The organism is Micromonospora violae (genome assembly GCF_004217135.1).
Taxonomy (GTDB): Bacteria; Actinomycetota; Actinomycetes; order Mycobacteriales; family Micromonosporaceae; genus Micromonospora; species Micromonospora violae.
The window spans coordinates 6,916,855-6,974,525 of the sequence record NZ_SHKK01000001.1 but is presented as its reverse complement, the minus strand read 5'-3'; the positions used below and the strand labels follow the sequence as shown (position 1 = coordinate 6,974,525).

Sequence of the window (57,671 nt, the reverse complement as noted above, 5' to 3'; positions counted from 1 at the left end):
TCGAGGGGTCTGGAAAATGGCGAAGAATCGGCGCGAAAGGAAGCGATCTGATGAGCAGCCCTGAGATGGTCGACTACATCCGGACGATGATCAGAGGTGACCACGAGGCTAACGACCGGATCGAGGCCCGCCTTGACGAGATTGGCTGGGACGGCTTTCCGACCCTACTCGGCGCGGTCTTCTACTTCGCGGTCAACCGACGCTTCGACGAGCGGACAGTCCCTGGTGAGATCATGCGGTTCGTGGCCGACATGAGGGCGAGCACACCGGCCGGCACCCCAGAGATCGACGCTAACGCGGCCGAGCGGCTGATCCGCGCCGCAGTGGACCCCGGCATCGAGACGAACATCGATCCCCAGATGGCCGGAAGGGTCCAGGGTCTGGTGATCTTGCAAATTCTGGGCGACGGCGCCATTTCCGACGAAGATCTGGACGCGCTCCTCGTCGAGGCGGCAGACCTCGCCAGCCGGGTATGAGCTGCTCTTGAGCGTACGGACCGAGTTCAGCGACCTGATCCGGGCGATGGCAGGGCGTGACTGGGGCACGGTGGACCAACTCCTGGATGGGTCGGAGACCTGTCGAGCCAGCTGTCGCTCGCTCTTAATGAGGGACAATCGTTCCAACTGATCAACAAGATCATCGGGGAGGTTCACCATGGTTGACCTGACGGGCGCTTCCTGGCGCAAGAGCACCCGCAGCGCAGGCAACGGCGGCGAGTGTGTCGAGGTCGCCGGCAACCTGCCCGGCGTCGTCGCCGTACGCGACAGCAAGGACCCGCACGGCCCGGCCCTCACCTTCACGCCCGCTGCCTGGGCCAGCTTCGTTCGTGGCACCCGCCGCGACTAACCCGGCCCGCGCAAGCTTGAGCATCCCTACCCACCACCTGCCGTAACGACGAGGCCCCCGGCACGCGCCGGGGGCCTCGCTCTTCGGTCAGCCGACGGTCACAGGGTGACGACGGCGTCCTCGGCGAGGGTGAACAGCCCCGCATCCAGGGTGATCGTCTTGAGCTTGGTGCCCTTCGGAACGTCGAAGAAGACGTTCGCGGTCACCGAGTTGCCCGGATTGATCTCATCGAGGAAGCCCTGCCCGTCATCATTGCCGTAGATTCCGGCCTCACCGTCGGCCTCGTATTTCCGGCCGCTCGCGTCCTGCGCGGAAATGGTGCCGTCGGCGTGGAAGGTGTGCGCCTTCTTCGTAACGTTCTTGACGGTCACGCTGACTTTACAGAACGTGCCCTGCGCCTTCTTGTTGAGGAACTCACTGCCCACCTTGGCGATCCCACATTTCACGCTCTTGACGGTGAACTCGAAATCGCCGCCGCGCACCTTGTCGCCGATGCCGGCCGCCTTGGGCTCCGCCTTCGGGGGAGCCGCCGAAGTCTTGGCCGGCGTGGGCACAACCGCCTCCGTCGACGGTGGTGCTGCGCTCGCGGCAACACCGGTCGTAGCAGCGGGAGCGCCACTGCTGACGGCGGTGGCCTCACCCTTCTCGCCGCCAGAGGTAAGGCTGATCACCAGGCCACCACCACAGCACAGCACCACGAGAGCGGCGAGCCCGATGAGAGTGGGCAGCAGCCAGGATGGGCGCTTCTTGGGAGTGGGCGGTGGCGGGAACTGGCCGGGCGGCGGCAGCTGGCCTGCCGGGGGCGGCGGGAACTGCCCGGCGGGCGGTTGGTTCTGGTAAGGCTCGTTGGGTGCCGACATCGGGTGGTGTCTCCAGGGTCTTGACAGGCGCTGCCGCGCAAGAAGCAAAGCGCTTTGCACAGTGCCATAGGCACCGCGGAAAACTAGTCGTCCGGGCGGGCTGGAAACACACGACGAGACAGCCCGGAAGGCACCCGGTCTGACCAATTCAATGTCCACCGTTTAGGCAATTTTTGACCCCGGTCCCGCGAATATCGAAACACCTAAGTCCCCGGCGCTGTCAGAAATCCTACAAAAAGCTTCTTTAACTGACCACGAGCTTGCTGTTCGGCCAATGAGGGACCGGAGAAAACAGTGGCAGCGCGGCGGAAGCGTTTCGGCACGCACTGCGGCGATACTGTGCGCGTGGAGTACGTCTCCAGAGCGCCGCGACCGCCGCTGGACGGGCTGATCGACGACCTCTACTACCTGGAGGGCTCGTCGCCGTACGCCCGGCTGACGTTGCCGCCGATGCCGTCGGCGTTGCTCATCGTCAACCTTGGGGCACCGTTCCGCATTCGCGCCGGCACCGACATCGAGACGGCCGGGTACGCCGACGGCTGCGTGCTCACCACGCCCACCCGCGCGGTGGAGTTCGGCTACCCACCTCAGACCCGGTCCGTCGGCGCGCACATCAAGCCGTGGGGGCTGGCACCGTTCCTGCCGATGCCCGCGATCGAGCTGTGTGACCGAGCGGTGACGGTGGAGCAGGTCTGGGGCCGGTCCGCCATTGCTGAGCTGCGGGATCGGCTGGCTACGGCCGCGGGGCCGCACGAGATGCTGACGCTGTTTGAGGATGAGCTCGTGCGACGGCTCGGCGACGCGGTTGGCCTGGGGCTGGTGCGCCATACGAGCGGCGTCATCGCGGCGACCAACGGGGCGGTGGCGATCGACGACCTGAGGGTTTCCGCCGGTGTCAGCAGCACTCACCTGGCACAGCGGTTCAAGGAGCTCATCGGCGTCACGCCGAAGCGGTTGGCCCGCAGCTACCGCTTCGCCACCACCGTACTCTCGATCAACCCCGCCGAACCGGTCGACTGGGCTGGCCTCGCCAGTAGGGCTGGCTACTTCGATCAGGCCCACTTCGGGCACGAGTTCCGGGCCTTCACCGGGCTCACACCGACACGATATGTCGAGGTCAGGCGGCGGTTCCTGCGCGAACATCCCGGCCACGTCCTGGACGGCTGGCCGCTGCCGACCGATTGATTCCTTACAAGAGTGCCAGCCCACGGAGATCTAACCTGACGGCATCCGCGAGTGGAGGAGCGCCCATGGGCACGGTGGTCATGTATGGCTCGGTATCAGTTGACGGCTTCATCGCGGACGAGAACGACCAGCCCGGACCGCTGTTCGACTGGCTGCTCAGCGGTGACGTGCCGTTGGACGACAGCGGCCAGTTGAGGGTGTCGCAGGCTTCCTACGACCACACCCGGTCGTACTGGGACCAGATCGGGGCGACGATCGTCGGTCGTCACGTCTTCGACATGACGGACGGTTGGGACGGGAAGCCGCCGGGCGGGGTCGACCACGTGGTCGTCGTGACGCACCGGCCAAAGCCCGACGGCTGGCACCCCGAGGCGCCGTTCCACTTCGTCGACAGCGTCGAGGCAGCGGTGGCCGCGGCGCAGAAGCTGGCGGGTGACCGCCTCGTCGAGGTCGCGGCTGGCGACGTCGGTGGCCAGGTGCTTGCGGCGGGCCTGGTCGACGAGGTGCGCATGGACGTCGTACCCGTGGTGTTCGGCTCCGGCAAGCGTTTCTTCGGGTCCGTCCACGCGCAGCACCTCTTGGAGGATCCGGACGTGGTGATTCAGGGCAACCGGGTGCTTCACCTGCGCTACCGGGTGCGCCGTTGACCAAGCTGACCGGAAGGCGTGGCACACCGGTCGGTCGACAAAGGCGGTGCTTCGCATAGACGGGGTGGGCTAACGTGTCGACGGTCTACTGGGGATGGCCCCAGATTCCTACGGGGAAGGTCGGTACGTGTCAGTTTGGAAGAAGCCCGCGCTGGTGGCGGTCTCGGCGCTCAGCGCGTTCGCAATCTCCGCTTGCGGCGTGACGCCTGGCGCGTCCGAAGCGCCGAAGCAGCCCACCGTCCTGCAACTGCTGGCCAGTGACCTCAAGGGGTCGTTGCTGAAGGCCGTCGACGCCACCGACAAGACCGACTCGGTGACCGTGACGATGACGGGCACGATGGCCGGGGAGAAGATCTCGATGAAGGGCGTCCTGGACCTGGGCGACCCGTTCAAGGCCGACATGACGATGACCGACGCGAAGGGCAGCACGACCTCCGTCCGGATGATCGGTGCCGTGGTCTTCACCGAGATTCCGGAGGAGGGCCGCACGCGTACGGGTGGGAAGCGCTGGATGAAGATGGACCTGTCGGGTCTGGGCGAGCTGACCGGCACGGACTTCACCAAGCAGTTCGAGAACGCCGACCCGGTCAAGCAGGTCAAGATGCTGCTCGCCATCGAGGGCACGACGGTTTTGGGGCAGGAGACGGTGGACGGGGTGCCAACGGTGCACTACACCGTCACCACTCCGGTGGCGACCTACCTCGACCAGATCGACGCCGCGCGCCGGGACGTCACCGAGCAGGCGCTGGCCACGCAGGGCGTCAAGGAGCTGACGATCGACCTGTGGGTCGACGAGCAGTACCGGCCGCGTCGGGCCGGCCTGGTGATGGGCGCGATGGGCGACATGGTGATCGACTACACCGACTACGACAAGGCGGTGACCATCGAGTCTCCGCCGCCGGCGGAGACCGCCGACTTCGCCGAGATGCTCAAGGGTCTGCAGGGCCTGACCACCACCTGATCGAATCCCGGAGTACGGCCCGGTTGGCATGATCGACACGGGATCCAGTGATATCGGGGTATCGCGTGGACGCCGATACCGCGCGTTCAAGGATCCCGTGTCGATCATGGCCGGGGGCGGGCCGGAATCACCAGGTCAGGACGGCGCCCACGGTCCGCTGACGAACCGGCCGTTGCCGACGAACGGGCTGACGTTGGGCAGGCACCCGCCCAGGTCGATGGTCTGGGTCATCATGACCGGGCCCGGTTCGCCCAGGCCACCGCACTTCATGTGGGCGAAGCCCAGGAAGTGACCGAACTCGTGATTGATCACGCCCGCGTGGTACTCGTCGATGGTGACCGGGTACCCCGGTGAACCCTGGAGCCAGCGCCGCAAATTGATCATGATGGTCTTGCCGTACTTGCAGGAGTAGACACCCTCGGTGTCGACGCCGCTGGCGCCGCAGAGTCGGTCCACTGTCTCCGGTGTCGCCAGCCGCACGTCGACGTCGGCCTTCGAGGTGCCCACCCGCTGAAACGACCACGAGGCCCGGCTCAGGTTCACGGCTTTGTTGGTGACCGGGTGCTGTGCCGAGGTGGCCCATCCGTTCGGCGCCGCCAACACCTGCTCGATGCTTGCGGCGAACCGGGCCGGCTTCCAGGCGGGGATGTCACCCCAGGCGATGCCCTTCTCCACCGAGACGCTGTAGCGCACCCGCTCCTTGCCCGCACCGATCACCCGACCGGTGCCGGTGGCTCTGGTGAAGGTGCCGGCCGCCCTGGTGGGGATCTGCTCGTCGGTCGGGATCTCCGGGGTCGGGGTGTCGTCGGGGCTCGGTTCTGAGCTCGGCGCGGTCTGACCGGAGAGCGGCGCGTCGGCGTGCCCGGAAGCCGGTGCCGACAACGTGCCACACCCGGCGGTCGTCAGCATCAACGCCAACGCGATCGGCACGAGAAGCCGTCCCTTGATCCGCACGTGAAAACCTCCAGGAACGATCACAGGTATGTGAGGAACACCGGGAGGCTATGTGACTGCGGGTAAGGAAACCGTCAAGACGGCAGGCGACAGGACGCCACAAAAGGCGGTCAGTTAAGGGCATAACTGACGAAGAACAGTCGCGTTACGTGACCATGTCGACCGGTTTGAGCAGGGTCAGGCCGCTACGACGTGGTCGATCACCAGGTGCGCGGCACCGGTGATGCCGACGTCCTGACCGGCGGCGACCCGTTCGATCAGCAGGGTCTGGGTGGCCAGCGGGAGACACCGCTCGTAGAGGGTGGCCCGCATGCTGGCCAGCAGCGGCTCACAGTCGGCGAGCCGGCCACCGATGGCCACCACCTGCGGGTTGAAGAAGTTGACCACCACGGCCAGGATCTCTCCGACGGCCCGCCCGGCCTGCCGCGCCAGGGCGGTGGCCTGCCGGTCGCCATCGTCGATCAGGCGGATCACACCGGTCAGGTCGGAGACCGCCACGCCCTGACCCCGTAGCGCGGTGACCAGCGCCGCCCCACTCGCCACCGCCTCCAGGCAGCCGGCGTTTCCGCAGGTGCACGGTGGCGCGGGATCGGCCACCACCCGGCAGTGGCTGATGTCCCCGGCCGAGCCCTGCGCTCCCCGGTGCAACCGTCCACTGGAGATCACGCCGGAGCCGATCCCGGTGCCGGCCTTGATGTAGACGGCGTGGTCCAACTCGGGATACGCGGTGCGGTGCGCGCCGAGCGCCATCAGGTTGGCGTCGTTGTCCACGATGACCGGCACGTCGGTGCGGCCGGCGCAGAACGCGGCGACGTCGAAGCCGTTCCAGCCGGGCATCCGCGAGGGGCTGACGATCCGCCCGGTGGCGTGCTGCACCGGACCGGGGATGCCGATACCGATGCCGCGCAGCGCACCTGCCGCCGGGCCGTCGGCCGAGGCAGCCGGGTCGCTGCCCACCAGCGCGGCGACCTCGGCCAGCAGCGCGCCGAGCACCGCCTCCGGGCCGTCCTCGATGCGGACCGGCAGGGTGCGGGCCTGGACCACCCGCCCGGAAAGGTCCAGCGTTCCGACGCGGGCGTGGTGCGCGCCGAGGTCGATGGCGCCGACCACGGCGCCGCCGGTGGGGACGGCGAGCTGGCGAGGTCGCCGTCCACCCCGGGACCGGCCGGCGCCGGTCTCCTCCAGCAACCCCTGGTTGATCAACGCCTCGACCCGTTGGGAGACCGTCGACGGGGACAGCCCGGAGAGGCGGGACAGGTCGGCCCGACTGACGGCCGCTCCGGTGGCCACCCAGCGCAGCAGCTCGCGTGGGCCGCCCCGGAGGGCATCGCGTGGCGCGTCGTCAATCGTCACGTCAGCTTCTTAGCACCCGCAGTTTGTTCAAGCAACCGGTTGACTTAGTTTGCTGGCTACCTTTAGATGGCGCTGTTGGTTCGATATGAAGCTGACTTAGTTTTGTAGTCGAAGGAAGTGAGGCCGCGTGGTGGCACCAGCAACGACGGGTGCGGACCGACCGATGGTGTCGGTACGCGGCCTCAACAAGTGGTTCGGTCCGCTGCACGTGCTCAAGGACATCGACCTCACGGTGGCCGCCGGCGAGGTGGTCGTCGTGGTGGGGCCCTCCGGCTCTGGCAAGTCGACCCTGTGCCGCTGCCTCAACCGGCTGGAGACGGCCGGGCAGGGCAGCATCGAGATCGACGGCGAGCCGCTGCCCGCCGAGGGCCGGGCACTGGCCCGGCTGCGCGCCGACGTCGGCATGGTCTTCCAGTCCTTCAACCTCTTCGGCCACAAGACGGTGCTGGACAACATCACCCTCGGCCCCACCCGGGTCCGCCGGATCCCCCGGCCCGAGGCGCGACAGCAGGCGATGACCCTGCTGGAGCGCGTCGGCATCGCCGACAAGGCAAACCACCACCCGGCCCAACTCTCCGGCGGGCAGCAGCAGCGGGCCGCCATCGCCCGGGCCCTGGCGATGCAGCCGAAGGTGCTGCTCTTCGACGAGCCGACCTCGGCCCTCGACCCGGAAATGGTCAACGAGGTCCTCGACGTGATGGTCTCCCTCGCCGCCGAGGGGATGACCATGATCGTGGTGACCCACGAGATGGGTTTCGCCCGGCGCGCCGCCGACCGGGTGGTCTTCATGGACGACGGCCGGATCGTCGAATCCGGCGCTCCCGACGACTTCTTCGCAGCTCCGCGCACCGAGCGGGCCCGCGACTTCCTATCCAAGATCCTCCAGCACTAGCCCCCAACGGGAGGGTGTCATGTCAATCCTCAAGATGAGCTTCACCAGGCGGCGGTCGCTCGCCCTCACCGCCACCGCGGTGGCGGTGGCCCTCGCCGCGGCCGGCTGCGGCGGCGACAGCGACAGCAGCGCGCCGACGCTGCCCGGCAACCCCGGCCTCGGCGGCGACGGCGTCGTCGCCCAGTCGGTGTACGACGCCGCCCCGGTCGCCACCGACGCGGACATTCCGGCGGGTTCCACCATGGAGGCGATCCGCAAGCGCGGCTACCTGACGATCGGCGGGTCCCTGGACGCACCGCTGCTCGCCCAGCAGAACCCGGTCAGCGGCACCATCGAAGGCTTCGACGCCGACATGGCGAAGTTGCTGGCGAAGTACATCATCGGCAAGCCCGAGGTGAAGACGACGACCATCGGCACCCAGACCCGGGAGGCCATGCTCCAGGCCAAGTCGGTCGACGCGGTCTTCCAGACGTACACGATCACGCCGCAGCGGGCCACCCAGGTCGCCTTCGCCGGGCCGTACCTCACCTCCGGCCTCGCGGTCGGGGTCCGCAAGGACGACACCTCGATCAAGAGCGTCAAGGACCTCGCCGGCAAGACCGTGATCGTCGGGGCGAACACCCCCGCCGTCACCGCACTGCCCTCCGCCGCGCCCGGTTCGAAGCAGATCGCCTTCGGCACCGACCCGCAGGCGTTGCAGGCGCTGCTGCAGAAGCGCGGCGACGCGTACGTGCAGGACTTCACGCTGCTCGCCTCGGGCGCCAAGGCGAACCCGGGGATGAAGGTGGTGGGCGAGCCGTTCACCACCGAGGCGTACGGCATCGGCCTGAACCGGGAAGACACGCAGTTCAAGGAGTTCGTCAACAACTGGCTGAAGAAGATCCAGGCCGACGGCACGTGGGCGAAGGTCTGGGAGGCGACCCTCGGCTCGGTGGTGGAGGGTGGGGCACCCACCCCGCCCGTCATCGGTTCCGCCGACGGCTCCTGAGCACCCTCTCGTACCGATGGAAGCCCTCACCGACCACCTGAGCGCGCTTGGCCACGGCCTGGTCACGACGGTCGAACTGACCGTCGTGACCACCGTCGGCGCGATGCTGCTCGGCATCGTCGTGGCCACCCTGCGGATCGCGCCCGTTCCGCTGCTGCGCGCCATCGGCACCGTGTACGTCGAGGTGTTCCAGAACCTGCCGCTGCTGGCCCTCCTGGTGCTCTTCGTGTTCGCGTTGCCGACGATCGGCATCACGTTCCCGCTGTTCACCTCCGCCGTGATCGTCATCGCGGTGTACGAGGGGGCGTACCTGGCCGAGGCGATCCGCGCCGGGATCAACACGGTCGGTGTGGGCCAGGCCGAGGCAGCCCGTGCCATCGGCCTCACGTTCGGGCAGTCCCTGCGGCACGTGATCCTGCCGCAGGGACTGCGCGCGGTGATCCAGCCGATCGGCAACATCTGCATCGCGCTGCTGATGAACACCTCACTGGCCGCCGCCGTCGGCGTGGTCGAGCTGACCCAGGCGGCCAACAACGTGAACCTGGTCGAGGCTCAACCGATCGCCGTCTTCACCGGCGCGGGCCTCGCCTACATGCTGCTGGCGCTGATCATCGGTCAGGTCACCGGCCTGCTCGAACGAAGGCTGGCGATCGTCCGATGAACAAGACGCAACAGATCCTCTTCGACGAACCCGGCCCCCGCGCCCAACGGCGGATCCGGATCGCCACCGTGCTCGGGTCGATCCTCGTGGCCGGCGCCCTGGTCGCGGCCGTCTACCAGTTCGCCAGCCACGGCGAGCTGGCCGCCAACCGGTGGGAGCCGTTCACCACCTGGCCCATCTGGCGGTACCTGCTCAACGGCCTGTGGGCCACCCTGCGCGCCGCCGCCGCGACCGCCGTGCTCAGCGCCGCGCTCGGACTGCTGCTGGCGCTCGGCCGGCTGTCGACGCACCGACCCCTGCGGTGGCTGGCCGGCGCGTACGTGGAGATCTTCCGGACCGTCCCCACCCTGCTGCTGATCTACGTGACGCTGTTCGCCCTGCCGCAGTACGGGCTGAACTTCCCGCTGTTCTGGAAGCTCGTGGTCCCGCTGGTGGTCTCCAACTCCGCGGCCTTCGCGGAGATCTTCCGGTCCGGCATCCTGGCCCTGGACCGTGGGCAGACCGAGGCCGGCCTCGCGGTCGGGCTACGCCGTGGACAGGTCATGGCGCTGGTGGTCCTGCCGCAGGCGCTGCTCCAACTCGCCCCGTCCCTGGTCAGCCAGCTGGTCGGGCTACTCAAGGACACCTCGCTCGGCTTCGTGGTCAGCTACACCGAGCTGCTCTACAGCGGGCAGGTGCTCGCCTCGTACACCCACCTGCTGATCCAGACGTTCCTGGTGGTGGCGCTGATCTACCTGGTGGTCAACGCCTCGTTGTCGAAGTTCGCCCGCGTACTCCAGGCCCGCAACGGCCGCTTCGGCGGCCGGCGCGGACGGCGGGCCGCCGATCTGCCCCCGCCGCTTCTCGAAGGGAACACTCCCCGGTGACCAACTTCCGCTACGCCGAACTGGCCCGGGTCGTGCGCAACGGCTTCGTCGAGAGCCGGCACTACGGCAGCATCGTGGTGCTCGCCCCGGACGGGACGGTCGCCCTCGCCGCCGGCGAACCCGACGAGCCGGTGCTCCCCCGCTCCACCCTCAAGCCGGTGCAGGCCCTGGCCTGCCGGATCGCCGCCGGTGACGAGCTGACCGGCCCGGCGCTGGCCCTCGCCGCAGGCAGCCACACCGGCGACGACCGGCACGTCGAGGTGGTCCGGGCGATGCTGGCCGGGGCCGGCCTGACCGAGGACGCGCTCGGCTGCCCGGTCGACTGGCCGGAGGACGAACCGACCCGGGACCGGCTGATCCGCGCCGGTGGGCAACGCGAACGGATCCGGATGAACTGCTCCGGCAAGCACGCCGCGATGCTGGTCGCCTCCGTCGCCCAGTCCTGGAGCACACCCGACTACCTCGACCCGGAGCACCCGCTGCAACGGGAAACCGCCGCCGCCGTCGCCCGGCTGGCCGGCACGCCGATCGCGCACCACGCGGTCGACGGCTGCGGCGCGCCGCTGTTCGGCCTGCCGCTGACCGGCCTGGCCCGCACGTTCCAGGCGCTGGTCACCGCGCCCGCCGGGAGCGACGAGGCGCTGGTCGCCCAGGCCATGCGCCAACACCCGGAGTACGTGGGCGGCTGGCACGGGCACCCGAACACCGACCTGATGCGGGCACTGCCCGGCGTCCTCGCCAAGGGCGGGGCCGAGGGCGTGCTCGCGGTCGCCGCACCGGACGGCCACGCGGTGGCGGTGAAGGCGATCGACGGTTCGCCCCGAGCCACCACCGCCATCGCCCTCGCCGCCCTCGACGCCGTGGGCGTACCGGTGGGCGGGGCTGACGCGCTGCGCCAGGTGCCGGTGCTCGGCGGCGGCGTACCGGTCGGCGCGGTCACCGCCGTCATCGACTGAACCACGGCACCGTCTCGTACCGAAGCGCCACCGCCTCGCACGGAAAAGGAAAAACCATGAACACATTCGAGATCTGCATCGACAGCGTCGAGGGGGCAGTCGCCGCTGAGGAGGCCGGCGCCGACCGGGTGGAGCTGTGCTCCGCGCTCTTCGACGGCGGGCTGACCCCCAGCCTGGGCACCATCGAGACGGCCCTGCGCGCCGTCAGCCGGATCCGGGTGCACGTGATCGTCCGCCCCCGCGCCGGCGACTTCATCTACTCGCCGTTCGAGATCGAGGCGATGGAGCGGGACGTGCGGGCCGCGGTGGCCGCCGGAGCACACGGCATCGTGATCGGCGCGCTGACCGCCGAGGGTGACGTCGACGTGCCCACCACCCGTCGGCTGATCGCCGCTGCGGGCGACGCCAGCATCACCTTCCACCGGGCGTTCGACATGACCCGCGACCCGCACGCGGCCCTGGAGCAGCTGATCGAGCTGGGCGTGCACCGGGTGCTCACCTCGGGTCAGGAGGTCAGCGTGCTGGAGGGTGCTCCGCTCATCGCCGACCTGGTCCGCCGGGCCGCCGGCCGGATCATCATCATGCCCGGCGGTGGCATCACCCCGCGCAACATCGCCCGGATCGTCGAGGCGACCGGCGCCGACGAGTACCACTTCGCGGCCCTGGTCAGCTCGGACAGCCCGGCCGTGCACCGCAACCCGGCCCCGCTGATGGGCGGCAGCCTGAACCGTCCCGAGTACGAGCGCTCCGGCACCTCGGGCGCCCTGGTCGGCCAGGTACTCGCCGCCGCCCGCGCCTGACCGGCAGCCCTTTTCCGACGAGCGGTGGGCCTGGAGGAGTCACCTCCGGGCCCACCGCTCGCGCGCGTCACTCGGCGGGTACGGCCGTGGGGTGGCTCGCCGAGGGAAGGGCGACCGCGCGGGCGTACCGGATGGCGGCGGGGGTGTCCGGGAAGACCAGTTCCTCGCGGCGTAGGTCGTCGGCGACTCCGAGGGTGGCGAGGACCTGGTCGTGGGCGGGGGTGATGCCGGAGAGCAGGACGGTGATCCCGCGTCCGCGCAGCCGTCCGATCGCGTCGCCGAGGACGTGCGCGCCCGTGGCGTCCATGGTGGTCACTCGGGACATCCGCAGGATGACGACCCGGACGTCGGCGACCTCGGACAGTTCGAGCAGGAAGGTGTGGGCCGCGGCGAAGAAGAGCGGCCCGTCCAGCCGGTACGCGACGATGTGTTCGGAGAGCAGCGCGTACTCCTCGGCGCTGTGGTCCCCGGGGTCGAGGGGCACCTGTTCCAGTCGGGCGCTGCGGGCCACCGCGCGCAGGGCGAGCACCACGGCGACGGCAACGCCGACCGCGACGGCGGTGACGAGATCCCAGATCACGGTGACGGCGAAGGTGAGCACCAGAACGACGGCGTCGCCCCGGGTGGCTCGGGCCAACGCCCACAGCGAGGCGGCCTCCACCATCCGGACGGTGGTGGCGAGCAGCACCCCGGCCAGGGCGGCGAGCGGGATGCGGCCGACCAGCGGTGCGGCGGCCAGCACGATCGCCGCGAGGGCGACGGCGTGGGTGAGGGCGGCCAGCTTCGAGGCCGCCCCGGCGCGGACGTTGACAGCTGTCCGGGCGATGGCGGCGGTCGCCGGGATGCCACCGAAGAGGGGGGCGGCGAGGTTGGCCAGCCCTTGGCCGAACAGTTCCCGGTCCGGGTCGTGCCGTTCACCGACGGTCATGCCGTCGGCGACGGTGGCGGACAGCAGGCTCTCCAGGGCGGCGAGCGCGGCGACGGCGAGGGCGCTGGGCAGCAGCACGCCGAGCGCGGCGAGGTCGAGGAAGCCGAGCGAGGGTGCGGGCAGGCCCTGCGGCAGCGCGCCGATCCGGACCAGATCGACCGGAACGATCTCGACGAGGACGGTGGCGGCGGCCACGCCGAGCAGCGAGAACGGCAGGCCGGGCCGCCACCGGGCGCCCAGCAGCATCAGCGCCGCGACGGCCAGGGCCACCGCGAGCGCGGCGGGCTTCGGGTGTGCGACGAACCGGGTGACCGCGTCGGCGGCGACGGCCCAGACCTTCTCCCCGTGCGCGTCGGCGACGCCGAGCGCGGCGGGCACCTGTTGCAGGGCGATGACCACCGCGATGCCGGCGGTGAAGCCCTCCAGCACCGGGGTGGGGAGGTAGCGGACGTACCGGCCCAGGCGGGCCACGGCGAGCGCGATCAGCACCAGGCCGGCCATCGCCCCGACCATGAGCACACCGGTGGCGCCGAACTGCTGCACCACCGGCACCAGCACCACGGTCATCGCCCCGGTCGGACCGGAGACCTGGAGGTTGGAGCCGCCGAAGATGGCGGCCACCGCACCGGCGATCACAGCGGTGATCAGCCCGGCCTCGGCACCGAGACCGGAGGTGACGCCGAAGGCCAGGGCCAGCGGCAGCGCCACCACCGCCACGGTGAGCCCGGCCAGCAGGTCCCGGCGCGGGGAGCGACGGACGGCCGCCCAGTCGGCTCGGCCGGGCAGTAGCCCGAGCAGCCGCTCGCGGGCGACGGGGATGACGCCGCTCACCTGTCCGCGCCGGTGGCGCGCAGCTCGTCGAGGAGGCCGTCCCGGTCGGTGAGGACCGCGCCGAGGATCCGCCGCCCGGCGGCCAGCAGGTCGGCCACGTCCGGGGTGCTGAGCGCGTACATGACGAGGGGACCATCGCGGTGTGAGGTGACCATCCCGGCGCGGCGCAGCACGGCGAGTTGCTGGGAGAGGTTGGATGCCTCGACCTCGATCACGGCGAGCAGGTCACGTACCGGTTTCGGTCCGTCCTGGAGGAGTTCGAGGACCCGGATGCGCACCGGGTGCCCGAGGGTGCGGAAAAGTTCCGCCTTCGCCTGATACAGCGGGACCGACATGAACACCTCTCCCTATCGATGCGAAGACTTTATCACTTGAAGAAATCTGCAATCGCTGACCCGTGCCAGACAAGTCTGCACGTGCCCGCAACGGGCTTTGGATCGTCTTCCCGTGGTTTACTCGCAGGGATGCGCTTGTAACACCCCACGAACTAGGGGCACACGAACGATGCTGCTGAGTTTCCGCTTCGCCAACCACCGATCGTTCCGCGACGAGCACCAGCTCAACCTGACGCCCGTCTACGGGGACGGGGCCTCGGCCGACGAGCCAGCCCCACAGGCGGTTCAGGTCGTCGGCATCTTCGGGGCCAACGCCTCTGGCAAGTCAAACTGCCTCGGCGCGTTGGCGTTCATGCGGCAGACCGTCGTGGAATCCGACCGCGCGGTCGAGCCTGGCCTGGGTCTGCACCGAGAGCCGTTCGGGTTGGATCCGGAATTCGCCACCCAGCCGTCACGCTATGTCGTCGACCTTCTGCTCGGCGGCGTCCGGCACACCTACGGCTTCACGATCGACGACGACCGGGTGCTGGAGGAATGGCTCTACCACTATCCGGTTGGGCGCAGGCGGCGCGTGTTCGAGCGGGACGGCGACACCTTCTCCTGGGGCGAGGAGACGGGCCGACGTAACGACCTGGAGCAGATCGCCGGCATCACCGCTCCGACAGCCCTTTTCCTCAGCACGGTCGCCCGCTTTGGTCACAGCCGCCCCCAGTCGGACCCGGCAGACCCGCAGCCGCTGCACGACACCTATCGGTGGTTCTACCTGATGGGCCAAGTCACTGACCCCACCCCTGGGCTGTCCGCCCTCATCCGCATCGGCCAATCAGACGCCGACGAGGCACGCCGGCTCGCGGTGGACCTGTTGCAGGCCGCCGATGTTGGGGTTGTCGACGTCGTCGTTCTCTCGGATCCAGCCGACGACCATTCCGCCTGGGCCGAATCGTCGACCCAGGGCATGAGAGCCCGGGTGAAAAAGGCCATGGCGGGAGCCCGGCGCCCACCCGTCATCCTGTTCGCGCACCAGGGACCGCACGGTCTCGCGCTGCTCGACCTACAGAACCAGTCGACCGGCACACAGCGACTACTGACCCTGGGCCTGCACGCCGCCACGATGCTGCGCACTGGTGCCACGATGCTGATCGACGAGATCGACGCCAGCCTGCATCCGGTGCTCACCGCGAAGCTCGTCAGCCTGTTCCGTAGCCCGCAGGCGAACCCCCTGGGCAGCCAACTCATCTTCACCAGTCACGACGCCGCCCTTCTCGGCACCCTCGACGGGGAGGAGATCCTGCGCCGCGACGAAATCTGGTTCGTGGAGAAAGACGACGAGGGTGCGTCCTCGCTGTACCCGCTGACCGATTTCAAGCCCCGTAAGGAAGGCGAGAACCGTCAGCGCCGTTACTTGAACGGCAACTACGGCGCGGTTCCCAACCTGTCCACCGACCTGTTCGAGCAGGCACTTGCCAAACCCCTCCACTTCCGTCGGCCAGATCATCGCCGCGCTACGCGATGATCGTGTCCGAACAGGGAAGTGATCGGGTCGCCCGATGAGCCGCTGCTCGAACGAGGGGGTCGGCTTAGCGTTGGCGGATGTCGTTGACGCAGCGCAGCACCGGACGGCCGGTCAGCGCCGCCGGGTCCAGCGCGGTGTCCGCGCGTACGGTGAAGGTGGTCGACTCGCCCGGCAGCAGGGTGACCAGGGCCTTGTCCGCGGATGCCGTCGGGTCGAGGCGGTCCGGGAAGAGCGTCAGGTCGCGCAGCACGGTGCGGGCGGTGACCCGGACCCGTTGCCCGCCGTCGGCCGGCTCGACCGTGGCGTCCCAGGCCGCCGCCGGCCAGTCCACCTCCCGGTCCTCGGCGAAGAACCACAGCGCGCGCTCCGCGGTGCCACCGGCCTCCGCGACCAGCACCTCGCGGCGGCCGTCGTCCGGCCGGGCCAGGTCCGCCGGCAGCGCCAGCACCACCGAGGAGTACGCCGGGACGTCGAGGTCGACCGAGGTCTTCGCCCTCGGCGCCCCGGTGAGCGTGCACCGGGTCACCGACGCCGACGCCCGCCAGGGTGTACCACCGTCGTTGACCGCCACCAGCGCCAGGCCGCCGTCGCGGGGCTGCACGGTGAGGAGCCGATCGGCGTACGCGTGGCGCAGCGCGTACCACAGGGGTTTGCGGCGGCCGTCGCCGTCGACGGCCGACCAGGAGGTCACCGGCCAGCAGTCGTTGAGCTGCCAGACGATGGTGCCCGCGCAGACACCCCGGTGCGAGCGGAAGTGCTCCACCCCGAGCTGGATCGCGCGGGCCTGGTTGAGCTGTGTCAGGTAGTGCCAGTCGTCGAAGTCCGCCGGGGCCGGCAGGTGCGCGTCGAGGCCACGCTGGAGCTTGGCGTCGCCGTCGGCCGCCTTCTGGTGGTGTGCCATGCCCGGTGAGTCGTGCGCCAGGGGTTCGTCGCTCAACGCCCGGCGCAGCGTCGCGTACGCCGGTGGGGCCTGGTAGCCGAACTCGGCGACGAAGCGTGGGACGTACTGCCGGTACCTGGTGTAGTCGTCGGTGTTCCACACATCCCAGATGTGGGTGGTGCCGTGCGCCGGGTCGTTGGGGTGGATCGCCTCGGTGCCCGACCAGGGGCTGCCCGGCCAGTACGGGCGGGTCGGGTCCAGCTCGCCGACGATCCGGGGCAGCACGTCGAGGTAGTAGCCGCGCCCCCAGGTACGCCCGTCGAGGTCCTGCTGCCAGTCCCAGTCGTGCCAGCCCCAGATGTTCTCGTTGTTGCCGGTCCAGAGCACCAGCGACGGGTACGGAGCGAGCCGGGTCACCTGCTCGGTGGCCTCGGCGGCCACCTCGGTGCCGAACGGCTCCTCCTCCGGGTACGCGGCGCAGGCGAAGAGGAAGTCCTGCTGGACGAGGAGCCCGCGCTCGTCGGCGAGGTCGTAGAAGTCCGCCGACTCGTACCGGCCGCCACCCCAGACCCGCAACAGGTTGACGTTGGCGGCGGTGGCCTGGTCGAACCGCTCGGCCAGCCGGCCCCGGGTGATCCGGGTGGGGAACACGTCGTCGGGGATCCAGTTGACCCCGCGGACGAAGACCGGGACGTCGTTCACCGACAGCACGAACGGGGTGCCGTGCTCGTCGGGGGTGGTGTCCAGCCGTACCGTGCGGAAACCGATCCGGTGCGACCAGCTGTCCAGGGTGTCGCCGCCCGGCGCGTGCAGTGTCACCTCGATCGGGTGGCGCGCCTGGTCGCCGTACCCCCGGGGCCACCACAGCGCGGGCTCGCGGACGGTGAGGGCCAGCACGGCCGTGCGCTGCCCGGCCGGGACGACGACCTCGGCGCGGACGCCGGCGACGGCGGCGCGGACGGTCAGCGGGACGTCCGCGACCCGCTCGATGTCGACGTGCACCTCGACCCGACCGTCACGGCCGTCCATGGTGACGAGTGGACGAACGGTGGCCAGCCGGGCCGTCGACCACGCGTGCAGGCTGATCTCCTGCCAGATGCCGGCGGTGACCAGGGTCGGCCCCCAGTCCCAGCCGAAGTTGCAGGCCATCTTGCGGATGAAGTGGAACGGCTCCGGGTAGGCGTTCGGCCGGTCGCCGAGCCGCTCCTGCTGCGCCTCGGCGTAGCGGTACGCGGAGTCGAACCTGACCACCAGGTCGTTGGCACCGTCGCGGAGCAGCGGGCGGACGTCGAACCGGTAGCCGCGGTGCATGTTCGCGGTGCGGCCGACCTCGACACCGTTGAGGGTGAGCGTGGCGACGGTGTCCAGGCCGGCGCAGACCAGGTCGACGCGGTCGTCGTCGCCGGCCCGGTGGACGAAGCTGGTCTGGTAGACCCAGTCGGTGTGCCCGATCCAGGCCACCGCGTGCTCGTTGTCGTCGAGGTAGGGGTCTGCGATCAGCCCGGCGTCGAGCAGGTCGGTGTGCACGCAACCGGGCACGGTCGCCGGCACGGACCGGTCGGCGACCGCCACGGGCACCTGCGCTCCGGGGGCCGCTCGCAGGGTCCAGCCGTCGTAGAGTGCCTGTCGGCTCACGATTTCCCCGCACCTTCTGCATCGAAAGACGCTGACTGAACCGGATAAGCTGAGCCACGGTACGGTTCGGACTCCGGACTGTCAACGGCCGGGAAGTGGAGGAGCACGCCGGTGAAGCGGCCGACAATCGCCGACGTCGCTCAACGCGCCGGGGTGTCCAAGGGTGCGGTGTCGTACGCGCTGAACGGGCAGCCCGGCGTCTCCGAGGCCACCCGGCAGCGCATCCTGGCCATCGCCACGGAGATCGGGTTCCGGCCGAGCAGCGCCGCCCGCGCCCTCTCGGCCGCCACCGCCGGGGCGATCGGTCTGGCGCTGTGCCGACCGGCCCGGACACTCGGCGTCGAGCCGTTCTTCATGGCGCTGATCAGTGGCGTCGAGGCCGAACTCTCCGCCCGCTCGTACGCGCTGACCTTGCAGGTGGTGGCCGACCACGACGCCGAGATCGCGGTCTACCGGCGGTGGTGGGGCGAACGACGGGTGGACGGGGTGCTCGTCTGCGACCTGCGCACCGACGACCGTCGCATCCCCGCACTCGAACAGCTGCGCCTACCGGCGGTGGTGATCGGTGGCCCCGGCGGCACCGGCGAGCTGGCGAGCATCTGGGCCGACGACGCCGCCGCGCTGACCGAGACGGTGGAGTACCTGGTCGCGCTCGGGCACCGGCGGATCGCCCGGGTCGCCGGCCTGCCCGACCTGCGGCATACCGAGATCCGCTCCGACGCGTTCGCGGCGGTCCGCGACCGGCTCGGCCTGGTCGACGCCGTCACCGTCTGGTCCGACTACACCGGCGAGGAGGGTGGTCGGGCCACCCGCCGGTTGCTCAGCTCGGCCAACCGGCCCACCGCGGTCATCTACGACAACGACGTGATGGCCGTCGCCGGGCTCTCCGTCGCCCAGGAGATGGGCCTGACCGTGCCCGGCGATCTGTCCATCGTGGCCTGGGACGACTCGCCGCTGTGCCGCCTGGTGCACCCGCCGCTGACCGCGCTGGGCCGGGACATCCCGGCGTACGGCGCGCACGCCGCCCGGCAACTGCTCACCGTCGTCGCCGGGCAGCCGGCCGGCCGGGTGCAGGACGAGACGGCGCACCTCACGCCGCGTGGGAGCACCGCACCGCCCCGAGGGAGATGAACCGGTTCAGCGGGATGCTGACGGGAACTCCTCGAAGTACGCCTCGACCCGTTCGGCCGTCGCCGGGCGGGCCAGTGCGAACCCCTGCCCGTACCGGCAGCCGCCCCGGCGCGCCCCCTCGACCTGGGTCGACGACTCCAACTCCTCGGCGACGAGCTCGACGCCCAACCGCTCGCCCACGTTGACCACCACGTCGATCAGCGGCGGCTGCCCGTCCGGCCGCGCGCCCACCAACTCCGGACCCACCTTGAGCAGGTCGATCGGCAGCCGGCGGAGCTGAGCCAGCGAGGCGTGCTCGGCCCGGAAGTCGTCCAACGCGGTGCGGACGCCCAGTGACCGGAGCCCAGCCAACCGGGCCACCACGGTCGGCAGGTCACCGGCGACCCTCGGCTCGCTCACCTCCACCACCAGTCGCTCCGGCGGCACCCCGTACGCGGCCAGCACGGCGGCGAGCCGCTGGACGAAGTCGGGGGTGGTCAGCTCCCGGGTCGTGACGTTGACCGCCATCCACAGCTCCCGGACGCCCACCGACCAGTCGGACAACTGCCGGCAGGCCCGGTCCAGCACCCACCACTCCAACTCACCGACCAGGTCCAGATCCTCGGCGACCGGCAGCAGCTCGACCGGCAACACCGTGCCGAGCACCGGGCTGCGCCACCGCAGCAGCGCCTCCGCGCCGACCGGCTGCCCGTCGGCCAGATCGACCACCGGCTGGTAGACGAGATCCAGCTCGCCGCGCGCCACCGCACCGGGCAGTTCGCGTTCCAGGTCGAGCCGGCGCACCAACTGTTCCTCCAGGAACGCGTCGTACCACTCCACCCGGTCCCGGCCCAGCTGCACGGCCCGTCGACGGGCCAACTCGGCCTGCCGGAGCACGTCGGCCGGCCCGGTGCCGCTCACCTCGGCCAACCCGATGCTCGTCTGCACCCGCAGCATCACGCCGGCCAGCCGGTACGGCGGGTTGAGCGCGCTCAACAGCCGGGTGCCCAGCTCGTACGCCAGCACCGGCCCGGCCGCGGTGACCACCGCGAAACCGGAAGCCGTGCACCCGGTGACCAGGTCGTCCGGGGCGATGACCCGGCGGGCCCGGTGCACCGCCTCGGCCAGCACGTCCTCCCGGGCGGTCGGGCCGACCCCCTCGGTGCCGTGCAGGTCCACCAGCAGCAGCGCGCCGGCCGGTGCCGGCACATCACCGATCGCGGCGAGCGCGTCCAGCAGCGCCGCCCGGTCGCCCGGTGGGCCGCTCGCCGCCGCGCCGGGCCGTGGGGTGAGCCCCGACCACCCGCGACTGTGCGCACCGGACCAGGTGTCGACCCCGACCGTGGTGGCCACGCCCTCCAGGGCGTCGGAACGTCGCTCGGGCGGGCCCGGCCAGCCTGCCGGGGCCGCCCGGCGACGCCGCAGCGCCCGCCCAGCCGGGCGGCGATGAGCGGCCCGCCGAACGGACGCGGGCGCGTCACCCGCCCCCAGCAGCTCGCGCAGCACCAGCGGCGGCACCGCCGCCAGGGCCAACAGCACGCTGGTCCGATCCGGGGCGCGGCCCGCGCCCAGGTGCAGACCCGACGCCAGCAGCAGCACCGCGGCGGGGAGAACCGACCGGGGCCAGGCCGCGGCGACCGGCTCGGCTGGCTCCGCGTCCTCCACCGCACCCGCCGCGCCGACCGCGACCAGCACCATCCCGAACACCAACGGGGGTACGGCCAGCAGGGCCGCCCGGCCGGCCACCGCGGACGGCACCGTGGCCAGCAGCACCAGCCCGCCCAGGGTGAGCAGGACGCCGCCTCGGCAGAGGGCAGCCGCGGAGCGCCGCCGCGGCCCGGCGAACGCGTTCACCGCGGCCATGCCCAACCCGCCGAGCACCAACACGGCGGCCAGCCGAACCGGGGCGGACAGACCGTCGCGGGGCAGCAGCAGCCATCCGGCGAGGGCCAGCCCGATGGTCGGACCGGTCGACTCGACCAGCCAGCGCAGCCGGACCGAGGCCGCCGGCCGCGAACGGCCGGGGAGCCGGTACAGACCTGTCGTCGAGAGGGCCGCCACCACCAGCGACCCGATCGGCACGGCGAGGGTGTGCCCGGGGTCGGCCAGGGGCAGCACGACGGCGGTGAGACCCGCCGCCACCACCGCCGCGTCGAGCAGCCCCCCCGCCACGCGCGGTGTCGGGTCGGTGCCGCGCCGGGCGGCCAGCCGGGAGAGTCGCAGCCCGGCGAGCGTGGCACCGGCACCGACGGCCAGCGCGATCACCACCGAGGTCGGGACCAGGTCGGCGGCGCCGGCGAGGAGGAGCAGCACCACCGCCAGGCAGGTGGCGGCCTCCGGTGCCGCCCGGCGGGGGACGAGAACGCGGAACGGGTACGCGAGGAGCACGGCGGTCGCCTTCGTGAGGGGGCACGGGGGCGGTGCGGCGGTGCGGGACATCGGACGTTGCGGGTCCGCTACCCACGATTGGCAACGATGGACGGCCGGATTGGTTACTTGGTGGTCACTCAGGGCAGACAACGACCCGTGTCACTGTACGACGTACCGCATGCTGCTGGCACCGCCCGCCGCGAGTCGAAACGACCGGGAGTGGGATCATCGGAGGGTGAGTAAGCCCGACACGGTCCGCTTCCGGTACAACCAAGCCATCCTGGTGGCCGCGATCATCGCCGTCGTCGGCGCCCTGCCGCTGGCCAACGCCCGGGCCTACCTGCTGCCGGTGCTGCTCGTCCCGCTCGCCGTCGCGGTGTGGGCCTGGCGGGCCGGCACCGACGCCGACGCGCGGGAGCTGCGCGTACGGGCGTTGGCCGGGCAACGTCGGATCAGCTGGGAGCGGGTCGTCGAGCTGACCACCGACCAGCGTGGCCGGGCGGTCGCCCGACTCGACGACGGCAGCCAGGTCACCCTGCCGGCGGTCCGAGGGGCGGACCTGCCTCGGCTGGTCGCGGCGACCGGCCAGACGCTGCCCGACGCTCCGGCGGACGCGCCCGGTCAGTAACCGTCGACCACCGTGTTGATCAGCGGCTGCCCGGCGGCGAAGCGGCGTACCTGATCGCCCACCAGCCGGTAGGCGCGTGGCAGCAACCCGCGCACCGACCCGCCCACGTGCGGGGTGAGCAGCACGTTCGGCATCGCCCACAGCGGCGAGTCGGCGGGCAGCGGCTCCGGGTCGGTGACGTCCAACGCCGCCGAGATCCGACCGGTGCCCAGCTCGGCGACGAGCGCCTCGGTGTGCGCCACCGGACCCCGGGCGGCGTTGACCAACAACGCCCCGTCCGGCATCGCGGCGAGGAACGCCTTGTCGATCAGGCCACGGGTCTGGTCGGTGAGCGGCACCAGCACCACCACCACGTCCGCGTCCGGCAGCAGCCGGGGCAGCTCCTCGACGGCGTGCACCCCCTGCTCCGGGCGGGCCGTCCTGGCGACCAGGGTGAAGCTCACGTCGAACGGGGCCAGCCGGTCGCGCACCGCGGTGCCGATCGAGCCGGCGCCGACGATGAGCACCCGCTTGCCGGTCAGCTCGTCGGTCGGGGTGTGCTCCGCGAACGCCCAGCGCCGCTCGGCCTGCGCGCGGACGAACGCCGGGAACGCGCGCAGCTGGGCGAGGATCGCGGTGACGACCCACTCGGCGGTGGCCGGGTCGTGCACGCCCCGCGCGTCGCAGAGCGTGACAGTCGGTGGCGTCCGACCGGCCCAGGCGTCCGCCCCGGCGGAGAGCAACTGCACCACCGCCAGGTCGGGCAGCTCACGCAGCATCGCCGTCGCGTCCGAGCCACCCAGGAAAGGTGGCACCCAGACGCGAACGTCGGCCGCCTCGGACGGCATCCGCTCGGGGTGCTCGAAGACCTCCACGGTCACGTCCGGGGGCAGCTCGCCCAGGAGGTTCAGGCCGGCCTGGTGCGGAATCCATACCTTCACGTCCGCCGACGATAGTCCCCCACGCGACCGCTGGTGCGGGCACGGCGACGAACCGGCGTCCCGGCCATGGCTCGGCCGGCCGGGGCGGGGCGGGCGAGGCGCAACACACCGATGTTCGACTCGGGCCCTCGCGAGGTATAACGAAGGCTCGGAGGGCCGGTCGGCCTCCGCCCCGGCAGACAAGGTGCTCGATGACCGACGGCTCCCCCGCCACCGCCCGGCCTCCGATCGCGCCACCTTCGGTGCTCGGCGACCCGGCACGGTTGCGCGCGCTCGCCGACACCGGGCTGGGCGCCGCCCCGGACGAGGCGTTCGACCGGTTCGCCCGGCTGGTCAGTGATCTGTTGGACGTGCCGGTCGCGCTCGTCTCCCTGGTCTCCGCCGACCGGCAGTTCTTCCCGGGCGCGGTCGGGTTGCCGCAGCCCTGGTCGGAGCGCCGGCAGACCCCACTGAGTCACTCGTTCTGTCAGCACGTGGTGGACCTCGAAGCGCCGATGGTGCTGCCGGACACTCGCCTGCACCCCCGCGTCCGGCACAATCTGGCCGTCGACGACCTCGGCGTGGTCGCGTACGCCGGGATGCCGCTGACCGACCTCTCCGGCCGGGTGCTCGGCTCGCTGTGCGCCATCGACAGCAAACCCCGCGACTGGTCGGGCGCGCAGCTGCGGACCCTGGCCGACCTGGCCGCCGCCTGCTCGTCGGAGCTGCGACTGCGGATCGCGCTCGACGGCGCACAGGAGGCGCAGCGGCGGGCCGTGCAGGCACACGAGCGGCTGGAGCTGCTGGCCGGGGTGAGCGAGACGTTGGCCGGCACCCTGGACGTGACCACCACGCTGCGTCGGCTCGCCGCCGCCATGGTGCCGCTGCTCGCCGACTGGTGCCTGCTCACCCTGATCGGGCCCACCGGCCTGCCCCGCGAGGTGGTGTCGGTGCACCGGGACCCGGCCCGCACCGCGGACGTCGACAGGTTCGGCGAGCTGCTGCGCACCGGGCTGAGCCCCGAGTCGGTCATCCGGGCGGTGCTCCGGACCGGCCAACCCCAACTCGGCAGCGTGGCGTCCCTGGCCGACGTGGCGAGGGGCACCACCCACCCGGAGATGCCGACCATCGCCAGCCGCCTGGGCATCGCCTCCTACCTGAGCGTTCCGGTCCGAGGCGTCGGCGGCACGGTGCTGGGGGCGATCACCCTCGTCAACGGCGGCCAGCGTCAGCCGTTCGACGACCGGGACCTGCTCACCGCTGTCGACATCGGCCGCCGGGCCGGCCAGGCCGTCGGCAACAGCTCGATGTACGGCGAGCAGCGACACGTCGCCGAGGTCCTGCAACACAGCATGCTGCCGCGGCTGCCGGTCGTGGCGCAGCTGGAGCTGACCGCCCGCTACCAGCCGGCGGCCGACCGGGTCCAGGTGGGCGGTGACTGGTACGACGCCTTCGTGCAGCCCGGCGGCGACGTGATCGCCGCGATCGGGGACGTCGCCGGGCACGACATCGAGGCGGCGGCGACCATGGGTCAGCTGCGCAACCTGGTGCGGGGCAACGCCTTCAGCCGGCCGGACGAGGTCGGGGCGCTGCTGAGCAACCTGGACGACGCGATCCGCGGCCTGCGGCTGGCGACCGCCGCCACCGCGACGCTGGTCCGGATCCGTCCGCAGCGCGCCGGTGTGCACGAGGTGACCTGGTCCAACGCCGGGCACCCACCGGCCCTGGTGGTCCGCGTCGGCGGGGCGGTGGAGGTCCTGGTTGCGACGCCGGAGCCGCTGCTCGGGCTGGCCCGCCGGTCGCCGAGGAGCAGCCAGTCGACAAGCCTGGCCACCGGCGACACCCTGCTGCTCTACACCGACGGGCTGATCGAACGGCGGGACCGATCCATCGACGACGGGTTGGTCGAGTTGGCGGGCCGCCTGGCCGGCACCGACACGCTGCCCCTCAGTGAGCTGTGCGACCTGTTGCTCGCCTCGATCCACCACCGGGAGGACGACACCGCGCTGCTGGCCGTACGGGCGCGCTGATCGGTGGTCCGGTGGGCTCGCCGGCACCCCGTTGGCACTCGACGGGCCCGGCGGGGCCGTGCGGCGGGCTACCCTGGGCCGGGTGAGAGCCCGTCCCCCGTACCCTCGCATCCGCCGCCTCCGGGTGGCCCTCGCGGCGTCCTGCGCGGCGCTGCTGCTCACCGCCGGGTGCAGCTTCGGTGAACCGGAGCCCGACCCGGCCGGCGAACCGCCCAACCTGCCCACCCCGTCGGCGTCCGGTGGCCCCGGCGGCGCCGGCCAGCAGGCGGTGGCGACCGTGCTCGCCAAGGGCCTGCGGGTGCCCTGGGCGATCGCCTTCCTGCCGGACGGCGGCGCGCTGGTCACCGAACGGGACAACGGCCGGATCGTCCAGGTCGGGCCGGAGTCCGGGCCGGACGGGCTGCGCATCCGCCCGGTGCAGACCCTCCCGGACGTGGCGGCGGCGGGCGAGGGTGGCCTGCTCGGCATCGCCGTGTCCCCCGACTACGCCCGGGACCGGACGGTGTTCGTCTACTACACCACCGAGCGCGACAACCGGGTCGCCCGGCTGGAACTCGGCGGTCAGCCCACCCCGATCCTCACCGGCATCCCCAAGGCCAACGTGCACAACGGCGGCGGGTTGGGCTTCGGCCCGGACAAGCAGCTCTACGTCAGCACCGGTGACGCCGGTCAGCGCCCCCTCTCGCAGGACGTGAAGAGCCTCGGCGGCAAGATCCTCCGGATCACCAGGGAGGGCAAGCCCGCCGCCGGGAATCCGTACCCCAACTCCCCGGTCTGGTCGCTGGGGCACCGCAACGTCCAGGGGTTCGCCTGGGACGCCGGCAAGCGGATGTACGCCGTCGAGTTCGGCCAGAACACCTGGGACGAGATCAACCAGATCACCAAGGGCGGCAACTACGGCTGGCCGGAGGTCGAGGGTAAGGCCAGCGACAAGCGGTTCACCGACCCGATCGTGCAGTGGCCGACGTCGGACGCGTCCTGCTCCGGTCTGGCCGCCACGGACCGGCTGCTGGTCACCGGCTGCCTGCGCGGCAAGCGTCTCTGGGTGATGGAGCTGACCGACACGGGTACGCTGCTTGGCCAGCCGAACGAGCTGCTCACCAACCGCTACGGTCGGCTGCGGGCGGTCGCCGCGGCACCGGACGGGTCGCTGTGGGTGAGCACCTCCAACCACGACGGCCGGGGCAACCCGGCGGGCGACGACGACCGGCTCCTGCGGGTGGTCTTCGCGGGCGGTGACGGCGGGCGCAGCTGATTCCGCCACCAACGATTCAGGTTTGCCAAGATCTTCCGACGGGCAGGTCAGACTTTCAGCATGGACGGGCAGCGCGACGAGCGGCACGACGACGCCGATGACCGGGACGACCCGGTGACCGGCGACGACCGACCGCGCCCGACGGGGTGGCGGGTCGCTGCCGCCGGCCCGTTGCGCCGCGTCGGGCTGATCGTCGCCGTCCTCGCCGTGGCCCTCGGCGGGGCGGTGCTCGGGGTGCTGGCCGGCGGCCAGGTGAGCACCGACATCGGCCCGTTCCGGGCCAGCCTCAGCATCTCCCCCGCCACCGATGGCGGCACCACCGTCGACATCCCGCCGCTCGGCGCGCTGCTGCTCGACAGCCACGACGGGCCCACCCACCTCACCGTCCGGCTGGGCGCGCTCGACCAGGGGCGCACCGAGGCGCTGATCGACGACCCGGCCAGCATCAGCCGGGCCAGCCAGAGCGCGGTGGAGGACGTCCGCTCCGGTGTGATGCGCCTCGGTCTGCGTACCCTCGGCGCGTCGGTGCTGGTCACCCTGGTGCTGGCCGGGCTGATCTTCCGCAACGTCCGGCGCACCGCGTGGGCGGGTGGGTTGGCGCTGCTGGTCACCGCCGGCAGCCTCGGCACGGCGGCGGCGACGCTGCGCCCGCAGGCCATCGAGGAACCCCGCTACGAGGGGTTGCTGGTCAACGCGCCGGCCATCGTCGGTGACGCCCGCCGGATCGCCAACGACTACACCAAGTACGCGGAGCAGTTGCAGCGTCTGGTCGGCAACGTCAGCCAGCTCTACACCACCGTCTCGGCGCTTCCGCTGCTGGAGCCGACCCCGGGCACCACCCGGGTGCTGCACGTCTCCGACATGCACCTCAACCCGACCGGCTGGCAACTGATCCGGACGGTCGTCGAGCAGTTCGGCATCGACGTGGTGATCGACACCGGCGACATCACCGACTGGGGCAGCGAGCCGGAGGCGTCCTTCGTCGGCTCGATCAGCCTGCTCAAGAAGCCGTACGTCTTCATCCGGGGCAACCACGACTCCGGCAAGACCGCCGCCGCGGTGGCCCGCCAACCGAACGCCATCGTGCTGAACAACACGACCACGACGGTCGCCGGGCTGACCATCGCCGGCATCGGCGACCCGCGCTTCACCCCGGACAAGAACACGTCCCCCGCCGGCAGCGGGTTGACCCAGCAGGTGGCCGACCAGGTGACCGGTGCCGGCGACCAGCTCGCCGCGACGATCCGCAGGTCACCACGACCGGTCAACATCGCTCTCGTGCACGACCCGGCGTCGGCCGGGCCGCTGGCCGGCACCTGCCCGCTGGTGCTGGCCGGGCACACCCACGCCCGACAGATCTCCAAGCTGCCGGAGACGCCCGGGCAGCAGCCCACCACGCTGATGGTGGAGGGGTCCACCGGCGGTGCCGGGCTGCGCGGCCTGGAGGGCGAGAAGCCCACCCCGCTGTCGATGAGCGTGCTCTACTTCGACGAGCAGAAGATGCTCCAGGCGTACGACACCATCACCGTCGGCGGCACCGGGCAGGCCCAGGTCAACCTGGAACGACGCCTGGTGGAGAACCCGACCGCCACCCCACCCCCGTCGGGCACCCCGACGCCGAACGCGACACCGACCCCGACGCCGACCCGCTGAGGCGCGGGACGGGTCAGCGCAGGGCGATGGCGGCCAGGGCGGCGTTGACGATGCTGCCGGGCAGCAGGTCGTGCAGTTCGTACAGCTCGGCGACACTGCCGGACTGGCCGAACTCGTCCACCCCGAGCGGTACCGCCGGCGCACCGACCGCCGACCCGAGCCAGGCCATCGCGTGCGACGCGGCGTCGTGCACGGTCACCACCGGCACCCGATCGGCGAACGCGGACCGCAGCGCGCCCGGCACGCTGGGCACCGTGGCCGTCCGTACGCCCTGCCGCAAGGTGCGCTGCCAGGCCCGGTAGAGCCGGTCCAGCGAGGTCACGTCCACCACGTGCGCGGCGATGCCCTCCTCGGCCAACTCCGCCGCGGCGGCCAGCACCTCGGGCAGCACCGCACCGGAGGCGGCCAACTGCACCACCGGTGCGTCGACCAGGTGCGGGTACGCCTGGTGCGCGTCGACCAGCCGGTACGCCCCGGCGACGACCTGCCGACGCAGCACCGCGTCGCCGAGCCGCGCCCGGGCCGCCTCGAACGGCGCCTGGTCCAGCGGTCGGGTGCTCAACCGGAAGTAGTACGCGCCGTCCTCGGCGGGTGCGGCGGTAGCGGCCGGCGTCGACCCGCCGGCGATCTGCCCGAGCGCGTCGCAGAGCAGCCAGTCGAGGGTGGCCGCGTACGCCGGCTCGACGAACGTCACCCCGGGCAGCTCCAGGCCCACCGACGCGGTGATGGTGGACTGGTGCGCGCCGCCCTCCGGGGCCAGGGTGATGCCGGACGGGGTGCCGGCCACCACGAACCGGGAGCCGGAGTACGTGCCGTACAGGAACGCGTCGAGGCCCCGCAGCACGAACGGGTCGTAGACCGTGCCCACCGGCAGCAGCGGCTGCCCGGACAGGTCCCAGGAGAGCCCGAGCTGGCCCAGCAGCAGGAACAGGTTCATCTCCGAGATGCCCAGCTCGATGTGCTGACCGGCGGGGCTCTGGATCCAGCGCAGCATCCGGTCCTCGGTCCAGGATCGCTGCTCGGTGGGGGCGAACACCCCGGTCTTGTTGATGAACCCGGCGAGGTTGGTGGAGGTGGCCACGTCCGGCGCGGTGGTGACCAGGTAGCGCCCCACCTCCCGGTCCCGCGCCAGGTCCACCAGCACCCGACCGAAGACCTCCTGGGTGGAGATCGGCTTGTTGGCGCGTACTCCCGTGCTCTCCGGGACGGTGACCCCCAGCGCCCGCTCGCGCGGCGCGCGGGACAGCGCCTCCCGGCGGGCGCCGGCCTGGATCCCGGCGGGCGACGCCGGGTCGAGCCGGTCCCACTCGGTCTCGGCGGTCAACCCCTGGGCGGCGCGCAGCGAGTCGACCTGCTCCGGGCTGAGCAGCGCGGAATGGTTACGCGGATTGCCGGCGATGGGCAACCCCCAACCCTTCACCGTGTACGCGAAGACGACGCTGGGCCGGTCGGTGACCGCGTCGCACTGGGCGTACGCGTCCAGCATCGCCTGAAGGTCGTGCCCGCCCAGGTCGGTGACGAGCGGGCCGAGTTCGTCGTCGGAGACGTCGGCGATCAGCTCGGCGATGCCGGTTGGAGCGCCGTCCAGGAACTGCTTGCGCAGTGCCGGCCCGGCCAGCCCGAACAGCGACTGGTACTGCTCGTTGGGCATCGCGTCGATCCAGTCGCGCAACGCCTCACCACCCGGCCGGGCGTACGCCTCGGCGAGCCGGCGGCCGTACTTGACCTCCACGACGTGCCAGCCGGCCGCCTCGAACTGACCCCGCCACTGGTTGATCCGGATGCCGGGGACCACCCGGTCCAGTGACTGGCGGTTGAAGTCGACCAGCCACATGGCGTTGCCCAGCCCGGTGGTCGCCGGGTCGGCCACCGCCTCCCAGATGTTCCCCTCGTCCAGCTCGGCGTCACCGATCAGCGCCACGAACCGGGAGTGCGGGCGGGCCCCGAAGTGCGCGTCGACGTAGCGGCGGGTGGCGGCGGCGAAGAGCGGCGCCGCCGCGCCCAGGCCGACGGACCCGGTGGAGAAGTCCACAGCGTCCGGGTCCTTCGTACGCGACGGGTACGACTGGAGGCCGCCCCGGGCCCGCAGTCGGGGCAGGTAGGAGCGGTCCAGGTTGCCGAGCAGGTACTGGATGGCGTGGAACACCGGGGACGCGTGCGGTTTCACCGCGACCCGGTCCTCGGCGTCCAGGTGCGCGAACCAGAGCGCGGTCATCGCGGTGACCAGGGACGCGCTGGACGCCTGGTGGCCGCCGACCTTCACACCGTCGCCGGTGGCCCGGTCATGGTTGGCGGCGTCCACGATCCGGGTGGCGAGCCAGAGCACCCGCCGCTGGATCTCGTCGAGGACATCGAGGTCGTGCTCGGTCACGGTGGCTCCATCCAGGCGTCGTCGTTGACGCCCTCGCGAGGGGTGCAGTACATGTTGATCATGAGGTTGACGGCAGTCGTCGATCGTCAAACCGCCGTCAACCTCATGATCGACGGTGGGGGGGGTCGGGTGGGACTCAGCCCTGGACGCCTAGGCGCTCCAGGATCAGCTCACGCAGGGTCTTCGCGTCGGCCTGACCGCGGGTGGTCTTCATGACCGCGCCGACCAGCGCGCCGACCGCCGCGACCTTGCCGCTGCGGATCTTGTCGGCGATGCCCGGGTTCGCGGCGATCGCCTCGTCCACGGCGGCGGTGAGCGCGCCGGTGTCCGACACGACCTCCAGGCCCCGGCTGGTCATGATCTCGGTGGGCGAACCCTCACCGTCGACCACGCCCTCCAACACCGTACGGGCCATCTTGTCGTTGAGCTTGCCGGCGTCGACCAGGCCCTGCAACTCGGCGACCTGGGCGGGGGTGGCACCGATTTCGGCCAGCTCCACGCCGCTCTCGTTGGCCCGGCGGGACAACTCACCCAACCACCACTTGCGGGCCGCCGCCGGGGTGGTGCCGGCGGCCACGGTGGCCTCGATCAGCTCGACCGCGCCGGCGTTCAACACCGACTGCATGTCCAGGTCGGAGAGGCCCCACTGCTCCTGGAGCCGACGCCGGTGCACCCGGGGCAGCTCCGGCAGGGCGGCCTTCAGCTCGGCCACCCAGGCCGGGTCCGGCGCGATCGGCACCAGATCCGGCTCGGGGAAGTACCGGTAGTCGGTCGCCGTCTCCTTCGAGCGGCCCGGGGTGGTGTCACCGGTGTCCTCGTGGAAGTGGCGCGTCTCCTGGGTGATCCGGCCGCCCGCGTCGAGCACCGACGCCTGCCGCAGCATCTCCGAGCGGACCGCCCGCTCCACCGACCGCAGCGAGTTGACGTTCTTCGTCTCGGTACGGGTGCCCCACTCCTGCCCCGGCAGGTTGAGCGAGGTGTTCACGTCGCAACGCAGCGAACCCTCCTCCATCCGCACGTCGGAGACGCCGAGGGTGCGGATCACGTCGCGCAGCTCGGCGACGTACGCCTTGGCCACCTCGGGGGCGAGCGCGCCGGTGCCCGTGATCGGCTTGGTGACGATCTCGACCAGCGGAATGCCGGCCCGGTTGTAGTCGACCAGCGACTCCGTCGCGCCGTGGATGCGACCGGTGGCACCACCGACGTGCAGGGTCTTGCCGGTGTCCTCCTCGAGGTGCACCCGCTCGATCTCGATCCGTACCGTCTCGCCGTTGACCTCGACGTCCAGGTAGCCGTCGACGCAGATCGGCTCGTCGTACTGGCTGATCTGGAAGTTCTTCGGCATGTCCGGGTAGAAGTAGTTCTTCCGGGCGAACCGGCACCACTCGGCGATCGAGCAGTTCAACGCCAGGCCGATCCGGATGATCGCCTCAATGGCCGCCTTGTTGGCCACCGGCAGCGAGCCGGGCAGCCCCAGACACACCGGGCAGACCCGGGTGTTCGGCTCGCCACCGAAGTCGGTCGGGCAGCCACAGAACATCTTGGTGTTCGTGCCCAGCTCGACGTGGGTCTCCAGGCCGATCACCGGTTCGAAACGCGCGACGACCTCGTCGTACGCGGGCAGTGTCGTGGTCATGAGACGCTCCAGGCGCGATCCGGACAGAACCGTTCCAGCCTAATCGGCTGGCCCGGCCACCCCGCTGCCGGGCTTCGAGATCAACGCGCGGGTCTGGTCCGGGCGTCACTCGGGTGTGGTGAAGCGCCGACGGTTGTAGGCCAGCACGAGCAGAATGCCACCGACGCAGAACGCCAGGACGCCCATCAGCAGCAGTACGACGGGCGAGCCCGCGCCGGTGAGCGGCAGCCACCCGCCCTTCGCCTTCGACGGCGTGGGCGTCGGCTGGGACGCCGCCGGGTCGCTCTCCGACGGTGTGGCGGAGGGGTCGTCGCTCGGTGTCGGCGTGGCGGTCGGGCCGGTCGGGGTCGCCGTGGGTGTGCTCGGGGCGGCAGCGGCGACGGTCAGCGACACGTCCCTCGTGGCACTGGTGCTGCGACCCTTCGCCTCGACGGTGAAGGTGAACGTGCCGACACTGCCGGGAGTGCCGCCGAGCCGGCCGTCCTTGTCGAGGGTGAGACCGTCCGGCAGGGCACCGCCGGCCAGGGCGAACGCGATGTCCGAGTCACCGTCGGCGGTGAACCGGAAGGAGTAGGAGCGGCCGACGGTGCCGGCGGGCGGGTTGCCGGAGGTGAAGGCGGCTGCGGGCGTGGCGACGACGATGGTGGCGGCCTGCTCGTCGAAGAGCTTGTTCTTGTCGGTCATCCGCAGCGTGAACGGGTAGGTGCCCGGCGTGGTCGGCGCGCCCCCCAGCGACGTCCCCACCACCAGCATCCCCGGCGGCAGACTGCCCGACACCACCGACAGCGCGTACGGCCCCGTGCCACCGCTCGCCTCGACCGTGTGGATCGCGTACACCTGCCCGAGGTACATCGGCGACCGGGGCTTGCCCGAGGTGATGGAGACCTTCTGCTGGCGTACCTCGATCGTCGCCCGCTGCTCACCGAAGAGGCCGTTCTTGTCGGTCATCCGCAGCGTGAACGGGAAGGTGCCCGGCGTGGTCGGCGCGCCCCCCAGCGACGTCCCCACCACCAACATGCCCGGCGGCAGACTGCCCGACACCACCGACAGCGCGTACGGCCCCGTGCCACCGCTCGCCTCGACCGTGTGGATCGCGTACACCTGCCCGATGTACATGGGTGATCGTGGCTTGCCCGACGTGATGGTGACGGTGTCGGCGGGGGCGGTGGCGACGGCTGGTTGCGCGACGCCCAGCAGCAATGCGGCAGCCATCGTCAGGGCCATGACCGGGCGAAGTGTCCCCATCGCACATCCAGGTCTTGATCGGAGCCGCTCGCGGCCGCCAGCGGACCACATCTCGTCGATCCAACAGACTCGGAGCTTATTCGACCAGTGCCACTGAACGCGGTCCATCCCCTGATCGGAGATCGTCGTGTCGCCGCGACGACGGCCGCGCCCGGCGCGGTCGTGGTGACCGCGCCGGGCGCGTGACGACTTCCGGTCCGAAGGCGGGCGGCCCGCCCCCGTACCGGCGGGTCAGAGGGCCGGCGGAGTGAACGTGCCGACGGCCGACTCCAACGCGGCGGCGACCCGGTACATCCGGTCGTCGGCCATCGTCGGGGCCATCACCTGCAAACCGACCGGCAGCCCCTCAGAGAGCCCGCACGGCACCGAGATGCCCGGCCCGCCGTACAGGTTCGTCGGGATCGTGTACAGGTCGGCCAGGTACATCTGGTACGGGTCGGCGGTCCGCGCGCCCATCGGGAACGCCACCGACGGGGTGGTCGGCGAGATCAGCGCGTCGACCCGCTCGAACGCGGCGGTGAAGTCCCGGGTGATCAGCGTCCGGACCTTCTGCGCCTGCCCGTAGTACGCGTCGTAGTAACCCGACGACAGCGCGTACGTGCCCAGCATGATGCGGCGCTTGACCTCCGGACCGAAACCGGCCTCCCGGGTCAGCGACATGACCTCCTCCAGCGACCGGTTGCCGTCGTCGCCGACCCGCAGGCCGAACCGGACACCGTCGAACCGGGCCAGGTTGGAGGAGCACTCGCTCGGGGCGATCAGGTAGTACGCCGGCAGCGCGTACGCGAACGTCGGGCAGGACACCTCGACGATCTCGGCGCCCATCTTGGTCAGCGCGTCCACCGACTCGCGGAACGCGGCCATCACGCCCGGCTCCGCACCCTCGCCGACGAACTCGCTCACGATGCCGAGCCGCACCCCGGTCAGGTCGCCGGTCGCGCCGAGCTTCGCCGCCGCCACCACGTCCGGCACCGGCTGCGGGATCGACGTGGCGTCCCGCGGGTCGTGCCCACCGATCACCTGGTGCAGCAGCGCCGCGTCGAGCACGTTGCGGGCACACGGGCCGGGGGTGTCCAGCGACGAGGAGAACGCCACCAGCCCGTAACGGGAGGTGCCGCCGTAGGTGGGCTTGGCACCCACCGTGCCGGTGACCGCACCGGGCTGGCGGATCGAACCGCCGGTGTCCGAGCCGATCGCCAACGGCGCCTCGTACGCGGCCAGCGCGGCGGCGCTGCCACCACCCGAGCCACCGGGGATCCGGCCCAGGTCCCACGGGTTGTGCGTCGGCCCGTACGCCGAGTATTCGGTGGAGGAGCCCATCGCGAACTCGTCCATGTTGGTCTTGCCGAGCATCACCGTGCCGGCCTCGCGCAGCCGCTGCACGATCGTGGCGTCGTACGGCGGGCGCCAGCCCTCCAGGATCTTCGACCCGACGGTCGTCGGTACGCCCCGGGTGGCGAGCACGTCCTTGACCGCGACCGGCACACCCGCGAGCGGGCCCAGCTCCTCGCCGGCGGCCCGGCGCTCGTCCACCGCGCGGGCGGCGGCGAGCGCGCCTTCGGTGTCGACGTGCAGGAAGGCGTGCACCCGGTCGTCGACCGCGGCGATCCGGTCCAGGTGCGCCTGGGTCACCTCGACGGCCGAGGTCTCGCCCCCGGCGACCAGGCTCGCGATCTCCGTCGCGGTCATTCTGGTCAGGTCGGTCATGAAGCCACATCCTCGGTCAGGATCCGCGGAACGCGGAACCGCTGGTCCTCGGCGTCGGGCGCACCGGACAGCGCCTCCTCCGGCGTCAGGCACGGCGTGACGACGTCCTCGCGGAAGATGTTGGTCAGCGGCACCGAGTGCGAGGTCGGCGGGATGTCCGCGGCGGCGACCTCGCCGACCTGAGCGACCGCCTGGAGGATCACGTCGAGCTGGCCGGCGAACGTGTCCAGCTCCTCCTCGGTGACGGCGAGCCGCGACAGGCGCGCCAGGTGCGCGACCTCCTCGCGGGAGATGGCGGCCATCCGTGCCCCCTTCTGAATTCCTGCTGGTCGGGCGGTGTGCCGGCCGCGCGACAGCTGAAGCGTGACACGCGGTGACCGGAGCGAGTCTATTGTTCCGCTCCGGTGCCGCGTCCTCGACTCCCCCTCCGCCGGCCCTCGTGCCGGTCAGCGGTTGGGGCGGCGAGCGGCGTCGGACTGCGAATGTCCGCCGGTCGGGCGGACCGGCCGGTACCGGGCCAACCAGGTGACCAACTCCTCGGCCGGCATCGGCCGGGCGTAGAACCAGCCCTGAGCGGCATCACAGCCGGCGGCGTGCAACATCCGCCAGGTCCGCTCGTCCTCGACCCCCTCGGCGACCACCCGCAGCCCGAGAGCGCCGGCCAGCTCGATCATCGACCGGACGATCGCCGCGTCGTCGGCATCATCGGCCATGCCCAGCACGAACGAGCGGTCCACCTTCACCTCGGACAGCGGCAGGCGGCGCAGGTGTTGAAGGGAGGAGTAGCCGGTGCCGAAGTCGTCCAGCGCGATGGCCACCCCGATCCGGTGCAGCTGGGAGATGGTGGCCAGCACCCGACGCGGGTCGGCCATCAACGCGCCCTCGGTGATCTCGACCTGTAGCCGCTCGGCCGGCACCCCGTACCGGGCCAGCCGGTCGGCGATCTGATCGGCGATCTCGCCGGTGTGCAGGTCACGCACGCTCACGTTCAGCGCCGCGCGCAGACCGATGCCCGCCGCCGACCACTTGGCGAGCTGCTCCACCACGTCGTCGACGACACGACGGGTGAGCAGCCGCATCACGGCGCTCTGCTCGGCGACCCGGATGAGTTCCTCCGGGTCGACCATGCCCCGCCGCGGGTGCCGCCACCGCAGCAGAGCCTCGACGCCGACCACCTCACCGGTCGCGATGGCGATCTGCGGCTGGTAGTACATGGTGATTTCCCCGGCGTCGTCGGCCGGCTCACCGTCGGCGTGCGCCCACCCGGTCGATTCGGTGGGCTGCCCCGGCGTGCCCGACCCGACGTCCCGCCGCGCCCCGGGACGACCCTTGCCGACCGCGCCGCCGTTCGGTGACCGCCGTCCGTTCCCGGCCCCGGCGCGTCGCTCCCGAGCCGGGGCGGAATGGGAACCGGCGACCGTGGCACGAGCGTTGCGGCCCCGGATCGGGTCAGCTCCGGTGGCGATCTGGTTGATCAGCTCATCGGAGTGCACCAGCTCGGCGTCGGTGCGCCGACGGCGTGCCCACCACCGGGCCGTCCCCGACGGCGCGGTGGCGACCGGCGGCGCCGGGTCCGCCGTCGGCGCGGCCTGGCCGGGTGCCACCGTGGGCAGCGCCGCCCCGTCACCGCCGCGCACCTCCGCCGTCACCACCAGGGGTACGTCGGCCGCCCGCTCGGCGTCACCGTCGGCTTCGGCGTCGAAGGGCGCCTCGGCCGGTGGGCTGGCCTCCAGTACGCGGCGCAGGTCGGCGAGGAGACCGAGTCGTTCGGCGGAATTGTGGTCCGACTCCGGGGCGTACACCGCCACCGTGTCGTTGCGGTGCTTGGCGTCGTACATCGCCACGTCGGCGTGGCGCATCAGGGTGGCGAAGTCCTCGCCGTGCTCCGGGAAGAGAGCGATCCCGATCGACCCGCCCACGTCCAACGGCAACCCGTCGATCGGCACCGGCTCGGCCAGCGCCTGGACCACCCGATCGGCCAACTCCCGGGCCTGACCGACGTCGGTCAGCCCGGTCATCACGATGGCGAACTCGTCACCGCCGAGCCGGGCGATCATCTGTGGTCGGGGCCGCACGTCGGTGAGCCGAGCGCTCACCTCGACCAGCAGCCGGTCGCCCACGGCGTGCCCCAGGGCGTCGTTGACGTTCTTGAAACGGTCCAGGTCGATCAGCAGCAGCGCCAACTGCCCGTCGGGTTCACCACGGGCGGTCCGCTCGGCATGCAGGTGCACCTGCTCCGCCACCTCGGCCAACAGGGCCTTGCGGTTGGGCAGCCCGGTCAGCGGGTCGGCGGCGGCGAGGTGCTGCTGTTCGTTGGTCAACCGCGCCATCCGGTAGACGGCGAAGAGCGGCACCAGCACCAGCGGGATCAGCGCGGCGCTGACCCGCGCCGCGGCGACCAGCACCGGGGCGAGCAGCAACAGCGAACCGGTGGAGAGCAGCTCGAAGCCGAGACCCTGACGGACGGTCGGCCACCAGCGATCCCCGAACCGCAACCGCACCGCCCAGCTGACCAACCCGTAGTTGACGACGAACCAGGCCAGCGTGGCGCCGCCGACCGCCGCCACGTCGGTCCAGTGCAACCGCCCGCCGGAGAAGATGATGCCCGACCCGAGCTGGATCACCCCGTACGCGGCGGCGAGAGCACACGCGTACTGGCCGACGTTGAACGCCGTACGCCACGCGGCGTGCCGCATCCGCCAACCCGAGACGATCACCCCGACCGCCTGCACCACCACCGCCGGGCCGAGGCCCCAGCCCAGCAGGATCGCGAAGGTGAAGCAGGTGGACGGGAACACCGCCGACGTCTGCCGGCGTCCCGGTGGAACGAACGGGCGGGCGTCGCACACCACGGCGAGCGCGGCCATCGTCCAGAACGCCACCGGCAGCCGGGACAGTTCACCGGGGAGCGCGGCGAGGGGAACGGCGGCGGTCAGCGCGGCGACCACCAGGATGCCGGCGACGAAGGCGGCGAACGGTGCGACCCGTCCCGCCGGAAGCGAGTTGCGTGGGTCGGCGACCTCCACCACACCTCCCGACCGACCATCGGCGTGCCGGTGCGCACGCCGTGACCCAATGAAACGCCCTCGGCCCCCAATTTCCCGGTATGACAGTCACGAATCGGTCGTAGTCGTAATTAAGTTGGTATACGCGGCCAGGCGCGCTGTGAAGCCGCCGGCCAGGTCAACCGCCCAGCTGAGCGACGTCCCGCGCGGCGTCCGGGCCCGCGTCCAGCAGGAGCCGGAACCCGTCCTCGTCGAGCACCGGCACCTTGAGACTGGCGGCCTTGTCGGCCTTCGACCCGGGGTTGTCCCCCACCACCACGAAGCTCGTCTTCTTGGAAACCGACCCGCTGACCTTCCCGCCCCGGCTCTGCACGGCCTCGGCGGCCTGGTCGCGGGAGAAACCGGCGAGCGTGCCCGTCACCACCACCGTCAACCCCTCCAACGGGCGCGGCCCCTCGTCGACCGCCTCCTCAGCCATCCGTACGCCGGCCTCGGCCCACTTACGGACCACCTCGCGGTGCCAGTCCACCGCGAACCACTCCCGGATGCTGGCCGCGATGGTCGGCCCGACCCCGTCGACGGAGGACAACTCCTCCTCGGTGGCCGCGTCGATGGCGTCCATCGAACGGAAGTGCCGGGCGAGCGCCTGGGCGGCGGTCGGGCCCACGTGCCGGATGGAGAGCGCCACCAGCACCCGCCACAGATCCCGCTCCCGGGCGACCGCGAGATTGTCCAGCAACTTGGTGGCGTTGCTGCCCAGGCTGCCGTCCTTGTTGACGAAGAAGGGCGACCGCGACAACTGCTCGGCGTCGAGCTGGAAAAGGTCCCCCTCGTCGCTGATGATCTGCGCGTCGAGCAGGGCTGCCGCGCCCTTGTAGCCGAGCACCTCGATGTCGAACGCACCCCGACCGGCGAGGTGGAACACCCGCTCCCGCAGCTGCGCCGGGCAGCTGCGGGTGTTGGGGCACCGAATGTCGACGTCGCCCTCCTTGGACGGCGCGAGCGGGGTGCCGCAGGCCGGGCAGTTGGTCGGCATGACGAACGGCCGGGCATCGGCGGGCCTCAGGTCGACCACCGGGCCGAGCACCTCGGGAATCACGTCGCCGGCCTTGCGCAGCACCACCGTGTCGCCGATCAGCACCCCCTTGCGCTCCACCTCGCGGGCGTTGTGCAAGGTGGCGAGCGCGACGGTGGAACCGGCCACCCGCACCGGCTCGAGCACGGCGAACGGGGTGACCCGGCCGGTGCGCCCCACGTTGACGTCGATGTCGAGCAGCTTGGTGGTGACCTCCTCCGGCGGGTACTTGAAGGCGATCGCCCAGCGCGGCGCACGACTGGTCGACCCGAGCCGGCCCTGGATGGAGACCGGGTCGACCTTGACCACCACACCGTCGATCTCGTGCTCGACGTCGTGCCGGTGCTCGGCGTAGTAGGCGATGAACTCCGCCACGCCGGCCAGGTCCGGGACGACCCGCCACCGGTCGCTGGTCGGCAACCCCCACGACTTGAGAGCCGCGTACGACTCGGACTGCGCCGTGGGCTGGAACCCACGCCGGGCGCCGATGCCGTGCACCACCAGGCGCAGCGGCCGGGTGGCGGTGACCCGTGGATCCTTCTGCCGCAGGCTGCCCGCCGCGGCGTTGCGGGGGTTGGCGAAGGGCGCCTTGCCCTGCTCCACCAGACCCGCGTTGAGATCGGCGAACGCGGCGATCGGGAAGTAGATCTCGCCGCGGACCTCCACCAGGGCGGGAATGTCCGGGAATTCGGCGGACGCGGTGAGCTGACTGGGCACGTCGCGGATGCTGCGCACGTTGGCGGTGACGTCCTCACCGGTGCGCCCGTCACCCCGGGTGGCGGCCCGGACCAGCCGACCGTTCTCGTAGGTCAGGTTGATCGCCAGCCCGTCGACCTTCAACTCGCACAGGTACGGCACCGGGCCGCCCGCGTCCCGTTCGACCCGCTCGGCCCAGGCGGCCAACTCCTCGTCCGCGAAGGCGTTGTCGAGCGAGAGCATCCGCTCGGCGTGGGTGACGGGAGTGAAGTCGGTGGAGAACGTGCCGCCCACCCGTTGGGTCGGCGAATCGGGCGTCCGCAGCGCCGGAAACTCCGCCTCCAGCGCCTCCAACTCGCGCAACTGCCGGTCAAAATCAGCGTCGGGAATGGTCGGCGCATCCAGGACGTAGTAGCGGTACTGATGCTCGGTCAACTCCTGACTGAGCGCGGCATGCCGCTCCCGGGCCTGCGGCGTCGGCTCCACTCCGGCCGCCGCCTCCTGCGCCGGGCTGACCTGCTGACCGATCTGCTCCTCGGACACACCGCCACCTTCGGACACGCCTGCGACCTCCCTGATCACGCTACTCCGGCACGGTATCGGGCCGGTGGGACAATCCGTCGCCCACCCGCGCCGGCAGCGACCTCGCCCTCAGTGGCGTTCGCTGACCGCTCGCTGCTCGTCGTCGTCGCAAGGCCGATCCAGCTGGTGATCATGGGCGAGTAGTGGGGTGCCTCGGCAACTGCGGTGTGGTTGGCGGGCGGCCCGCACCACGGCGTGCGAGGATCGCCGGACGATGGCGGTCCGTGGGCCGCCGGGAGGCGGAGGTACGGATGCCCGAGGCACTGCTCTGGGCGGTGGCGATCCTGCTGGCGGTGGCCGCCGGTTGGGCGTGGAACAGTTGGCGGCACCGGGTGTCCAGCCGGAGTCCGGGCACCCGGCCGGGACGGGGCGGCACCGCTGCCCGTCGTCCCACCCCGCCACGCCCCCGTGGCGCCGATCGGCCATCGACCAAGCCCCGGCCACGCGACACCAGCCGGCACGACGACACCCCCGCGCCCGGTGAGATCTGGTGGGCCGACGTGCCGTACGCCGACGGCAGCGGGTCGAAGGTGCGCCCGTGCCTGGTGCTACGCGCCGACTCCCGTAGCGCCGACGTCCTGAAGATCACCAGCCAGGACAAGAGCGACCGGGACGACCACGTCCAGATTCCCACCCGGGACTGGGACCCCGACGCGGAGCACGACAGCTACCTCAGCCTCACCGAGCCGATCCGACTCAGCTCGGACGCCTTCGCCGACCACGCCGGCCGCTGCGACGCCGACCTGTGGCGAAAGGTCCGCAGCCTGCGCCACCTCCCCACCCCCTGACCGCCCCCTCGCCAGCTTTCCCCACCCCTCGCCACCGCCAGACCAGCCCGCCACTCCTCGCCAGCCCGACCGGTCCTCCCCAGCCCGACCGGTCCTCCCCCGCCCGACCGGTCCTCCCCAGCCCGACCGGTCCTCCCTCACCCCTAGCCATGTCCGACCGGCCCTCGCCCTCGCTCGTGGCTGCCCACCAGCCATGATCGACTCGGGCTCCTGAAAGTCGCGGTGTCCCACGCCGACGGACACCCCGGTTTTCAGGAACCCGAGTCGATCAAGCCCGAACAGACCCGGCCAGGCAGACCGGACGGGCGGGCCAGGCAGGCGGCCGCCTAATCGGCCCTCGCCACCCTCGTGGCCGCCCACCAGCCATGATCGACTCGGGCTCCTGAAAGTCGCGGTGTCCCACGCCGACGGACACCCCGGTTTTCAGAAGCCCGAGTCGATCAAGCCCGAACAGACCGGCCAGGCAGACCGGACAAGCCAAATTAGCCAGGCGAGCCGACCAGGCAGACCAGGCCGGACGCAGACCAGGCCGGACGCAGACCAGGCCGGACGCAGACCAGACCGGACGCAGACCAGACCGGACGCAGACCAGACCAGACCGGACGCAGGGGCCGGGGCATGGGTAGGGGGCGTGGTCAGTCCCAGGCCGCGCCGAGCGTGGCCAGTTGGTCCGCGTACTCGATGCGGTCGGCCCACTCGCCCGGCCAGGCGGTCATGCCGACGGACGCGCCCACGAAAGCGCCGGCCAGGGCGGCGATCGAGTCGGAGTCGCCGGCGGTGGTCGCGCCCCGGGCCAGCGCCGTGACCGGATCGTCGGCGTGCCGTACGGCGCAGAGCAGCGCGGTGGCCAGCGCCTCCTCCGCCACCCAGCCCTCCCCGGTGGCGCGGCACGGGTCGCCGCCGTCGTCCGGTCGCCGCAGCGCGTTGGTCAGTCGGTCGAGCACCGCGAGGCACTCGTCCCACCCTCGGGCGATGAACTCCTCCGGCGTGCCGACCCCCGGGCGCTGCCAGAGGTCATCCAGCCACTGCTCCCGGTAGACCAGGCGCTGGGACCGCGCCCGCTCGGTGAGAACGGCGGGAAGCTCGGCCAGCGTGGTGCCCGCCCGCAGCGCGAAGACGGCGTACGCGGTGAGTTCGCTGGCGGCCAGCCCGGTCGGGTGGCCGTGGGTCAGCCCGGCCTGCAACTGGGCCAACCCGGCCAGCGTGTCCAGGTCGACGTCGAGCAGGCCGACCGGGGTGACCCGCATGTTGGCTCCGCAGCCCTTCGACCCGGCCACGGTCGCCTCCTGCCACCGCAGGCCCCGCCCCAACTCCGCACAAGCGCGCAGGCAGGTCATGCCCGGTGCACGGTTGTTGTCCGGGCTGACCGCCCAGGCCAGAAAACGCCTGCGCAACAGCGGCTCCACCACCTCCGGGGTGAGCGAGGGCGCCTCGTGCAGCGCCCAGGCCACCGCGAGCGCCATCTGGGTGTCGTCGGTGACCAGCGCCGGCTCCCCGGACAGCTCACGGGGGCCGGTCGGGCCGTAGCGGCGCTCAATCTCGGCGACGGTCAGGAACTCGGTCGGCTTGCCCAGGGCGTCACCGTAGGCGAGGCCGAACAGCGAACCGGAGGCACGGCCGGAAACCGAACCCGAGGCACGGCCGGCGACCGCACCGGAGAGCGAACCCGAGGCACGGCCGGCGACCGCACCGGAGAGCGAACCGGAGGCACGGCCGGAGAGCGGACCGGAGTCGCGCGGCGCAGAGTTTTGGATCACGGCGGCCATCATGCCCGGCCGCCGCAACCTACTAAGAACGCTCAGTCCCAGCAGAGGCAGAACGGGTGGCCGGCCGGATCGGCGTACACCCGGAAGCCCTCGCCCTCGCCGGGCAGCCGCCGCGCCCCGAGCGCGAGCGCCGCCTTCTCGGCGGCCTCGATGTCGTCCACCGTCACGTCGAGGTGGAACTGCTGTGGACGCTCGGGGTCCGGCCAAGCCGGCTCGCGCAGGTTGAGCGCCTGCTGGAAGGCGAGGCGCGGCTGGTGACCGGGCGGGCCGCCGAGCACCACCCAGTCGTCATCGGAGTCGCCCTCGGCGAGAGGTACGCCGAGCAGCTCGGCGTAGAACGCCGCCAACGCCCGTGGATCCGGGCAGTCGATCACCACTGAACGCAACTGTCCAATCATGACCGTCATCCTGCCCACCCGGTACGACAGGAAACCTCAATCCTCGGTGAAGCGCCGGCCGGCGTCCCGGCACGCGGCGAGCACCGCGCGGGCGTACTGCGGGGTCGCGCCGGCGAGGCCGCAGGCCGGGGTGACCACCACCTGCTCGGCGAGCTGCCGACGGGGAAAGCCGAGGCGGTCCCAGAGCTGTCGTACCCGATCGGCGATCTGTGCGGAGGTCGGCGCGCCACCGGCCGACGGTGGCCGGGTCGGCGCGGCCCCGGCCAACAACCCGAGGCCCGCGTCGAGCGCCTCGCCCAGCGGGTCGAGGTCGGTGACGAGGTCCAGGTCGAGGGCGACCGCGACAGCGCCGGTGGAACGGATCAGTTCCAGCGGCACGTCCGGGGCGCAGCAGTGCACCAGCGTGGGCACGCCGACCGTGTCGACGACCGTGCGCAGCAGGGCGGCGGCGTCCACCGACTCGACCGCCCGGTACGCGCCCAGCCCGCTCTCGGTCGGCACCCGCCCGGCCAGCACGCTCGGCAGTGACGGCTCGTCCAGTTGCAGCAGCACCGATGCCTGGGGCAGCCGACGGGCGACCGCCGCTACGTGCCCGCGCAGCCCTTCGGCGAGGGAGCCGGTCAGGTCGCGGACCGCGCCGGGGTCGCGCAGCAGTCGGCCACCGATCGGCAACTCCAGGGAGGCGGCCAGGGTGAGCGGCCCGGTGGCCTGCACCTTGATCGGCCCGGCGTACCCCTCGGCCTGCTCGGTGAGCTGGTCCAGGTCGCGTTCCATCAGGTCCCGGGCTCGGCGCAGGTCACGGCCGGCGCGTGGGGCGACCCGCCACCGCCCCGCGTACACCTCGACGGGGAGTTCGACGAGCAGCCCGGCGGACCGGCCGATCATGTCCGCGCCGGGGCCACGGGCGGGCAACTCGGGCAGGTGCGGCAACTCGGGAAGCTCACCGAGGACCACCCGCTGCGCCTCGCCGATGTCGGTGCCGGGCAGCGAACCAATTCCGGTGGCCGCGCCGGCCGGCCAGGGCCACGCCTGATCTGTCACGGCCGAAGGCTATCCCGCGACCATCCCGGCCGTGCGGTCAGCCGGTGATGGTCGCGGAGCCGAGGACCACGTCGCCGGCCGGGTCCGGTCGGTACGCCACCACGGCCTGACCGGCGGCGACGCCACGGACGGGTCGGCGCAGCTCGGCGTGCAACCGGTCACCGTCGAGGGCGACGGTGGCCGGCACCACGTCGCCGTGTGCGCGCAACTGCACCTCACACTCGACCGGGGCGTCCGGACGTGCGCCGCCGGTCCAGACCGGACGTACGGCGTGCACGTCGGAGACCTCCAGCGCCTCGGCCGGGCCGACCGTCACCGTGTTGGTCTTCGGGGTGATGGAGAGCACGTAGCGCGGTCGGCCGTCCGGGGCGGGCCGGTCCAGGTGCAGCCCGCGACGCTGCCCCACCGTGTACGCGTACGCGCCGCTGTGGCTGCCGACGACCGCGCCGGTGGTGGCGTCCACCACGTCGCCGGGCGCTTCGCCGAGCCGGCCGGCCAGGAAGCCGCGGGTGTCCCCGTCGGCGATGAAGCAGATGTCGTGCGAGTCCGGCTTGTCGGCCACCGCCAGGCCACGCTCGGCGGCCTCCGCGCGGACCTGCGCCTTGGTCGAGTCACCGAGTGGGAAGATCGACCGGTCGAGCTGCTCGCGGGTGAGCACGGCGAGCACGTACGACTGGTCCTTGGCTAGGTCGACGCTGCGCCGCAGCAGCCCGTCCGCGCCGAGGCGGGCGTGGTGACCGGTCACCACCGCGTCGAAGCCCAGGGCCACCGCCCGGTCCAGCACCGCCGCAAACTTGATCTTCTCGTTGCAGCGGAGGCAGGGGTTCGGCGTGCGGCCGGCCGCGTACTCGGCGACGAAGTCGTCGACCACGTCCTCGTGGAAGCGGTCGGCCATGTCCCACACGTAGAACGGGATGCCGATCACGTCGGCCGCCCGCCGCGCGTCCCGGGAATCCTCCAGGGTGCAGCAGCCGCGCGCGCCGGTCCGATAGGTCTGTGGGTTGCGCGCGAGAGCCAGGTGTACGCCGGTCACGTCGTGCCCGGCCGCCACCGCCCGCGCCGCCGCCACGGCCGAGTCAACCCCACCCGACATCGCTGCCAGAACCCTCACCGACCCACTCCCCTTCCCCGCCCCTGTCCCACTCTCGTTCCCCCCACAACAACCCTATCCACCAGCCCCGACAACCCCCCGACCCGGCAAACCCCGTCGAGCCTGCCCCCCCTCCGTCGATCATGGAGTTGTGGTGCCCGGAAGCAACCGAAGAGCACCTTTTGCCCCCCACCACAACTCCATGATCGACGCCGAAAAGGGCGCGGGAGTCGGGGGACGAGGGGGCAGGCGGGCTAGCGGGGGGTTCTTAGGGCGGCGGCTCGGCGGGCTCGGTCTACTGCTGCTGGGAGGGCGGCGATGAGGGCGTCGACGTCGGCCTGGGTGCTGGTGTGGCCGAGGGTGAAGCGCAGCGAGGAGCGGGCGCGGTCGTCGTCGGCGCCCATCGCGAGCAGCACGTGGGAGGGCTGGGCCACGCCGGCCGAGCAGGCGGAGCCGGTCGAGCAGGCGATTCCCTGCGCGTCGAGCAGGAGCAGCAGGGCGTCGCCCTCGCAGCCGGGGAAGGAGAAGTGCGCGTTGCCGGGCAGCCGGTCGGTCGGGTCACCGTTGTAGATCACCTCGGGCACCGCCTGCCGAACCCGCTCGATCAGGTCGTCGCGGAGCGCGGCCACCCGGGCGGCGTACTCCTGCTGGCCCTTCACGGCCGTCTCGACGGCGACGGCGAACGCGACGATGCCGGCGGTGTCGAGGGTGCCGGAGCGGATGTCGCGTTCCTGGCCGCCGCCGTGCAGCAGCGGCGTGGCCGGCACGTCCCGGGCGAGCAGCAGCGCGCCCACCCCGGTCGGGCCGCCCAACTTGTGCCCGGTGACGGTCAGCGCGGCGACCCCGCTGGCGCCGAAGTCGACGGGCACCTGACCGACCGCCTGGATGGCGTCGGTGTGGAAGGGCACACCGTGTTCGGCGGCGACGGCGGCCAGCTCGGCCACCGGCTGGACGGTGCCGACCTCGTTGTTCGCCCACATCGCGGTGACCACGGCCACCTGGTCGGCGTGCGCGGCCAGCTCGGCGCGCAGGGCCTGCGGGTCGAGGCGACCGACGGCGTCCACCGGTAGCCAGCCGACGTCGGCGCCCTCGTGTTGGGCCAGCCAGTCGACCGCGTCCAGCACCGCGTGGTGCTCGACGGCGCTGGAGACCACCCGACGTCGGTCGGGACTGGCGCTCCGGCGGGCCCAGAAGATGCCCTTGACCGCGAGGTTGTCGCTCTCCGTGCCGCCACCGGTGAAGATCACCTCAGAGGGCCGAGCGCCCAGCACCGCGGCCACCCGCTCGCGGGACTCTTCGACTCGGCGGCGGGCACGGCGACCCGCCGCGTGCAGGGAGGACGCGTTGCCGACCTCGCGGGCGGTAGCGACGTACGCCTCCAGTGCCTCGTCGAGCATCGGAGTCGTCGCCGCGTGATCCAGGTAAGCCATCGCCGTTCAGCGTACGGCCGACACCTTGGGGACCGGATGCCGGAGGGGACTGCCCGCCGGACGGGGCGACGGCTCCGGCGGCCACGGGTGACGCCCGAGTTCTCCAGGACGGCCAACTACATCCGCATGTGGCGAATCTCCCGAGCGTCCCGGGGTACTACGAGGTCTGGCTCATCAACCCGACGAGGGAGATGTTCTCGGTGGGCACCCTGACGGGCTGATCGGCGGGCCGGCTCAGCTCCCCGGCTCGCCGATCAGCTCCCCAAACGGCAGTGGCCGCCCGGAGTCCGGACGGCCACTGACAGGTTGCGGGGTCACTTACGCTTGCGGATCTCCTCGGCGGCCTGCGGGACGACCTTGAACAGGTCGCCCACCACACCGAAGTCGGCCAGCTCGAAGATCGGCGCCTCGCCGTCCTTGTTGACCGCGACGATGGTCTTCGAGGTCTGCATGCCGGCCCGGTGCTGGATGGCGCCGGAGATACCGAGGGCGACGTAGAGCTGCGGGGAGACCGTCTTGCCGGTCTGGCCCACCTGGAACTGGTGCGGGTAGAAGCCGGAGTCGACGGCCGCCCGGGACGCGCCGACGGCACCGCCGAGCAGGTCGGCCAGTTCCTCGACCAGCTTGAAGTTGTCGGCGTTGCCGACGCCGCGACCACCGGAGACGACCACGCCGGCCTCGGTCAGCTCGGGGCGGGAGCCCTTCTGCTCGGCGACCCGCTCGACGACCCTGGCCAGCTTGTCGGTGTCGGTGACCGACACGCTGAGCTGCTCGATCGTGGGGGTGGCCGCCGCCGGGGCGGGGGTGACCGAGTTGGGCCGGACGGTGACCAGCGGCAGGCCCTTGGTGACCTTGGACTTGACGATGGTGGAGCCGGCGAAGGCGACCTGCGTCGCGGTGCCGTCGGCGTCCAGGCCGACCACGTCGGTCAGGATGCCGTTGTCGAGCTTGACGGCGAGGCGGGCGGCGATCTCCTTGCCCTCCTGGGCCGAGGCCAGCAGCACCGCGGCCGGCTGCACCCGCTTGACCAACTCGGCCAGCACGGTCGCCTTGGGGGCCACCAGGTAACCGTCGATCTCGTCACCCTCGGCGGCGTAGATCTTCTCCGCGCCGTACTCGCCCAGCTTGCCGCTCAGCGCCTCGGCCGCGCCGGCGCCACCGAGCACCACCGCGCTCGGGGTGCCCAGCTCGCGCGCGAGGGTGAGCATTTCCAGGGTGACCTTCTTGACGCCGAATTCCTTGGTGGCTTCGACGACGACGAGAACCTCAGACATGTCAGAACCCCCCTCTCACACGAACTTCTCGGTGGCGAGGAACTCGACCAGCTTGACGCCGCCCTCGCCCTCATCAGTGATCTTGGCACCGCCGGAGCGCGGGGGCCGCTTGGTGTGCTCGACGACCGCGCTGGTCGCGCCGTCGAGGCCCACCTCGTCGGCCGCGACGCCGAGGTCGGCCAGGGAGAGCGTCTGCACCGGCTTCTTCTTGGCGGCCATGATGCCCTTGAAGGAGGGGTAGCGCGGCTCGTTGATCGTGTCCCAGACGGAGACCACGGCCGGGGTGGCGGCGGTGACCACCTCGTAGCCCTCCTCGGTCTGCCGCTCGACGGTCAGCGTCGCGCCGTCGACGGTGAGCTTGCGGGCACCGGTGAGCGCCGCGACACCCAGCCGCTCGGCGATCATGTGCGGCATGACCTGCACCCGACCATCGGTGGACTCGGCACCGCAGATGACCAGGTCAGCGCCGAGCTGACCGAGCGCGGCGGCGAGCACCTTCGAGGTGGCGACGGCGCACGAGCCGTGCAGGGCGTCGTCCAGCACGTGCACGGCCTTGTCCGGGCCCATGGAGAGCGCCTTGCGGATCGACTCGGTCGCCCGGTCCGGACCCATGGTCAGGATGGTGACCTCGCCCCCGTGCGCCTCCTTGATCTTCAGCGCCTCCTCGATGGCGTACTCGTCCATCTCGTTGATCACGTTGTTCGCCGAACCGCGGTCGACGGTGTTGTCGTCATTGCGCAGGTTGCGGTCCGCGCCCGAATCGGGCACCTGCTTGACGAGTACGACGATGTTCATCGCGCTTCGACGACCCTCCTGTGTGGTGGTGCGATTCGCTCGCCCGGTCTGGGGCGCAGCGTCGCGCGTCGGTCGACACCAGGTCAACCGGGGGCGGTTGTGCAGTTGCCCACGGGCGCAATGTTACCTGCCAGTAGGTTGCGGCCCCGCAGCACACAGAGTGACACAGCTCACCGAGCCGAGGCCGGTCAGGCTGGCTCGGCCAACGCGACCCGGATCTGGTCGATGGCCGCCGCCTCGGCCGGCGCCACCCCGTCGTGCGCCCGGGCCACCTGGTCCGCCGCGGCCAACACCAGCGCGCGGTACGCGTCCACGTCCCCCGGGGACTTCTCGCGCAGGATGCGCACCGCGCGCCCCAACGCCGGCAGCACCACCGACTCGATCTCCAGCTGCGAGTCCCGGGGAATCCGCGGCAGCGGTCCGGTGGTCAACGCCTCCTTGACCGTGCCACTGGCGTCGGCCAGCGCGCCGGACGCGGCGATGCTCTCCCGGATCACCCCCAGGACTCCCGGGTCGGCGTTGGAGACCAGGAAGACAGCACCGAAGGCGCCGGTCTTGAGGGTCAACCGTTCCTCGTCCGTCAACCGCTGCTCCATGATCACGGAGTGTAGACGTACGGGGTGGTGGTGGTGACCGGGACGAGGCCGAGCCGCTGGAGGATGGGCCGGCTGTCCTCGGAACAGTCGACCTGCATCAGCGTCCGGCCCCGCTGTTCGGCCAGCCGCGCCCGGTAGTTGACCAGCGCCCGGTAGATGCCCTTGCGCCGCCACTGCGGCAGGGTCGAGCCACCCCACAACGTGGCGAAGCCGGTGTTCGCCGGGAACCGCACCCAGCCGGCGCTCACCACCGTTTCGTCCGCCTCAGCGACCACCACGGTGATCGAGTTCGGGTCGGCGTCGATCTCCTTGGCCAGCCCCCACACCAGGTGCGAGCGGTCCTCCTGCCAGACCTCCTCCTCCATGGCGGCGATCCGCTCCAGGTCCGCCCGGGAGGTCACCTCACGCAGGCGTACCCCCTCGGGGACGACCGGCAGCGCGGCGGCCAGCGGCGCGACCGGGCCGACCACGACGGTCTCCCGGTCCTCCGGCACGAAGCCGGCAGCGCGCAGGCGGTCCGCCAGGTCCGCCGGTTCGTCGTGTTCGTTGAGCTTCCACTCCGCCGACTCGCCCCGCTCACGGCACAACCGCACCTGCCGGGCGATCAGCTCGTCCAGCGCGTCACCGGTCAACCCGCCCAGATCGCGGTAGGTGATGAAGCCACCGGCGTCGAGTCCGGAGATCCGGACCAACGGCCCGTCCCGCTCCACCGTCACCCCCGCCGGGACCGGGTCGGGGATCTCCGGGCGGAGCTGATTGTCGTAGGCGTCGCGCAACGTCATTACGTCGAGATCAGTCACCGGCCCAGGTTAGGCGGGAGGGGAAGCGAATAATCGGCACCGTGTGGAAGACGATCAGGCGGTGGTTCGACCCAGCGGAGCTGCGCTCGGTCGGTGAGCCGCCGGACTACCGCTTCTCCCTGGCCAACGAACGCACCTTCCTGGCCTGGCTGCGCACCGGGTTGGCGCTGGTCGGCGGCGGGTTGGCCGCCGCCCAGTTCCTGCCACCGCTGCCGATGAGCCACCTACGGGAGGTGATCGCGGTGGCCCTGCTGCTGCTCGGCGCGGCGGTCGCGATCCGCGCGGTGGACCACTGGGCGCGGACCGAACGGGCCATCCGGCTCGGTCAGGAGCTGCCCGCGTCCCGCTTCCCCGCCATCCTGGCGCTCGCCGTGGGCGTCGGCGCGTTACTGCTGGTGGTCGCCGTCCTGATGCGGGCGGTCGGCGACCGGTGAGCACCGGACGCGACCCCGGGCTGCAAGCGGAGCGGACCCGGCTGGCCTGGCGGCGCACCCTGCTCACGATCACGGTGGTGACCGTGCTCGCCGTCCGCCTGGCGTCGACGGGCGACCCGACCGGGGCGCTGATCGCCGGCGTGACCGTGCTGGTGTGGGGCGCGCTGCTCGCGCTCTGCTGGCCGCGTGCCACCGGCACCGGACCGGCCCGCACCGGTGGTCGCACGCTGCCCCTGGTCACCGTGGGCACCGTGGTCCTCGCGTCACTGGGAGTGCTGCTGGCGCTTCGCGGACTGTGGTGACGGGATCCGGTGCGCCATGATGGGTGCATGGCCCGGCTTGGCATCCTCCTCTTCCTGGTGCAGATCGTCCTCGCGGTCTGCGCGCTGATCAGCTGTCTCTCCGCCGAGGAGGGCCAGATCCGCGCCCTTCCCCGGATCGCCTGGGTGCTGATCATCTTGTTCTTCCCGCTGGTCGGCTCGATCGCCTGGTTCGTCGCCGGCCGGGAGCCCAGCCCCACCCCTCGGAAGGGCTGGCTGGGCGGCACCACCAGCGTCGAGCGGCAGCGCCCCCGGCCGGTGGCGCCCGACGACGACCCGGAGTTCCTGCGCTCCGTGCAGGAGCGCGCCCAACAGCAGGACCAGGAACTCTTCCGCCGCTGGGAGGAAGACCTGCGGCGGCGCGAGGACGACCTGCGCCGCCGCGACGGTGAGCCGCCGCGGGAGGGCGACCGACCGGAGGTGTGAACGCGCCGCCGCCACCCCGGCAGGGGCGACGGCGGCGGGCGCGGCTCAGGCCAGATTCGACGACCGGGGGTACGCGTCGGTCGGGTCGGTGAGCACGTTCACCAGGTACGGCACACCGGAGTCGAACGCCCGCTGGAGCGCCGGGCCCAGGTCGGCCGCCTTGGCGACCGTCTCCCCCGCGCCACCGAGCGCGCCGACCACCGTGTCGTAGCGCAGCTCCGGCTGGAGGTCGGCGGCCACGTCGTAGCCGTACATGGCCCGCATCGGGTGCTTCTCCAGCCCCCAGATGCCGTTGTTGCCGACGACGATCACCACCGGCAGCTTCTGGCGGACCAGCGACTCGACGTCCATCAGCGAGAACCCGGCCGCGCCGTCGCCCATCAGCACGCAGATCTGCCGGTCCGGGTGACTGACCCGGGCCCCCATCGCGTAACCCATGCCGGTGCCCAGGCAGCCGTACGGGCCCGGGTCCAGCCAGGTGCCGGGCTGGGCCGGCTCCAGGTACCGCCCGGCGTACGACACGAAGTCACCGCCGTCGCCGATGGTGATCGCGTCCGGGGCGAGCACCCGACGCAGCTCGCCGTAGATCCGGGCCGGGCGGATCGGGTCGGTCTCGGCGGCCATCTCCGCGGCGTCGCGCGCCTTCGCCGCGTCCTCGGCCACGCGCAGGTCGGCGATCCAGTCGGCGTGGGCGGCCCGGTCACCGGAGTGGTCGGCCAGCGCGGAGAGGATCAGGCGCAGGTCGCCGGCGGGGGCAGCGGCCGGCTGCACGTGCGTCGCCCGCTGGCTGGGCGCGTCGACGATGTGCACCACCTTGGCGTCACCGAAGTCACCGAAGCTGAGCCGGAAGTCGAGCGGGGTGCCCACCACCACGACCACGTCGGCGCCGGAGAGCGCGGCCCGGCGGGCCTTGGCGAACGCGAGCGGGTGCTCCGGCGGAAGCGAACCGCGACCCATGCCGTTGGTGAAGACCGGCACCTGCAACGCCTCGGCCGCCTCGCGCAGGGCGGCGACCGCGTCGCCCGCGTACACGTCGGAGCCGGCGATGATGACCGGCCGCTGCGCCCCCGCGATGAGCAGCGCGGCGCGGCCGACCTCCTCCGGGTCCGGCGCGATCGGGTCGACACCCGTCACGGTGGGCAGCTCGGCGTCGGCGACCGAGAAGACCGTCTCCAACGGGAAGTCGAGGAAGGCCGGGCCGCGGTGCGGGGTGAGCGCGGCGTGCAGCGCCGCACCCACCGCACGCGGGATGTCGTCGGTGCTGAACACCGTCTCGGCGTGCTTCGTGACCGGGGCGACCAGCGGCAGGTGGTCCATCTCCTGCAGGCTGCCCGAGCCCCAGCGGAACGCGGGCGCGCGGCCGCCGAGCACCAGCACCGGTGACGCGTTGAAGAACGCGCTGGTCATACCGGAGATGCCGTTGGTGACGCCGGGCCCGGCGGTGAGCACGGCGAGGCCGGGGCGGCGCTGGAGCTTGGCCACCGCCTCGGCGGCGAAGACCGCGGACTGCTCGTGCCGGACGTCGTAGATCGGGAAGTCGGTCTTGTGCGCGGCGTCGTAGAGCGGGAAGACGTGCCCACCGGACAGCGTGAACATCTCCCGTACGCCGTGCGCGCGCAGTGCCGCGAGCGCCAACTCGCCGCCGTGACCCTCGATCCGCTCCGTCATGTCGCTCCCATCGTCCGTGGCCGGGATCACAGGTTACCGGCCAGTCACCTACTGCCCCGACCGTGGCCCCGGCTGGCGGAAGCCGTCCAGCTCAGCGCCGTGGAAACGGCCGCGCCCGCCCGGTGGGATCTCCACCGGACGGGCGCGGTCGGTCAGCGCTGAGGTGTCAGCGCGTCTTCAGCACCACCGCCACCGGCTCGGTCCGGTACGGGGTGTCGGTCTCGAACGCCAACCGTGCCGCGTGCTCGCCGTTCCCGGCGATGGCCGGGACGGCCGCCGACACCCGGACCGTGACGGTCCGACCCGCCGGGATGGTCAGCTCGGTCTTGTTCGCCGAGAGCCACGACACGTCGGTGCCACGGATGCAGGAACCGCCACCGGGCAGCTGGTACACGGACGCGGAGAGGTCGCCCTCACTGTCCAGACCGCCGACCTGGAACGTGCCGCAGGCCGCGCCGCCCCGTGCCCCGGGGTGGGGCAGGTCCGGCAGCCTCGACCAGAGCCCGGTCGCCGGGTCGAGTTCGCGCACCTGCGCCGAGGTGGCGCTGCCGTAGATGCCGCCCATGATCCGTAGCTTGCCGTTGACGCTGGCGGCCGTCATGCCGTAGCCCGACACCGGCAGACCGGTCGTCGGCACCCAGGTGTTCGACTCGGGGAAGTAGCGGTACGCCCCCGCCGTCGCGTCCCGCCGGGCCGGCAGGTATCCACCCGCGCAGATCAGCCCGTCGCCGATCGCCCCGCAGGCTTGGAGCGCCACGCCCTCGGGGTAGTCGGCCAACGAGACCCACCGGTCGACGTCGGGGTCGTAGCGGTACACCCGCTGCGACGGCGGATCGCACCGGCCGTCGGCACAGCCGGCGACCACGTACAGCTTGCCGTCGAGCGACACCGCCGCGCCGTTGTACGTCCCCTTGGGCAGGTCCGCCCGACGCGACCAGGTGTTGGTCATCGGGTCGTAGGCGTACGTGGTGGTGACCGTCTCGCCCAGCGGGCTCAGCCCACCGGCCACGTAGAGCTTGCCGTCGACGAAACCGCCAACCGCTGCGGTACGCGGCTCGGGCAGGTCGGCGATCCGCTTCCAGGCCCGGGCCTGCGGGTCGAAGGCCCACCCCTCCCGCAGGGTGTACTCGTAGCTGGAGCCGCCCACCGAGTACACCGCGCCGTCGTTCTCGGCGACCAGGTTGTCCGCCGCCGGCATCGGCAGGTCGGGCATGGTCACCCACGCGCTGCCGTCCCCCACCTGCTGCGCCGGCGACTCGCCCGAGCGCGCGGCGACGAGCTTCGCGTCGCTGGTGTAACCGCGGTCCTGCTCGACCAGCCGGACCGTCAGAGGCCGCGCACCCTCGTTGGTGAGCCGGACCTCCCGGGTGGCGGAACGACCCGGCTTGACGGAGAACGACAACTCCGACTCGTCGACGCTCAACCGTCCGCTCTCCAGCCGCCAGTCCCGTTGCACCACCCGGTCGACCTTGACCTTCAGCTTCCCCTTGGCGTCGGCGTACCGCAGGCCGGTGACGGTCATCGGCACCTGGCCGTCGCCCGCGGCGAAGAGCCAGTAGAAGCCGTCGTCGAGCGCCGAGTCGTCGGTCGTGTCCACACTGGTGGCCTTCGCCGCCAGGTCGGTGCCGGCCGAGACGGTGGCGCCGACGAGCGCCCCACCGGTGTTGTCGTCCCGGATCTGCCCGGCGATGATCCCGCCCGGCACGGCGGCACACGTCCGCCTACCGACGAAGGCGTTGTCCAGCTGCCACCAGTAGGAGAAGCTGCCCTGGTAGCGGAACCGCGCCTGCACACCGGCCTTCCCGGCCGCCTGCGGGATCGGAATCTCCAGGTGCCCGCGTACCGGGACGTCAGGGAAGCGGTACGCCTCCTTCCAGGTCGCCCCGTTGTCCAGGCTGAGCTCGACGAACCCCTTCTGCACGCCGTAGCTGGACGAGCCGAAGTCGGTGTCGAAACCGACCACCGGGTTGGTGATACCGCGCAGGTCCAGCGACGGCGTCACCAGGGTGGAGTCGAGGTTGCCGAACTGCGCCCAGGTGTTGATGGAGGCGAACTCGCCCGTACCGCCGGTCAGATTGCCCTGCCTGCCGATGTCGTCGAAGCGCCAGGTCTGGCCGGAGGCGGACTCGTCGGTGACCCGCCAGCCGTCCTTCGGTCCACTGGCCCAGCCGGTGAAGTCGGTGCTGACACCCTGGTAGTCCCAGGCGTACCCGGGGGCGGCGCACGTCGAGGCGTCGATGGCGAGCTTCACGTTCTTGCGGATGTCGCTCGCCGCACCGCTCGACCCGGCGCCGATGGTGGCGGACACCGTGCTCGTCACGTACCCCGGCATGTCGACCGGGGACACCCGCAGGGTGTAGGAGCCGACCGGCAGCTCGACGTCGTAGCGGCCGGTGTACGGGTCGGTGAAGACCGAGCCGCCCGGATAGCCGTCGATGGCGATCTTCGCGTAGATCGGCCAGCCGTGCCCGGAGGCGTCGCTGACGACACCGGTGAGGTGACGGGTCTCGACCGCGGTCATCGTGAGGTTCCGGGTCACGCTCGTACCGGCGGCGACGGTGACCCGGCTCGACGTCGGGGCCTGGTAACCGAACTCGGTGGCCGCGAGGTCGTAGCTGCCGGCCGGGGCGAAGAGGCGGTAGCGGCCCTTGTCGTCGGTGACCGCCCGGTACGTCGCACCGGTCGAGTCGGTGGCGATGACGGGGACGCCGGCGAGCGGGCCCTCCGGCTTGCCGTACGCGTTCGTGCCGCTCTTCACCGTTCCGCTGACCTCCCCGGCCACGCCGAGGGTGAGCGCGGAGACCCCGTTGGGGCTCCCCAGACCGGTGGGTCCGTCCCAGCCCGGACCGGCGTTGCACCGCAGGTCACCGCAGTACCCGTTGGAGCCCTCGGTGATGTCGAAGAGACCGGCGGCCTTGTCCTTGCGGTACGGGTAGGTCACCGGGTACGTGCCGGGCACCGGATCGCCGGCCAGCGCGTACATCGCCGCAACCAGTGGGGCGGCCAGTGAGGTCCCGCCCCACTGTGCCCAGCCGGCCTGACCGAGGGTGTTGTAGACGGCCAGGCCGGACTCCGGCGCGGCCGTGGCGGAGATGTCGGCGCTGGCCCGCTTGTCGTCGCAGCGCGTGTCGATGTCGGCCTGGTACGCCGGCCTCGCCTCGTAGCGGGAACAACCGCTGCCCGCCGCCGACCACGCCGTCTCCGACCAGCCGCGGGGGGAGGAGGGGTCGCGGGTCAGGAGGGTGCCGCCGACCGACACCACGTTCGGGTGGGTGGCCGGGTAGCTCTGCACATTGCCGATGTCACCGCTGGCGACCGTGATCACGACGCCCGGGTGGTCGTAGTGGGCCGCGAAGTAGCCCTGGTAGTACTTCTCGCCCGGCACGCCGTACGAGTTGGAGATGGCGACCGCGCCGAGTCGGGCCGCGGTGTCGACGGCGCGGCCGAGGTTCTCACCACCGTTGTCGTCGGCCTGCACGAGGAGGATGTTGCACTTCGGGCAGGCCGACGAGACGGCGTCCAGGTCCAGGGCGGCCTCGATCGACCAGCCCTCGTCCTCGACCGGGTAGTTCGTCCCGCCGTACTGATCCACCTTCCGGAAGCAACCGTTCGCGGTGGTGCACGGCGGCAGCCCGTAGTGGGCCCGGAACACCGCGAGGTCGGCTTCGGCCGCGGCGTACCCGAAGGCGCCGACGATGGCCACGGTCTGTCCGTCGCCGCCCGAGGGCAGCCGGTACGCGGACTTGATGTCGTCCGGCCCCAACGCGCCCGGCGGCGGGGACGTGGTCTTCAGGCGGCGCTGGCTGTCCTGGCTGGACAGTCCGACGGCGAAGCAGCGGGCCCAGGGGCCGTCCGTGCCGGCCTCGGCGGCGGTGGCGGTGTTGCAGCTCGCGGGGGTGTACCGCAGCGCGTCCCAGTCGGCGGAGGGGGACGGGGCGGGCGTCGGGGCCGCTTGCGCCGCGGCGACCGGCAGGGGGCCGGTGGCGAGCAGCGACAGGGTGACCGCGGCGACCAACCCGCGTAGCAGGACCCGGGGGGTCTGTCTCCGGCGTAAGCGCCCGACCATCCAAAACTCCTCAGCAGAAGCATCATGGACACGGCTCGCCGTTGAGACCGCGAACGCAGAACCGCCGAGCCCGCGGGTGATCCCCGACACGAACCCGGCGTACGTCGAGGCGTGATCTTGGCACGGGCGCGAAAGGACGGACAATGACCCGGGGCATTCATGTTCCGGACAGCTGGCCGGTTCCCGACGGAGGCCGCGGATGTGGCGTGCGGTAGGCGTACCCGAGCCTGACGGGCTCGTGTACGAGGCGCTGGCCCGTCGTCGCCAGGCGACGCTCAACGATCTCCTCGGCGACGTCGCGCTCTCCCCGGCGCAGCTGAGAAGCGCCCTCGGTCGCCTGGTCGACCGTGGTCTGGCCAGCCGACCACCCGGACGCCCGGCCCGCTACGCGGCGACGTCACCCGACCAGGTGGCGACCTTCCTGAT

At 71.7% G+C, this 57,671-nt stretch carries 49 protein-coding genes and 1 pseudogene (2 of these 50 only partly in view); 24 read left to right on the top strand and 26 right to left on the bottom strand.

The window, feature by feature from the left end:
• From EV382_RS31715 to EV382_RS31705, 3 genes are all read left to right on the top strand, one after another.
• Nucleotides 1-64: the 3' portion of a hypothetical protein gene (locus EV382_RS31715; RefSeq protein WP_130407991.1), read on the top strand. The gene continues 590 nt to the left of window position 1, outside the view; only the last 64 of its 654 coding nucleotides appear in the window; its start codon lies off the left edge, out of view; it ends in the stop codon at nucleotides 62-64.
• A complete protein-coding gene (locus EV382_RS31710) occupies nucleotides 51-476 on the top strand; it encodes a hypothetical protein (RefSeq protein WP_244236878.1) in 426 nt (141 codons plus the stop codon). Before EV382_RS31715 ends, EV382_RS31710 begins: the two co-directional genes overlap by 14 nt.
• 178 nt (nucleotides 477-654) lie before the next feature.
• A complete protein-coding gene (locus tag EV382_RS31705; RefSeq protein WP_130407989.1) occupies nucleotides 655-846 on the top strand; it encodes a DUF397 domain-containing protein in 192 nt (63 codons plus the stop codon).
• Nucleotides 847-944: 98 nt separating this feature from the next.
• Here the strand turns inward: EV382_RS31705 and EV382_RS31700 are convergent, their stop codons facing one another.
• On the bottom strand, nucleotides 945-1,517 hold the full coding sequence (locus tag EV382_RS31700) for a DUF4352 domain-containing protein (protein ID WP_244236877.1): 573 nt from the start codon (nucleotides 1,515-1,517) through the stop codon (nucleotides 945-947).
• Nucleotides 1,518-2,051: 534 nt separating this feature from the next.
• Here EV382_RS31700 and EV382_RS31695 point away from each other — a divergent pair.
• The 3 genes from EV382_RS31695 (at nucleotide 2,052) to EV382_RS31685 (ending at nucleotide 4,499) form a co-directional block, all read left to right on the top strand.
• A complete protein-coding gene (locus tag EV382_RS31695; RefSeq protein WP_244236876.1) occupies nucleotides 2,052-2,891 on the top strand; it encodes a helix-turn-helix domain-containing protein in 840 nt (279 codons plus the stop codon).
• A 65-nt stretch (nucleotides 2,892-2,956) separates the two neighbouring features.
• Nucleotides 2,957-3,538, top strand: a complete 582-nt coding sequence (locus EV382_RS31690) for a dihydrofolate reductase family protein (protein WP_130407987.1) — start codon at nucleotides 2,957-2,959, stop codon at nucleotides 3,536-3,538.
• 127 nt (nucleotides 3,539-3,665) lie between these two features.
• On the top strand, nucleotides 3,666-4,499 hold the full coding sequence (locus EV382_RS31685; RefSeq protein WP_130407985.1) for an SCO4651 family lipoprotein: 834 nt from the start codon (nucleotides 3,666-3,668) through the stop codon (nucleotides 4,497-4,499).
• A 135-nt stretch (nucleotides 4,500-4,634) separates the two neighbouring features.
• Here EV382_RS31685 and EV382_RS31680 read toward each other — a convergent pair whose 3' ends face one another.
• Nucleotides 4,635-5,453, bottom strand: coding sequence for a DUF3152 domain-containing protein (locus EV382_RS31680; protein WP_130407983.1), 819 nt, complete (start codon nucleotides 5,451-5,453; stop codon nucleotides 4,635-4,637).
• A gap of 177 nt (nucleotides 5,454-5,630) precedes the next feature.
• A complete protein-coding gene (locus EV382_RS31675) occupies nucleotides 5,631-6,806 on the bottom strand; it encodes an ROK family transcriptional regulator (protein ID WP_208758530.1) in 1,176 nt (391 codons plus the stop codon).
• Between the two features lie 163 nt (nucleotides 6,807-6,969).
• Between EV382_RS31675 and EV382_RS31670 the strand changes: the two genes are divergently transcribed.
• From EV382_RS31670 to EV382_RS31645, 6 genes are read left to right on the top strand one after another with little or no spacing between them, the layout of a single operon-like run.
• The gene (locus EV382_RS31670) at nucleotides 6,970-7,698 is read left to right on the top strand and encodes an amino acid ABC transporter ATP-binding protein (RefSeq protein ID WP_130409377.1); all 729 of its coding nucleotides are present in this window, start codon (nucleotides 6,970-6,972) and stop codon (nucleotides 7,696-7,698) included.
• 19 nt (nucleotides 7,699-7,717) lie between these two features.
• The gene (locus EV382_RS31665; RefSeq protein ID WP_208758529.1) at nucleotides 7,718-8,686 is read left to right on the top strand and encodes a glutamate ABC transporter substrate-binding protein; all 969 of its coding nucleotides are present in this window, start codon (nucleotides 7,718-7,720) and stop codon (nucleotides 8,684-8,686) included.
• Nucleotides 8,687-8,702: 16 nt separating this feature from the next.
• Complete coding sequence (locus EV382_RS31660) at nucleotides 8,703-9,347, top strand: amino acid ABC transporter permease (protein ID WP_130407981.1); 645 nt, start codon at nucleotides 8,703-8,705, stop codon at nucleotides 9,345-9,347.
• Nucleotides 9,344-10,213 (top strand): amino acid ABC transporter permease, encoded by an 870-nt coding sequence (locus EV382_RS31655; protein ID WP_130407979.1) that lies wholly within the window; start codon nucleotides 9,344-9,346, stop codon nucleotides 10,211-10,213. Before EV382_RS31660 ends, EV382_RS31655 begins: the two co-directional genes overlap by 4 nt.
• On the top strand, nucleotides 10,210-11,169 hold the full coding sequence (locus EV382_RS31650; protein WP_130407977.1) for an asparaginase: 960 nt from the start codon (nucleotides 10,210-10,212) through the stop codon (nucleotides 11,167-11,169). The genes EV382_RS31655 and EV382_RS31650 overlap by 4 nt, the downstream gene beginning before the upstream one ends.
• 56 nt (nucleotides 11,170-11,225) lie before the next feature.
• The gene (locus tag EV382_RS31645) at nucleotides 11,226-11,969 is read left to right on the top strand and encodes a copper homeostasis protein CutC (RefSeq protein ID WP_130407975.1); all 744 of its coding nucleotides are present in this window, start codon (nucleotides 11,226-11,228) and stop codon (nucleotides 11,967-11,969) included.
• Between the two features lie 67 nt (nucleotides 11,970-12,036).
• Here the strand turns inward: EV382_RS31645 and EV382_RS31640 are convergent, their stop codons facing one another.
• A complete protein-coding gene (locus EV382_RS31640; protein WP_130407973.1) occupies nucleotides 12,037-13,728 on the bottom strand; it encodes a SulP family inorganic anion transporter in 1,692 nt (563 codons plus the stop codon).
• Entirely contained in the window at nucleotides 13,725-14,063 is a 339-nt protein-coding gene (locus EV382_RS31635) for an ArsR/SmtB family transcription factor (RefSeq protein WP_130407971.1), read from the bottom strand. Before EV382_RS31635 ends, EV382_RS31640 begins: the two co-directional genes overlap by 4 nt.
• Before the next feature lie 169 nt (nucleotides 14,064-14,232).
• Here EV382_RS31635 and EV382_RS31630 point away from each other — a divergent pair, with 169 nt between their 5' ends.
• Complete coding sequence (locus EV382_RS31630) at nucleotides 14,233-15,576, top strand: AAA family ATPase (protein ID WP_130407969.1); 1,344 nt, start codon at nucleotides 14,233-14,235, stop codon at nucleotides 15,574-15,576.
• Between the two features lie 64 nt (nucleotides 15,577-15,640).
• Here the strand turns inward: EV382_RS31630 and EV382_RS31625 are convergent, their stop codons facing one another.
• A complete protein-coding gene (locus tag EV382_RS31625; RefSeq protein WP_130407967.1) occupies nucleotides 15,641-18,091 on the bottom strand; it encodes a glycoside hydrolase family 2 protein in 2,451 nt (816 codons plus the stop codon).
• A gap of 111 nt (nucleotides 18,092-18,202) precedes the next feature.
• On the opposite strand from EV382_RS31625, the gene EV382_RS31620 reads away from it, so the two are divergent.
• A complete protein-coding gene (locus EV382_RS31620) occupies nucleotides 18,203-19,222 on the top strand; it encodes a LacI family DNA-binding transcriptional regulator (protein ID WP_130407965.1) in 1,020 nt (339 codons plus the stop codon).
• A gap of 6 nt (nucleotides 19,223-19,228) precedes the next feature.
• Here EV382_RS31620 and EV382_RS31615 read toward each other — a convergent pair whose 3' ends face one another.
• Nucleotides 19,229-21,589 carry a GGDEF domain-containing phosphodiesterase gene (locus EV382_RS31615; protein ID WP_244236875.1) on the bottom strand — a complete coding sequence of 787 codons (2,361 nt, stop codon included), beginning with the start codon at nucleotides 21,587-21,589 and terminating at the stop codon, nucleotides 19,229-19,231.
• A 217-nt stretch (nucleotides 21,590-21,806) separates the two neighbouring features.
• On the opposite strand from EV382_RS31615, the gene EV382_RS31610 reads away from it, so the two are divergent.
• Entirely contained in the window at nucleotides 21,807-22,199 is a 393-nt protein-coding gene (locus tag EV382_RS31610; RefSeq protein WP_130407961.1) for a PH domain-containing protein, read from the top strand.
• On the opposite strand, the gene EV382_RS31605 is transcribed toward EV382_RS31610, so the two are convergent.
• Nucleotides 22,193-23,119 (bottom strand): 2-hydroxyacid dehydrogenase, encoded by a 927-nt coding sequence (locus EV382_RS31605; RefSeq protein WP_130407958.1) that lies wholly within the window; start codon nucleotides 23,117-23,119, stop codon nucleotides 22,193-22,195. The two genes, EV382_RS31610 and EV382_RS31605, sit on opposite strands and share 7 nt — an antisense overlap.
• 191 nt (nucleotides 23,120-23,310) lie before the next feature.
• Between EV382_RS31605 and EV382_RS31600 the strand changes: the two genes are divergently transcribed.
• The 3 genes from EV382_RS31600 (at nucleotide 23,311) to EV382_RS31590 (ending at nucleotide 28,036) form a co-directional block, all read left to right on the top strand.
• Nucleotides 23,311-25,128, top strand: coding sequence for a GAF domain-containing SpoIIE family protein phosphatase (locus EV382_RS31600; protein WP_130407956.1), 1,818 nt, complete (start codon nucleotides 23,311-23,313; stop codon nucleotides 25,126-25,128).
• Between the two features lie 82 nt (nucleotides 25,129-25,210).
• Nucleotides 25,211-26,383, top strand: a complete 1,173-nt coding sequence (locus tag EV382_RS31595; protein ID WP_130407954.1) for a PQQ-dependent sugar dehydrogenase — start codon at nucleotides 25,211-25,213, stop codon at nucleotides 26,381-26,383.
• A gap of 60 nt (nucleotides 26,384-26,443) precedes the next feature.
• Nucleotides 26,444-28,036 (top strand): metallophosphoesterase, encoded by a 1,593-nt coding sequence (locus tag EV382_RS31590; protein WP_130407952.1) that lies wholly within the window; start codon nucleotides 26,444-26,446, stop codon nucleotides 28,034-28,036.
• Between the two features lie 13 nt (nucleotides 28,037-28,049).
• Here EV382_RS31590 and EV382_RS31585 read toward each other — a convergent pair whose 3' ends face one another.
• The 7 genes from EV382_RS31585 to ligA all read right to left on the bottom strand — a co-directional run bounded on the left by EV382_RS31585 (nucleotide 28,050) and on the right by ligA (nucleotide 40,314).
• Entirely contained in the window at nucleotides 28,050-30,407 is a 2,358-nt protein-coding gene (locus EV382_RS31585) for a transketolase-like TK C-terminal-containing protein (RefSeq protein ID WP_130407950.1), read from the bottom strand.
• Nucleotides 30,408-30,543: 136 nt separating this feature from the next.
• Nucleotides 30,544-32,043 (bottom strand): Asp-tRNA(Asn)/Glu-tRNA(Gln) amidotransferase subunit GatB, encoded by a 1,500-nt coding sequence (gene gatB / locus EV382_RS31580; protein WP_130407948.1) that lies wholly within the window; start codon nucleotides 32,041-32,043, stop codon nucleotides 30,544-30,546.
• A gap of 105 nt (nucleotides 32,044-32,148) precedes the next feature.
• Nucleotides 32,149-33,255 carry a putative Ig domain-containing protein gene (locus tag EV382_RS31575; RefSeq protein ID WP_244236874.1) on the bottom strand — a complete coding sequence of 369 codons (1,107 nt, stop codon included), beginning with the start codon at nucleotides 33,253-33,255 and terminating at the stop codon, nucleotides 32,149-32,151.
• A 264-nt stretch (nucleotides 33,256-33,519) separates the two neighbouring features.
• Nucleotides 33,520-34,995, bottom strand: coding sequence for an Asp-tRNA(Asn)/Glu-tRNA(Gln) amidotransferase subunit GatA (gene gatA / locus EV382_RS31570; RefSeq protein ID WP_130407944.1), 1,476 nt, complete (start codon nucleotides 34,993-34,995; stop codon nucleotides 33,520-33,522).
• Complete coding sequence (gene gatC, locus EV382_RS31565) at nucleotides 34,992-35,297, bottom strand: Asp-tRNA(Asn)/Glu-tRNA(Gln) amidotransferase subunit GatC (protein WP_091393256.1); 306 nt, start codon at nucleotides 35,295-35,297, stop codon at nucleotides 34,992-34,994. The genes gatA and gatC overlap by 4 nt, the downstream gene beginning before the upstream one ends.
• 144 nt (nucleotides 35,298-35,441) lie before the next feature.
• A complete protein-coding gene (locus EV382_RS31560) occupies nucleotides 35,442-38,021 on the bottom strand; it encodes a putative bifunctional diguanylate cyclase/phosphodiesterase (RefSeq protein ID WP_130407942.1) in 2,580 nt (859 codons plus the stop codon).
• A gap of 157 nt (nucleotides 38,022-38,178) precedes the next feature.
• Nucleotides 38,179-40,314: an NAD-dependent DNA ligase LigA gene (gene ligA / locus EV382_RS31555; protein ID WP_130407940.1), complete on the bottom strand. Its 2,136-nt coding sequence runs from the start codon at nucleotides 40,312-40,314 to the stop codon at nucleotides 38,179-38,181.
• A 263-nt stretch (nucleotides 40,315-40,577) separates the two neighbouring features.
• On the opposite strand from ligA, the gene EV382_RS31550 reads away from it, so the two are divergent.
• Nucleotides 40,578-41,141, top strand: a complete 564-nt coding sequence (locus tag EV382_RS31550) for a type II toxin-antitoxin system PemK/MazF family toxin (protein ID WP_244236873.1) — start codon at nucleotides 40,578-40,580, stop codon at nucleotides 41,139-41,141.
• 635 nt (nucleotides 41,142-41,776) lie between these two features.
• On the opposite strand, the gene EV382_RS31540 is transcribed toward EV382_RS31550, so the two are convergent.
• The 5 genes from EV382_RS31540 to EV382_RS31520 all read right to left on the bottom strand — a co-directional run bounded on the left by EV382_RS31540 (nucleotide 41,777) and on the right by EV382_RS31520 (nucleotide 46,866).
• Nucleotides 41,777-42,742, bottom strand: a complete 966-nt coding sequence (locus EV382_RS31540) for an ADP-ribosylglycohydrolase family protein (protein WP_244237018.1) — start codon at nucleotides 42,740-42,742, stop codon at nucleotides 41,777-41,779.
• A 197-nt stretch (nucleotides 42,743-42,939) separates the two neighbouring features.
• The gene (locus EV382_RS31535) at nucleotides 42,940-43,305 is read right to left on the bottom strand and encodes a VOC family protein (RefSeq protein ID WP_208758528.1); all 366 of its coding nucleotides are present in this window, start codon (nucleotides 43,303-43,305) and stop codon (nucleotides 42,940-42,942) included.
• Nucleotides 43,306-43,341: 36 nt separating this feature from the next.
• On the bottom strand, nucleotides 43,342-44,346 hold the full coding sequence (locus EV382_RS31530) for a uroporphyrinogen decarboxylase/cobalamine-independent methonine synthase family protein (RefSeq protein ID WP_130407936.1): 1,005 nt from the start codon (nucleotides 44,344-44,346) through the stop codon (nucleotides 43,342-43,344).
• Nucleotides 44,347-44,383: 37 nt separating this feature from the next.
• Nucleotides 44,384-45,457: a tRNA 2-thiouridine(34) synthase MnmA gene (gene mnmA / locus EV382_RS31525; protein WP_036412479.1), complete on the bottom strand. Its 1,074-nt coding sequence runs from the start codon at nucleotides 45,455-45,457 to the stop codon at nucleotides 44,384-44,386.
• A 233-nt stretch (nucleotides 45,458-45,690) separates the two neighbouring features.
• Entirely contained in the window at nucleotides 45,691-46,866 is a 1,176-nt protein-coding gene (locus tag EV382_RS31520) for a cysteine desulfurase family protein (protein ID WP_130407934.1), read from the bottom strand.
• Between the two features lie 77 nt (nucleotides 46,867-46,943).
• Between EV382_RS31520 and EV382_RS33725 the strand changes: the two are divergent.
• Nucleotides 46,944-47,084: pseudogene (locus EV382_RS33725) on the top strand (anti-sigma factor); the annotation flags it as partial.
• 96 nt (nucleotides 47,085-47,180) lie between these two features.
• Here EV382_RS33725 and EV382_RS31510 read toward each other — a convergent pair.
• The 4 genes from EV382_RS31510 to EV382_RS31495 form a co-directional block, all read right to left on the bottom strand.
• Nucleotides 47,181-48,140, bottom strand: a complete 960-nt coding sequence (locus tag EV382_RS31510; RefSeq protein WP_130407932.1) for an electron transfer flavoprotein subunit alpha/FixB family protein — start codon at nucleotides 48,138-48,140, stop codon at nucleotides 47,181-47,183.
• 15 nt (nucleotides 48,141-48,155) lie between these two features.
• Nucleotides 48,156-48,935, bottom strand: a complete 780-nt coding sequence (locus tag EV382_RS31505; RefSeq protein WP_130407930.1) for an electron transfer flavoprotein subunit beta/FixA family protein — start codon at nucleotides 48,933-48,935, stop codon at nucleotides 48,156-48,158.
• A 188-nt stretch (nucleotides 48,936-49,123) separates the two neighbouring features.
• Nucleotides 49,124-49,537 carry a hypothetical protein gene (locus tag EV382_RS31500; protein ID WP_130407928.1) on the bottom strand — a complete coding sequence of 138 codons (414 nt, stop codon included), beginning with the start codon at nucleotides 49,535-49,537 and terminating at the stop codon, nucleotides 49,124-49,126.
• Nucleotides 49,534-50,331 (bottom strand): GNAT family N-acetyltransferase, encoded by a 798-nt coding sequence (locus EV382_RS31495; RefSeq protein WP_130407926.1) that lies wholly within the window; start codon nucleotides 50,329-50,331, stop codon nucleotides 49,534-49,536. The genes EV382_RS31500 and EV382_RS31495 overlap by 4 nt, the downstream gene beginning before the upstream one ends.
• 41 nt (nucleotides 50,332-50,372) lie before the next feature.
• On the opposite strand from EV382_RS31495, the gene EV382_RS31490 reads away from it, so the two are divergent.
• Genes EV382_RS31490 through EV382_RS31480 form a run of 3 tightly spaced genes read left to right on the top strand, consistent with a single transcriptional unit; the run spans nucleotide 50,373 to nucleotide 51,511 of the window.
• Nucleotides 50,373-50,765 carry a YidH family protein gene (locus tag EV382_RS31490; protein WP_130407924.1) on the top strand — a complete coding sequence of 131 codons (393 nt, stop codon included), beginning with the start codon at nucleotides 50,373-50,375 and terminating at the stop codon, nucleotides 50,763-50,765.
• Nucleotides 50,762-51,067, top strand: a complete 306-nt coding sequence (locus tag EV382_RS31485; protein ID WP_130407922.1) for a DUF202 domain-containing protein — start codon at nucleotides 50,762-50,764, stop codon at nucleotides 51,065-51,067. The genes EV382_RS31490 and EV382_RS31485 overlap by 4 nt, the downstream gene beginning before the upstream one ends.
• A gap of 27 nt (nucleotides 51,068-51,094) precedes the next feature.
• Entirely contained in the window at nucleotides 51,095-51,511 is a 417-nt protein-coding gene (locus EV382_RS31480) for a PLD nuclease N-terminal domain-containing protein (RefSeq protein WP_130407920.1), read from the top strand.
• A 45-nt stretch (nucleotides 51,512-51,556) separates the two neighbouring features.
• On the opposite strand, the gene EV382_RS31475 is transcribed toward EV382_RS31480, so the two are convergent.
• Both EV382_RS31475 and EV382_RS31470 read right to left on the bottom strand, forming a co-directional pair.
• Entirely contained in the window at nucleotides 51,557-53,179 is a 1,623-nt protein-coding gene (locus EV382_RS31475; RefSeq protein WP_130407918.1) for an acetolactate synthase, read from the bottom strand.
• Nucleotides 53,180-53,345: 166 nt separating this feature from the next.
• Nucleotides 53,346-57,245, bottom strand: coding sequence for a carboxypeptidase regulatory-like domain-containing protein (locus EV382_RS31470; protein ID WP_130407916.1), 3,900 nt, complete (start codon nucleotides 57,243-57,245; stop codon nucleotides 53,346-53,348).
• Nucleotides 57,246-57,444: 199 nt separating this feature from the next.
• On the opposite strand from EV382_RS31470, the gene EV382_RS31465 reads away from it, so the two are divergent.
• On the top strand, nucleotides 57,445-57,671 hold the 5' end (the start) of the coding sequence (locus EV382_RS31465) for a LuxR C-terminal-related transcriptional regulator (protein WP_130407914.1). The gene runs 799 nt beyond the window's last position; only the first 227 of its 1,026 coding nucleotides appear in the window; the start codon lies at nucleotides 57,445-57,447; the stop codon falls past the right edge of the window.

Excerpts from the sequence above, each read along its gene's own strand:
- EV382_RS31630 (WP_130407969.1), top strand. The coding sequence starts at position 14,233 with ATGCTGCTGAGTTTCCGCTTCGCCAACCACCGATCGTTCCGCGACGAG.
- gatB (WP_130407948.1), bottom strand. The coding sequence starts at position 32,043 with ATGACCACGACACTGCCCGCGTACGACGAGGTCGTCGCGCGTTTCGAA.
- EV382_RS31575 (WP_244236874.1), bottom strand. The coding sequence starts at position 33,255 with ATGGCTGCCGCATTGCTGCTGGGCGTCGCGCAACCAGCCGTCGCCACC.
- EV382_RS31505 (WP_130407930.1), bottom strand. The coding sequence starts at position 48,935 with ATGAACATCGTCGTACTCGTCAAGCAGGTGCCCGATTCGGGCGCGGAC.
- EV382_RS31705 (WP_130407989.1), top strand. The coding sequence starts at position 655 with ATGGTTGACCTGACGGGCGCTTCCTGGCGCAAGAGCACCCGCAGCGCA.
- EV382_RS31690 (WP_130407987.1), top strand. The coding sequence starts at position 2,957 with ATGGGCACGGTGGTCATGTATGGCTCGGTATCAGTTGACGGCTTCATC.
- EV382_RS31590 (WP_130407952.1), top strand. The coding sequence starts at position 26,444 with ATGGACGGGCAGCGCGACGAGCGGCACGACGACGCCGATGACCGGGAC.
- EV382_RS31535 (WP_208758528.1), bottom strand. The coding sequence starts at position 43,305 with ATGATTGGACAGTTGCGTTCAGTGGTGATCGACTGCCCGGATCCACGG.
- EV382_RS31645 (WP_130407975.1), top strand. The coding sequence starts at position 11,226 with ATGAACACATTCGAGATCTGCATCGACAGCGTCGAGGGGGCAGTCGCC.
- EV382_RS31475 (WP_130407918.1), bottom strand. The coding sequence starts at position 53,179 with ATGACGGAGCGGATCGAGGGTCACGGCGGCGAGTTGGCGCTCGCGGCA.
- gatC (WP_091393256.1), bottom strand. The coding sequence starts at position 35,297 with ATGGCCGCCATCTCCCGCGAGGAGGTCGCGCACCTGGCGCGCCTGTCG.
- gatA (WP_130407944.1), bottom strand. The coding sequence starts at position 34,995 with ATGACCGACCTGACCAGAATGACCGCGACGGAGATCGCGAGCCTGGTC.
- EV382_RS31520 (WP_130407934.1), bottom strand. The coding sequence starts at position 46,866 with ATGGCTTACCTGGATCACGCGGCGACGACTCCGATGCTCGACGAGGCA.
- EV382_RS31670 (WP_130409377.1), top strand. The coding sequence starts at position 6,970 with ATGGTGTCGGTACGCGGCCTCAACAAGTGGTTCGGTCCGCTGCACGTG.
- EV382_RS31710 (WP_244236878.1), top strand. The coding sequence starts at position 51 with ATGAGCAGCCCTGAGATGGTCGACTACATCCGGACGATGATCAGAGGT.
- EV382_RS31510 (WP_130407932.1), bottom strand. The coding sequence starts at position 48,140 with ATGTCTGAGGTTCTCGTCGTCGTCGAAGCCACCAAGGAATTCGGCGTC.
- EV382_RS31655 (WP_130407979.1), top strand. The coding sequence starts at position 9,344 with ATGAACAAGACGCAACAGATCCTCTTCGACGAACCCGGCCCCCGCGCC.
- EV382_RS31600 (WP_130407956.1), top strand. The coding sequence starts at position 23,311 with ATGACCGACGGCTCCCCCGCCACCGCCCGGCCTCCGATCGCGCCACCT.
- EV382_RS31660 (WP_130407981.1), top strand. The coding sequence starts at position 8,703 with ATGGAAGCCCTCACCGACCACCTGAGCGCGCTTGGCCACGGCCTGGTC.
- EV382_RS31665 (WP_208758529.1), top strand. The coding sequence starts at position 7,718 with ATGTCAATCCTCAAGATGAGCTTCACCAGGCGGCGGTCGCTCGCCCTC.
- EV382_RS31635 (WP_130407971.1), bottom strand. The coding sequence starts at position 14,063 with ATGTCGGTCCCGCTGTATCAGGCGAAGGCGGAACTTTTCCGCACCCTC.
- EV382_RS31470 (WP_130407916.1), bottom strand. The coding sequence starts at position 57,245 with ATGGTCGGGCGCTTACGCCGGAGACAGACCCCCCGGGTCCTGCTACGC.
- EV382_RS31480 (WP_130407920.1), top strand. The coding sequence starts at position 51,095 with ATGGCCCGGCTTGGCATCCTCCTCTTCCTGGTGCAGATCGTCCTCGCG.